The sequence below is a fragment of the Streptomyces thermodiastaticus genome (assembly GCF_014656135.1).
Taxonomy (GTDB): Bacteria; Actinomycetota; Actinomycetes; order Streptomycetales; family Streptomycetaceae; genus Streptomyces; species Streptomyces thermodiastaticus.
Genome location: NZ_BNBV01000041.1, coordinates 1 through 42129 on the forward strand (window position 1 = coordinate 1; position 42129 = coordinate 42129).

37 protein-coding genes, 1 tRNA gene and 2 pseudogenes are annotated in these 42129 nt (G+C 71.7%); 22 read left to right on the top strand and 18 right to left on the bottom strand.

From position 1 onward, the window contains the following. The 5 genes from IE286_RS25170 to IE286_RS25190 form a co-directional block, all read right to left on the bottom strand. The coding region (locus tag IE286_RS25170) for a tetratricopeptide repeat protein (RefSeq protein ID WP_189799064.1) at nt 1-1684 on the bottom strand (1684 nt) is incomplete at its 3' end. After that, nucleotides 1681-2112, bottom strand: a complete 432-nt coding sequence (locus IE286_RS25175; protein WP_229863707.1) for a hypothetical protein — start codon at nt 2110-2112, stop codon at nt 1681-1683. The genes IE286_RS25170 and IE286_RS25175, both read right to left, overlap by 4 nt. Before the next feature lie 576 nt (nt 2113-2688). Beyond that, entirely contained in the window at nt 2689-3069 is a 381-nt protein-coding gene (locus IE286_RS25180) for a hypothetical protein (protein WP_189799065.1), read from the bottom strand. Next, a complete protein-coding gene (locus tag IE286_RS25185; RefSeq protein WP_189799066.1) occupies nt 3063-3503 on the bottom strand; it encodes an ATP-binding protein in 441 nt (146 codons plus the stop codon). The genes IE286_RS25180 and IE286_RS25185 overlap by 7 nt, the downstream gene beginning before the upstream one ends. Before the next feature lie 46 nt (nt 3504-3549). Continuing rightward, complete coding sequence (locus IE286_RS25190) at nt 3550-3957, bottom strand: NUDIX hydrolase (RefSeq protein ID WP_189799096.1); 408 nt, start codon at nt 3955-3957, stop codon at nt 3550-3552. Between the two features lie 109 nt (nt 3958-4066). Between IE286_RS25190 and IE286_RS25195 the strand changes: the two genes are divergently transcribed. From IE286_RS25195 to IE286_RS25240, 10 genes and pseudogenes are all read left to right on the top strand, one after another. Further along, nucleotides 4067-4855: a GntR family transcriptional regulator gene (locus IE286_RS25195; protein ID WP_189799067.1), complete on the top strand. Its 789-nt coding sequence runs from the start codon at nt 4067-4069 to the stop codon at nt 4853-4855. Between the two features lie 164 nt (nt 4856-5019). Then, on the top strand, nt 5020-5376 hold the full coding sequence (locus IE286_RS25200; protein ID WP_189799068.1) for an SCO3933 family regulatory protein: 357 nt from the start codon (nt 5020-5022) through the stop codon (nt 5374-5376). After that, entirely contained in the window at nt 5376-6749 is a 1374-nt protein-coding gene (locus IE286_RS25205) for an FtsK/SpoIIIE domain-containing protein (protein WP_189799069.1), read from the top strand. Before IE286_RS25200 ends, IE286_RS25205 begins: the two co-directional genes overlap by 1 nt. A 34-nt stretch (nt 6750-6783) precedes the next feature. Further along, nucleotides 6784-7452 carry a DUF2637 domain-containing protein gene (locus IE286_RS25210; RefSeq protein ID WP_189799070.1) on the top strand — a complete coding sequence of 223 codons (669 nt, stop codon included), beginning with the start codon at nt 6784-6786 and terminating at the stop codon, nt 7450-7452. 11 nt (nt 7453-7463) lie between these two features. After that, entirely contained in the window at nt 7464-7655 is a 192-nt protein-coding gene (locus tag IE286_RS25215; protein WP_189799071.1) for a mobile element transfer protein, read from the top strand. Nucleotides 7656-7669: 14 nt separating this feature from the next. Beyond that, a complete protein-coding gene (locus IE286_RS25220) occupies nt 7670-7864 on the top strand; it encodes a hypothetical protein (RefSeq protein WP_189799072.1) in 195 nt (64 codons plus the stop codon). A gap of 21 nt (nt 7865-7885) precedes the next feature. Next, nucleotides 7886-8131, top strand: coding sequence for a SpdD protein (locus IE286_RS25225; RefSeq protein ID WP_189799073.1), 246 nt, complete (start codon nt 7886-7888; stop codon nt 8129-8131). Between the two features lie 153 nt (nt 8132-8284). Beyond that, on the top strand, nt 8285-9580 hold the full coding sequence (locus tag IE286_RS25230) for a replication initiator (protein WP_189799074.1): 1296 nt from the start codon (nt 8285-8287) through the stop codon (nt 9578-9580). A 7-nt stretch (nt 9581-9587) separates the two neighbouring features. Next, nucleotides 9588-9755, top strand: coding sequence for a helix-turn-helix domain-containing protein (locus tag IE286_RS25235; protein WP_267970097.1), 168 nt, complete (start codon nt 9588-9590; stop codon nt 9753-9755). Continuing rightward, a pseudogene (locus IE286_RS25240) lies at nt 9755-10574 on the top strand (tyrosine-type recombinase/integrase). The gene IE286_RS25235 and the pseudogene IE286_RS25240 overlap by 1 nt, the downstream one beginning before the upstream one ends. A gap of 55 nt (nt 10575-10629) precedes the next feature. On the opposite strand, the gene IE286_RS25245 reads toward IE286_RS25240, so the two are convergent. The 3 genes from IE286_RS25245 to IE286_RS25255 form a co-directional block, all read right to left on the bottom strand. After that, nucleotides 10630-10705 (bottom strand) — tRNA-Arg (locus IE286_RS25245). A gap of 59 nt (nt 10706-10764) precedes the next feature. After that, the gene (locus IE286_RS25250) at nt 10765-12402 is read right to left on the bottom strand and encodes an IclR family transcriptional regulator domain-containing protein (protein ID WP_189799075.1); all 1638 of its coding nucleotides are present in this window, start codon (nt 12400-12402) and stop codon (nt 10765-10767) included. Nucleotides 12403-12572: 170 nt separating this feature from the next. After that, nucleotides 12573-13850 (bottom strand): M6 family metalloprotease domain-containing protein, encoded by a 1278-nt coding sequence (locus IE286_RS25255; RefSeq protein ID WP_189799076.1) that lies wholly within the window; start codon nt 13848-13850, stop codon nt 12573-12575. 465 nt (nt 13851-14315) lie between these two features. On the opposite strand from IE286_RS25255, the gene IE286_RS25260 reads away from it, so the two are divergent. Then, nucleotides 14316-14969, top strand: a complete 654-nt coding sequence (locus tag IE286_RS25260) for a TetR/AcrR family transcriptional regulator (protein ID WP_229863709.1) — start codon at nt 14316-14318, stop codon at nt 14967-14969. Between the two features lie 429 nt (nt 14970-15398). Continuing rightward, on the top strand, nt 15399-16946 hold the full coding sequence (locus IE286_RS25265; RefSeq protein ID WP_189799078.1) for an MFS transporter: 1548 nt from the start codon (nt 15399-15401) through the stop codon (nt 16944-16946). A 208-nt stretch (nt 16947-17154) separates the two neighbouring features. On the opposite strand, the gene IE286_RS25270 is transcribed toward IE286_RS25265, so the two are convergent. Continuing rightward, nucleotides 17155-17694 carry a MarR family winged helix-turn-helix transcriptional regulator gene (locus tag IE286_RS25270; RefSeq protein WP_189799079.1) on the bottom strand — a complete coding sequence of 180 codons (540 nt, stop codon included), beginning with the start codon at nt 17692-17694 and terminating at the stop codon, nt 17155-17157. Between the two features lie 227 nt (nt 17695-17921). Here IE286_RS25270 and IE286_RS25275 point away from each other — a divergent pair, with 227 nt between their 5' ends. The 6 genes from IE286_RS25275 (at nt 17922) to IE286_RS25300 (ending at nt 25539) form a co-directional block, all read left to right on the top strand. Next, the gene (locus tag IE286_RS25275) at nt 17922-18689 is read left to right on the top strand and encodes a dioxygenase family protein (RefSeq protein ID WP_189799098.1); all 768 of its coding nucleotides are present in this window, start codon (nt 17922-17924) and stop codon (nt 18687-18689) included. Between the two features lie 597 nt (nt 18690-19286). Further along, the gene (locus IE286_RS25280; RefSeq protein ID WP_189799080.1) at nt 19287-20285 is read left to right on the top strand and encodes a sigma-70 family RNA polymerase sigma factor; all 999 of its coding nucleotides are present in this window, start codon (nt 19287-19289) and stop codon (nt 20283-20285) included. 738 nt (nt 20286-21023) lie between these two features. Beyond that, the gene (locus IE286_RS25285) at nt 21024-21785 is read left to right on the top strand and encodes a DeoR/GlpR family DNA-binding transcription regulator (RefSeq protein WP_189799081.1); all 762 of its coding nucleotides are present in this window, start codon (nt 21024-21026) and stop codon (nt 21783-21785) included. Further along, nucleotides 21782-22729, top strand: a complete 948-nt coding sequence (gene pfkB, locus IE286_RS25290) for a 1-phosphofructokinase (protein WP_189799082.1) — start codon at nt 21782-21784, stop codon at nt 22727-22729. Before IE286_RS25285 ends, pfkB begins: the two co-directional genes overlap by 4 nt. Before the next feature lie 89 nt (nt 22730-22818). Further along, the gene (locus IE286_RS25295; RefSeq protein WP_189799083.1) at nt 22819-25074 is read left to right on the top strand and encodes a PTS fructose transporter subunit IIABC; all 2256 of its coding nucleotides are present in this window, start codon (nt 22819-22821) and stop codon (nt 25072-25074) included. Between the two features lie 207 nt (nt 25075-25281). Continuing rightward, nucleotides 25282-25539 carry a hypothetical protein gene (locus tag IE286_RS25300; protein ID WP_189799084.1) on the top strand — a complete coding sequence of 86 codons (258 nt, stop codon included), beginning with the start codon at nt 25282-25284 and terminating at the stop codon, nt 25537-25539. Between the two features lie 77 nt (nt 25540-25616). Here the strand turns inward: IE286_RS25300 and IE286_RS25305 are convergent, their stop codons facing one another. The 3 genes from IE286_RS25305 to IE286_RS25315 form a co-directional block, all read right to left on the bottom strand. Beyond that, a complete protein-coding gene (locus IE286_RS25305; RefSeq protein WP_189799085.1) occupies nt 25617-26360 on the bottom strand; it encodes a DUF6227 family protein in 744 nt (247 codons plus the stop codon). A gap of 206 nt (nt 26361-26566) precedes the next feature. Then, nucleotides 26567-27775 carry a L,D-transpeptidase gene (locus tag IE286_RS25310; protein ID WP_189799086.1) on the bottom strand — a complete coding sequence of 403 codons (1209 nt, stop codon included), beginning with the start codon at nt 27773-27775 and terminating at the stop codon, nt 26567-26569. Between the two features lie 252 nt (nt 27776-28027). Further along, a complete protein-coding gene (locus IE286_RS25315) occupies nt 28028-29056 on the bottom strand; it encodes a P1 family peptidase (RefSeq protein WP_189799087.1) in 1029 nt (342 codons plus the stop codon). 274 nt (nt 29057-29330) lie between these two features. On the opposite strand from IE286_RS25315, the gene IE286_RS25320 reads away from it, so the two are divergent. The 3 genes from IE286_RS25320 (at nt 29331) to IE286_RS25330 (ending at nt 32462) form a co-directional block, all read left to right on the top strand. Further along, nucleotides 29331-30257 carry a scabin-related ADP-ribosyltransferase gene (locus IE286_RS25320; RefSeq protein ID WP_189799088.1) on the top strand — a complete coding sequence of 309 codons (927 nt, stop codon included), beginning with the start codon at nt 29331-29333 and terminating at the stop codon, nt 30255-30257. 173 nt (nt 30258-30430) lie between these two features. Then, nucleotides 30431-31645: a helix-turn-helix transcriptional regulator gene (locus IE286_RS25325; protein ID WP_189799089.1), complete on the top strand. Its 1215-nt coding sequence runs from the start codon at nt 30431-30433 to the stop codon at nt 31643-31645. Nucleotides 31646-32291: 646 nt separating this feature from the next. Further along, entirely contained in the window at nt 32292-32462 is a 171-nt protein-coding gene (locus IE286_RS25330; RefSeq protein ID WP_125497883.1) for a hypothetical protein, read from the top strand. Between the two features lie 31 nt (nt 32463-32493). Here IE286_RS25330 and mscL read toward each other — a convergent pair whose 3' ends face one another. From mscL to IE286_RS25360, 6 genes and pseudogenes are all read right to left on the bottom strand, one after another. Next, nucleotides 32494-32967, bottom strand: a complete 474-nt coding sequence (gene mscL, locus IE286_RS25335; RefSeq protein WP_189799090.1) for a large conductance mechanosensitive channel protein MscL — start codon at nt 32965-32967, stop codon at nt 32494-32496. 57 nt (nt 32968-33024) lie between these two features. Beyond that, a complete protein-coding gene (locus tag IE286_RS25340; protein WP_229863716.1) occupies nt 33025-33657 on the bottom strand; it encodes an RcpC/CpaB family pilus assembly protein in 633 nt (210 codons plus the stop codon). Between the two features lie 554 nt (nt 33658-34211). Further along, the gene (locus IE286_RS25345; RefSeq protein ID WP_189799092.1) at nt 34212-35045 is read right to left on the bottom strand and encodes an S-methyl-5'-thioadenosine phosphorylase; all 834 of its coding nucleotides are present in this window, start codon (nt 35043-35045) and stop codon (nt 34212-34214) included. Between the two features lie 293 nt (nt 35046-35338). After that, nucleotides 35339-35593, bottom strand: coding sequence for an FmdB family zinc ribbon protein (locus IE286_RS25350; RefSeq protein WP_189799093.1), 255 nt, complete (start codon nt 35591-35593; stop codon nt 35339-35341). Between the two features lie 67 nt (nt 35594-35660). Further along, nucleotides 35661-36960: pseudogene (locus IE286_RS25355) on the bottom strand (MFS transporter). 321 nt (nt 36961-37281) lie between these two features. Then, entirely contained in the window at nt 37282-38790 is a 1509-nt protein-coding gene (locus IE286_RS25360) for a potassium/proton antiporter (RefSeq protein ID WP_189799099.1), read from the bottom strand. 327 nt (nt 38791-39117) lie between these two features. Between IE286_RS25360 and IE286_RS25365 the strand changes: the two genes are divergently transcribed. Next, nucleotides 39118-41994 (top strand): penicillin acylase family protein, encoded by a 2877-nt coding sequence (locus tag IE286_RS25365; RefSeq protein WP_189799094.1) that lies wholly within the window; start codon nt 39118-39120, stop codon nt 41992-41994. Nucleotides 41995-42129: the final 135 nt, after the last annotated feature.

The following is a 42129-nucleotide window of genomic DNA, read 5'->3' on the forward strand; positions in this document are numbered from 1 at the left end:
TGTCGCCCAGGACCTGCTCGTACTGGGCGAGGGTGGTCTCGTACAGGGGGATGGCGCGTTTCAGGTCCCCTGCCGCCTGGTAGGCGTAGGCGAGGTTGTTGCGGCTGGCCAGGGTGTCGGGGTGGGTGTCGCCCAGGACCTGTTTGCGCTGGGCGAGGGTGGTCTCGTACAGGGGGATGGCGCGTTTCAGGTCCCCTGCCGCCTCGTAGGCGCCGGCGAGGTTGTTGCGGCTGGCCAGGGTCTGGGGGTGGGTGTCGCCCAGGAGCTGCTCGCACTGGGCGAGGGCGGCTGTGCGCAGGGGAACGGTGTGGGCTTCGCGTCCCTGGCGGTACAGGTACTGTGCGGCGGCGTGGTAGGCGTCGGCGGTGTCGGTCGATGCCGGGCAGTGGGGCGGCGTGGAGTCGGCGACGGCGACGACGTGGGGTAGGAGCTGCTCCCACTGCGGGGTGTCGGTGTCCTCGTCGGGGGTGGCGTGCTGGATGAGGTGTTCGGCGTCCTGCCGGCCTGCCGGGTAGCCGTCGGCGCCGGTGGGCTGGTGGCGCAGGACGGTCTGCACCAGGCGGTGGACGCTGACGCTCGGCCGGTCGGAGCTGAACGAGATCATGTTGTAGGCGTGCAGCGCACCCAGGGCCTCGCCGAGGGCGAGCGGGTCCGGGCAGAGCGGGGCGAGCAGGCTGCGGGGGATGTCGTCGGGCGCGAGCCAGGCCATGGCGTTCAGCAGGATGACGGCCCGTGGGTTGCGGCGTTCGACGGCGGCCAGGGTGTGGCGCCAGATCCGGGCGATGGTGCGCTCGGGATCGATCCCGCCCGCGGCGGTGTCCATGACCTGCCCGAGCATCTGTCGGTAGTCGGCCAGCGAGGTGCCGGTCTCGAACAGATAGGCACCCGCCTGCTCCAGCGCCAGCGGCAGATGGCCGAGATCGGCGGCCAGGGCCGCGGCGTCGCGGCGCTGCTGTGGGGTGGGGGTGTGTTCTGGTCCGAAGGCGAGGGTGCACAGCAGGTCCACGGCCGCCTCGGCATCGAGCAGGCCCAAGGTCATGGTGGGGGCAATTTTGTGCCAGCCGGTGGCGATGCGGCTGGTGGCCAGGTGATGCCCGTCCGGCAGCGTGCCCAGGTAGTGGTGCAGGTCGGCGGGGTCTTCGACGTTGTCGAAGACGAGCAGCCAGCCGGGATGCCACTGCAGCCACAGGAGCGCCCACGCTGCCCGTTCCTGCACGCCCACCGTGGCTGCCCACTGTGGGCACAGCCGGGTGGCGAGGCCGGCCAGACCGGTGACGATCTGCTCGGTGCTGGTGGCGTTGAGCCACCACACCAGTGTGTACTCACGCCGGTAGGTGTGGGCGTAGTGCAGGGCGAGAGTGCTCTTGCCGATCCCGCCCAGCCCGTGAACCGCCCGCACCCCCAAGACCTGGGTGACCGCGGCTTCCCCCTGATCAGCCAGCATCCGGCGCAACTCAGTGAGTTCGTCCTGACGTCCGACGAACACCCCGGTCGCGGACCCGGGCAGATTCCCAGCACCCGGCGGCGCCTCCACCTCCCGGGCCCAGCGCACCGCCTCGGCCGGCAGCATCACCACCCGGGCGCCATCCCCGGTGATCGCCACACTGACATTGCCGCCCACCGCCATGGATCGGGCGCCCGTCGCCTGCACAGCGCCGCCCCCGGACACAACGCTGTCGGTCATGGCTGGATCGTCGTGTGGTCTCCGGTGATGGCCGTGGTGATGGTCTTGGCAGCAATCGACCGCTCACCCGAGGCCGTCACATGCACCGTCTCCCCGGATGTGGGCAGCAGCCGGGCCAGCTCCGCCCGCAACTCGGCATCCTCCCGCAAAGCGCGCTTGATCTGCTGGCGCACCGCGGCCGCCGCGTCCTCATCCTCCGGAGCTTCGGTTGCGTCCTGGACCGCGGCCTCCAGCTCCGCACGCCCCCGCTCGTCCCGGCGGCGCCACACCGCCTGCAGGATTCGCCGCCCCAGATTCGCCGTGGCATCCACCGCCGCACTCTCCGCCCGGGAGAACACCGCCACCCCGTACGCACTCACCGCAGCCGACAGATACGGTCCCGCCTGCTCCACCAACTGCACGATCTCAGCACTCACCTGATCCCCCATCGCCATCAGCTTTGGATGACCCAGCGTAGGGACACGACCCCTACTCATACAGCCCAAACACCCAAACCACCCCGAGCGGTTCCACCGCCGCCCAGCTTGAGAGAACTTGGACCGGGGCGGCCGATGCCGCAGGCAGGACGCGCGCCGTTGTTCGCCGCCGTTGTCACGCAGTTAGTCCCTCACGGGAGTGGTTCAGCGGAGTGGTCGGCCGGCGGTCGGCAACGGCGGGAGGTCGGCGGAGCGGCTTTGGGCTGGAGCTGCTTTGGCGCGAGTGATCATGGTCCCTTACGCTGGCCCGCGGATCGGGCAGGGTTCCGGGCCTGCCCGCAAGAGCCCGATCTGGGGCCATGATCTTCGAGGCTCGCGCCAAAGTGGCTGCCTAAAGCCGTGGAGCCGACCGGCCCCAGCCACAGCGGTCCTCACCTCATGCACTGTGTGCCTGCCCTGTGGGCGGGAGCGGGCGGCCGACGGTGCCGAGCGGGGCGAAGACAGGAGCGCGGGCGCCGCCGGCCGCCCGCGCCCGCCCGGAGGAGCGGAGCGACGACGGGTGCTTGAACCAGTAGAGAAAGTTGTAACTCACCGCCCCGGCCGGCGTCTGAAGCTGTAGGCGCACGTGGGAAGTTCGGCGGCCTGACGATCCGCCAGCGGTAGGAAGAGCACCGGTCGGATCGTCCAGGTGACGCGGGTGTTGGCGTGGGTCACGCTCACGGTGCACGGTTCGGCGCGCAGGAGTGCTCGGCGGGTTTCGATGCGGCCTTCGGACAGCCACACCCAAGCCGCGTCGGAGGCGTCGACGTCCAGAGCCGGTGAGATGGTGCGGAGTGCGACGGCCACCCATCGGTCCGCCTGGTGTGCCGAGTACGCGTCGAACGATGCCAGCAACGCCGGCCCGCGTTGTTCGGTGAGGTCTTCGGTCCAGCACTCGCACCAGTAGCCCCACTGCGGCAGGTTCAGCATGGGCTGCCTCCCGTAGAGGTGTCTGTAAGGGCGTCTGTGTACAGCTCCGCGGTGACTGTGTGGCCGTGATCGGTCTCGTGCACGATGACGCGGTGGGCGAGGGCGCTGACCATGCTCAGGCCTCGGCCGTGCTCGGCGTCCTGGACCTGGTGGCCGGCCTTCGGTGCCGTGGCCGTGCCGCCGTCGTCGGTGACCGACAGGGCGACCACCTGGCCGGAGACGGCGACCGCCAGATGGAAGCTGCCGTGTGCCCGGCCGCTGGCCGTGTGGAGGATCGCGTTGGCGCTCAGCTCGCTCACGATCAGTTCGGCGTCGTCGGCCAGGGGCGAGCCGCGCAGGATGTCGCGGGTCCAGCGGCGGGCCCGGCTCACTTCTTCGGGAAATCCTGGACAACTCAGCCCCCAGACCCGGGCGCCACTCGTATACTCGTGCATACAAGTTCCTTCGTGCTGGTAGGCCGCCATGTGCAGCGGGTTCGGGCTAGACGAGTTTCACGCCGTCGTGGGCGCGGACGGCCGGCGGGGTTGTCGCGTCGAGGGCGTCCAGGACGCGGATCGCGTACGCCTCGTCGGCAAGCTCGGTGACCTCTTCGCGGGTGGCCCAGCGCAGCGCGCGGGTCTCCTCACCGGTGGTGGGCACGCCGTCGGCTGCTTCGCAGCGGAAGACCAGCGAGACGATCAGGCCCTTCATGTTCTTGTAGACGCCGGTCAGGGTCGCCGGAAGGGCGATCTTGATTCCGGTCTCTTCGAGGACTTCACGCTGGAGGGCTTCCGGAATGGTCTCGTCACGTTCGAGAACGCCGCCCGGCGGCTCCCAGTGGCCGTTGTCGCGGCGCTGTATCAGCAGAGCACGGCCCTGGTCGTCCACGACGACCCCGGCGACGCTCACGGAGTGCGGGCGTTCTGTGCTCACGTTCCTCGGCCCTCTCGGCTGGCTAGGCTCTCCACCGTAGCAACAAAGCTCGCCCACTCGTCTAGATACCTAAAGGAGTATTGACGTGAGCCCTCTCCCTTCGGGCCTCCTCGGTGATCTCGACCCCACGAGCGATCGTGCGGTGTTCCGGCAGATCGCCGACCAGCTGCGTGAGGCCATCGACCGTGGGCGATTCCGGGAGGGCGAGAAACTGCCCTCCGAAGCGGAACTCGTCGAGCACTTCGGGGTGTCCCGGATGACGGTCCGCAACGCCTTCTCCATCCTGCAGGGCGAGGGGCTGGTGCACGCCGAGCACGGCAGGGGTGTTTTCGTACGGCCACGCCCCCCGGTGAGGCGGCTTGCCTCGGACCGCTTCGCCCGGCGGCACAGGGAGCAGGGGAAGTCCGCGTTCATCGTGGAGGCCGACGCGGCCGGCAGTCATCCCCAGGTCGACAGCCTGGAGGTCAAGGAAGAGCGGGCCAGTCAGGATGTCTCCGCTCGGCTGGGTTCGGTGCGGCGGGTTCTGGCTCGCCGTCGGCGCTATCTGCTCGACGGGCGGCCGGTGGAGTTCGCCACCTCGTATCTGCCGCTCGACATCGCCCGCGGCACCCCCATCGCGGAGCCCAACCCCGGACCGGGCGGCATCTACGCCCGCCTCGAAGAGCTGGGCCACCGCCTGGATCACTTCGAGGAAGAGATCCGTGCCCGGATGCCCTCGCCTGCGGAGGTGAAGACGCTCCGGCTGGCGGCCGGCGTGCCGGTCATCCATCTCGTCCGCACCGCCTTCGACACCGAGGGGCGGGCCGTCGAGGTCTGCGACACGGTGATGGCGGCGGACGCGTACGTCCTCTCGTACCAGCTTCCTGCGACCTGATCGTCATGGTTTGTGGTGGTGCGCGGGGAGGTTGCTCCGAACTCGTACACCCCAACACGTTTACTCGTATAGACGAGTGGGCGAGTTGTGTGGCAAGGTGAGTGCGCGATCCCGATCAAGGGGCTCGACGCATCTTGTCTAGACGAGTAGATAGGAGTGTGCCCATGCGCACCATTCACGTGGAGACCTCCGGGGCGACGATCCTGTTGACCGAGGCGCCCGAGCCGAAGATCCGCGACCGGCGGACCGGTGAGATCGCCAAGGACGCCGACACCGGCGAGGCGCTGATGACCATCGGCGTCGTCTACCTGGAGGACGGCGAGTCGTCGCTGATCAAGGTCACCGTTCCGGAGAGCGGCATCTCCGAGGGACTGACTCTCGGGGCGCCGGTCTCGCTGCCGGGGCTCGTCGCCCGCCCGTGGGAGTCCGTCTTCAACGGTCAGCAGCGTCACGGCATCGCCTACCGGGCTGCTGCCGTCACTCCGGCCGCCTTCCCGGCCGCGACCGGGGCCGCTGCCTGATGTCCGACCTGGCGACGCTTCTTGAGGTAGGTGGTCCTGTCGCCGCACTCGGCGGCGGGGCCGCCTACGCCCGGGCCAAGCACCCGGCGGTGTACTGGTCCACGGTCGGTCTGCCGGTGTCCACGGTTCGGCTGCTCAGCTCTTACGGCTCGGTCATGGAGGCGTGCGGTCTGACCGTGGCACCCTCCCGGCTGCGGACCCTCGCCATGCGGGCCGTGACACGGCGCGAGATCCGGCCCGTGCCTCCGCGCCGAGGCATCATCCGGCCCAGCACGACGGGGCTGCGGATACGCCTCCGCCTCGCTCCGGGCCAGGAACCCGCAGATGTGGCGGCCTCTGCCGAACGGCTGCGGCACGCCTGGGGCGTTCACGCGGTGTACGTCACGACCGTCAAGCCGGGAGTCGTCGAGCTGCGGCTTGTGGGTTACGACGTCTTACGGCGGGTGCGCATGCCGCGCAAGGTCGCGGGTGGCCTGCTGAAGGTGCCGGTCGCGCTGCGAGAGGACGCCACGCCTTTCGTGCGCGACTACCGCACCGTCCCTCATCAACTCACCCTGGGCGCCACGCTGTCCGGCAAGTCCATGTACCTGCGCCACCTCATCGCCGGACTCGCGCTGCAGCCGGTCGCCCTCGTCGGCATCGACTGCAAACGGGGCGTCGAACTGGCGCCCTTCGCTCCCCGGCTGTCCGCGCTCGCGACCGACCCGGAGCAGGCAGCCGAACTGCTGCCCGTGCTCATCAAGGAAATGGAGGACCGATACGACCTGATCAAGAACCGGCAAGGACTCGCCGGCGCTCCGGACGAGGAGGTCACCTCCGACATCTGGGGCCTGCCCGAGCACGAACGCCCGGTGCCTGTGGTGCTGTTCGTGGACGAGGTGGCCGAACTCTTCATGGTCGCCACCAGGAAGGAAGAGGAGCGGCGGGACGAGATGGTCACCCAGCTCATCCGCCTCGCCCAGCTCGGCCGTGCCGCAGGCATCTACCTGGAGGTGTGCGGGCAGCGCTTCGGCGCCGAACTCGGCAAGGGCGCGACGATGTTGCGCGCTCAGCTCACCGGTCGTGTCTGCCACCGTGTGAACGACGAGGCCTCGGCCAAGATGGCCCTCGGGGACATCGCGCCAGAAGCGGTCGCGGCCGCTTGCTCCATCGCTCCCGAGCGGCCCGGCCTCGCCGTCGCCGGTGACACCTCCGGTGGATGGTCCCGCATCCGCACGCCGTACCTCTCCCTGGGCGACGCCGCCGAGATCTGCCACACGTCAGCCCACCTGGTGCCCGACCTCCCCGCTCTGCGGCCCTTCCGGCCCGACGTACCCGAGCACCCGGCGGAGAGCACACCACCGGTGGTCCGGCCCCGCCCGGTCACCGACTGACCTTCCCCTGCCCCACTCCGGAAGGAGGCGCATCATGCGCGCCCGCTTGAGCCGCGCCGACGCGGTGCTGGTCCAGGCGCTCATCGCCGCCGCGCTGTCCTTCGCCCACCTCCACGATGTGGCGGTGGCGGCCGGACAGGCCGGATGGAAGGCGTGGGCCTATCCCGTCTCGGTCGATCTGCTGCTGGTCGCCGCCTGGCGTCGGCTGCGCTCCGGGCATGGCAGAGCCGCGGCCTGGTGCTGGTTCGTCGTCGCGCTCGCCGCCTCCCTCGGTGCCAACGTCGCCACCGCCGGCCTTCTCGACCTGGACGACGTCCCGGCCTGGCTGCGCATCCTCGTCGCAGGCTGGCCCGCCGTCGCCTTCCTCGGCGGAACGCTCCTCGCGCACACCGCGACCGAGAAGCGCCCCGAGGCCGCCGTCCAGGAGAGCCAGGAAGACGAGCCCGAGCGCGCGTCTGAACCCGAGACCGCGCCCGAGCCCCCGCCCGAACCCGAGACTGCGCCCGCACCGCTCGCACCGCGTGCCGTCGAACCGCTGCCGCAGCGACCGCCTGTGCCTGTGCCGTCCGCCCTGGTCGACCACGCGCGCAAGGTCGCCGCCGAGCACCACGCCCGTACCGGTGCCCCGATCGACACCTCCACCCTCCGCGCCCGCCTCGGCGTCCCGGCCCCGTTGGCGGAGGCTGTCGCCGCCCACCTCTGAAAGGAGACCGCGTGTCCGCGAACCGCCGCTTCCGCAACGTCGTCCGCATCGGCCCCGTCCAGGTCGGCACCGCTTACGACGGCCGGGGCCGTGAGAAGCACACCGCCGCCTGCACCGCGCCGCGCTGCGGCTTCTCCGCCGACTACGACAGCCGTGCCGCAGCCGAACTGGCCGCACGCACCCACCGCTGCCCCGTCCGCTGAGAGGATCGCCCACCGTGACCGTCAGCCTGCCGCTCGTCGTCGTCCTCGGCTGCTTCGCCTGGGGAGCGGTGAAGTTCCTCGGCGTCCGCCCCTGGATCGTCGTCCTGATCGCCCTGTTCGGCTTCTGGCTCTCCCACACCTTCCTCGCTCCCGCCATCGAGTCCGGCACGCGCTCCGGAGTGAGCGTCACCAACGGCACACATGACTAGACGAGCAGATAAGGAGTCGCCGTGTTCCTGCCCAAGTACCCCGACAACCCGGCGCCGCCGGCCGCCTACCCCCACACCGTGGCCGACCCGACACCCGTCCGGCGGCCCGCTCCCCAGATCTCCGTCGGCACCGGAGCGGTCGCGGCCGTCCTCGTCGGCGGTGTCGTGCTGACCGCGCTCCTCGCCGCCGTCGCCGTCACGGCCGTGTCCGTGGCCGTCGCCGCCGTGGTGCTGCGCTCGCTGCTGCGCGACCAGCACCGCCGCTGAGACACCGGGCCCCCGGGCCGGCCTCGATACCGCCAAGCATCCGCCGTCCCGGGGGCCGTCTCCCTCCAGCCCAACCAGAAGGAGACGACCATCATCACCCGCACCACGCCGCCTCCGCTGCACGAACTCGGCAACCTGGCCGCACTCGGCACCATGCCCGCGCTCCTGCGCCAGCTCTCCACCCTGGGCGGCTGCACCAACCCGATCCGTCTCGACGGCCACCGCACCGAGTACGCCGTGGACACTCGCACCGGGGAGATCGGCGCCGTCCTCCACCACCTCGACTCCGCCCGCCTCCCGGCCGGCCATCTCCTGGTCCGCTGCAACAACCGCCGCACCACCCGATGCGCGGCCTGCGCCGAGACCTACCGCCGTGACACCTTCCACCTGATCACCGCCGGACTGCGCGGCGGCAAGGGCGTCCCGGAACGCGTGGCCACGCACCCCCGCGTCTTCGCCACCTTCACCGCGCCCGGCTTCGGCCCGGTCCACAACCGCCCGACCGGCTCCGCCGGATCGGTCCGCCGTTGCCGCTGCGGCGTGCTCCACGACCAGGACGACCCCGCCCTGGGCACGCCCCTCGCCCCGGAGTCCTACGACTACGAAGCGGCCGTGCTGTGGAACGCCCACGCCGGTCTGCTGTGGCGGCGCTTCTCCATCTACCTGCGCCGGGAGATCGCCAAGCGCGCCGGCTTGTCCCAGCGGCGCTTCCGCGAGCACGCCCGGGTGTCCTTCGCCAAGGTTGCCGAGTACCAGAAGCGCGGAGCGGTCCACTTCCATGCCGTCATCCGCCTCGACGGCCCCGCCGGTGGCGACTCGCCTCCTCCCGCCTGGGCCACCGCCGAGCTGCTGACCGATGCCATCCGGGCCGCCGCTGCGACCGCCTGCGTGGACGGGCCCGTCGTCGACGGCCGGGCCCACACCTTCACCTTCGGCCGTCAGCTCGACGTCCGCACGATCCGCTCCGCCGACTTCACCGGCGGTCAGGAACTGACCGAGCGGGCCGTGGCGGCGTACATCGCGAAGTACGCCACCAAGGGCACCGAGACAGCCACTGGGGCTCTGGACCGGCCGCTGAAGTTCCTCGCGGAACTCGCCCAGCTCGACATCAGCGATCACGCCCGCCGTCTCATCCGCACCGCTTGGACCCTCGGCGCCCGCAAGGACCTCGAACACCTCCGGCTGCGGTCCTGGGCCCACATGCTCGGCTTCCGCGGCCACTTCTCCACCAAGTCCCGCCGCTACTCCACCACCCTCGGCGCCCTCCGCGACGCCCGCGCCGCATGGCGGCGTGCACAGGCCATGGCAGCGGCCGAGACCGACCCGGACACGACGCTCGTCCTCGCGCACTGGATCTACGCCGGGACCGGTCTTACCGACGCCGAAGCCTGGCTCGCCGCATCCCTCGAACCCGCTCCCGGAACGGAAGGAGAACCCACCCAAGCGTGATGACGAACTGCTGACGGTGCCGGACGTGATGGAGCGGCTGAAGGTCGGGCGGTCCACGGTCTATGACCTCATCCGTTCCCGCCGACTGGCCTCGATCACGATCGGCCGGTGCCGCCGCATCCCGGCGCGCGCCGTCCGCGAGTACATCGACAACGAAATGGAGTCGGCGGCCTGATGGCTCAACAGCGCAAGCGCAATCCCAACGGCGCCGGCACCATCACCAAGCGCAAGGACGGCCGGTATCAGTGCGCGGTCTACGTCCTCCAGCCGGACGGCACCCGCGCCCGCAAGTTCGCCTACGGCAAGACCTGGGCCGAGTGCGACGCCAAGCGCCGCGAACTGCTGGACAAGGTCGACCAGGGCGTGCCCGTGCCGACCCGGTCGGCCAAGCTCTCCGAGTGGCTGCCGTACTGGCTGGACAACGTCATCAAGCCCCGGCGGAAGCTCAGCACGTACGACAAGTGAGATCGTCGGGCTTCGCTGGTCGGACGTCGACCTCGACAACCGCGTCCTCTACGTCCGCCAGCAGATGCAGCGGCGCCGGGGCGTGCTGTACGACGACGATCCCAAGAGCCGCCGGCGCCGTGCCGTTCCGCTGCCCGCGTTGTGCGTTGCGCCTCTGCGCTGGCACCGGATGCGGCAGGCCGCCGCCCGGGCCAGGGCGGGGGAGACGTGGCAGGAGTCGGACTACGTCTTCACCACCCGCACCGGTCGCCCGGTCGAGCCGCGGAACGTGTACCGCTCCTTCACTCGCGTCGCCCGGTCCGCCGGCCTCCGGGTGATCCGGCTGCACGATGCCCGGCACGGCACGGCCACGCTGCTCACGGCGGCCGGGGTGGCACCCCGCGTGGTGATGGAGATCCTGGGGCACTCCCAGATCAGCATCACCATGGACGTCTACACCCACGTCGCGCAGGACACGCAGCGCGAGGCCATGAGCCACATGGACCGCCTGCTCAGGAGGCGTTCGGTCGTCAGTGACCGCCCTCGGTGATGTCAACAATGGATGTCAAAGGCCCCGGACCATGATCGGTCCGGGGCCTTTGCGCTGGTGCCCCCGGCAGGATTCGAACCTGCGACACCCGCTTTAGGAGAGCGGTGCTCTATCCCCTGAGCTACGAAGGCAGACCGTGGCGATGTACGCCACAGCCGTCAGGGTACCGGATCCCGGCGGGGGCGTGGGGTCAGGTCAGGGGGACCTGGGTGAAGCGGGAGGCGACGTGGAGGTCGGCCTCGATGCAGGACGCGGTGTGGCGCAGGGCCGGCAGGAGGTGGTCGAGGCAGGCTTCGCGGGTGTGGCGGGCGGCGTGCATGGCCAGGTTGACGGCGGCCACGGTGCGGCCGGTGCGGTCGTGGACGGGGACCGCGAGGGCGCGCAGGCCCTGTTCGAGTTCCTCGTCGGCCAGGGCGTAGCCGGCTCGGGCCGTCGGGGACGACGGGTGGGCCAGGAGTACGCGGCCCAGGGCGGTGGCGCGGGCCGGGAGGCGGGTGCCGACGGTGATGTCGACGCTCATGATGCCGTGGGTGACGGCGCGGGCCGTGTACTGGATCTCGTCGGCGGACGGCGTGAGGATCGCCAGGGACGCCGACTCCTGGACACGGGCCGCCAGGTCCTCCAGGTGGGGCTGGGCGATGCGGGGGAGCGAGGTGCGGGACAGCGGGGGGAAGCCGAGGGAGAGCACCCGCGGGGTGAGGGAGAAGGTGCGGGTGTCGGGGTGCTGGCGTACCAGGCCCAGGTGTTCGTAGGTGATCAGGGCTCTGCGGGCGGTGGCCCGCGCCAGGCCGGTCGCCTGGGCGACCTCCGTGAGGGTGAGGGCGGGCCGGGACGCGTCGAAGGCGGTCAGGACGGTCAGGCCGCGGGCCAGGGATTCGACGAAGTCCCTGCCGAGTTCCTGTTTCGACGCGGCCGTCCAGGTGGCCAGGCCGGCGGGGGGCGGTCCCTGGGGTGCGGGCGGGGCGGTGGCGAGGTCCCGTTCCATGGCCGCGACCGTTTCGCGCAGGCGCGGCAGCAGGGCGGTGCGCAGGTCCTCGGCGGTGTGCCGGCTGGTGTGGCTCACCACGTTGGCCACGCAGGCGATCCTGCCGGTCGCCGGGTTCCGTACCGGTGCCGAGACGGCCACCAGGCCCGGCTCGAGCAGCTGGTCGTCCAGCGCCCACCCCTGCCGTGCGGCCTCGGCGGTGCGCTGCTCGAAGTCGTCCCGCAGGTGCCGGCGCGGCGGTACCGCCGGGAAGGTGCCATCCTCCGGGTCGGCCGCTCTGCGTGCGCGCCAGCGGCGCCAGTCCGTTTCCGTCCACTCGGTCGCGAACAGCGGGCCTGGGGCGGTGCGTTCGGCGGGCAGCAGGTCGCCGATGCGGAAGCTCAGCGACATCGCGCGGCGCCGGGTGGCCTGGTGGATGAAGCGGATGCCGTCGCGGTCGCCGACCGCCAGGGACACCGATTCGTCCAGTGCGTCGGCGAGTGCGTCCGCGTGTGCGTCGAGCAGGGCGGGCAGGCGCAGGGCGGCCAGGTAGGCGTTGCCCAGTTCCATCAGGCGCGGGGTGAGGACGACGTCCCGGCCGTCGAGGCGGACGTATCCCATGCGGGCCAGGGTCGCGGTGATGCGGTCCACCGTGGAGCGGGCCAGGCCGGTGGCCTTCTCCAGCATGCTGGGGGTGAGGGTGCCGCCGGCTTCCGTCAGGCGGTGCAGGACGGTGATGCCGCGGATCAGGGGGGTGACCGCCTCGGCGGGGGTCTCGGGGGCCTCGGGGTCCTCGGGGGAGGTGGGTGCGGCGCCGGCGGCCCCGGTGGGCCGTGTCGTCGGGTGCGCGGGCGTCGCGGGCATCTCGGTTTCTCTCCCGTGCGGGACTCAGGGGCGGGCGGGCAGCACGCCTACGGTAGTCCGGGGCGGGGCGGGAGGAGATCCGGAGAGGGAAGGGCAGGTCAGGGGGAGGACGCGGGGTGCGTGGGCGTGGGCTCAGGAAGCAGGTCGGGGCAGGCCACGTCACTGATCGGTCACTGCCGGGTCACCCGGACCCGGTAGTTGCCTTCCAGGTCGGCCGCCGTGACGTCGATGCGTACGCCTGCCTTGGGGTCCTTGAAGGTCTCGCCGGGGGCGAAGGGGGCGTCGGAGAGTTCGGCGTGGACGTTGGGGCTGTTGGTGCAGCCGCCGGTGTCGCGGTGGGCGTCGAAGACCGTGATGGGGCCCTGGCCGGTGTCCAGCCCGGCGTCGACCTTGTAGATGAGGATGCCGGGGCAGCACACCTCCTCGTCGTTGCCGTCGCGGGTGCGCAGTTCGAGGGCGTAGCCGGTGCGGCCGTCGAGGGGGACGAACACCAGCTTGGGTCCGCCCGGCTGCCCCAGCGGGGTCAGCGTGTACTCCTTGGTGCCGTGTCCGCTGGCGCAGTTCACCTGGTCGGGGTCCAGCCAGCCCAGCTTCCATTTGTGCCAGCCGAGCAGGTCGTTGTTGGCGCCCCAGTCCTCGCTCATGATGTCCCAGTGGCCGACCGCGCCCCCGCCTTCCTGGGTGTACAGGTCGGGCAGGCCGAAGACGTGGCCGTTCTCGTGGGGCAGGACCCGGTAGCCGGTGTGGGGGTAGGAGCCGGAGCCGTCGTCCTGGCGTGAGTAGACGAACGAGGCGTTGGCGATCGGGGTGCCGTCGGCAACGGGGGCGGCGGTGTTGCCCGCGAAGGTCACCGACAGGACCGTCTCCAGGGCGGAGGGGCCCGCGTTGGGGGTCATCAGGACGTTGAGCAGGTCGTACTGGCTGAAGTCGACCTTGGGATCGGCCGCGGTCACGATGTCCTGGACCAGGCGGCGGTAGCCCGGGTCGAAGGGGGCGCCGCGTTCTATGCCGTAGTCCTTGAACGGTTTCGGCATCCGCAGCCAGTCGCGTATCGGGGTTTCCGGGCGGTAGGTCAGACGGCCGTAGGAAGCGGTGCGGAACCACTCCTGGGTCTGCGGGAAGAACTCGTGGAAGCGGTCCATGGCGGTGCCCTCACCGGGGGCGTCGGAGAAGTCGATCATCAGGGTGAGGGCGTGCACGGTGCCGGTGGAGCGGGCGTAGTGGCCGCGGGTGGGTATGCCCTCCGCCATCTGCAGCGCCGAGCTGCCGCTGATCAGACAGGGCACCAGGGCGGGGGTGAGGGCGACCGCTCCCGCCCGGGCTGCCGTGTCGCCCGCCGTGAAGTGCGCCGTTCCCGCCGAACTGACCGCGAGGGTCAGCAGGGTGACGGCCGCGAAGGCGGCGGCTCGGCGGTGGGGTATCCGGCGTCGGGGCGGCTGCGGCTGCATGCGTGGACCTTTCGCTCCAGGCAGCCACCGGTTCGCTCCGAGAAGCCACCGGTATCCGGCTGCACCCTTTCGCTCACCCTGTGTCGCGGCGCCGCCGGCCGCGCGCTGAAGCGGTCCGGTCGTGGGACAGGGGGATCCGGGCGGGGGAACGGAGGAGGGGAACGCGGTCCGGCCGGGCGGCAGGGCAGGAACCGTGGCGGGACGGCGGGGTGCGGGGCGGTGTCGTGCCGGACGGGCGGGGTGCGTCCCGGTCCGGGGTTCGTTCCGTGGAAAGGCCCGCGCTCTGCTGGGTGTCCGCAGGGTGTGCCTCAGCTCACACGGAGATTCAGTGCGGGAGGGAAATAACCGGGGACCCGTTCCCCGTTTGGTCCAGTGGCCGCCGGAAACGGGGAGATGTTCCCCGGATCGTGCGGCTCACCTACCCGCACCGAACAAGCAACCGAGTCACCGACCCAGGAGTACGCCGTGAACGCCCCGACGACCGCGCGGCCCGTGCAGCGCAAGGCGACCCGGCCGCGTGCCGACGCCCTGCGCAACCGGGAGAGGATCGTCACCGCCGCCCGGGAGATGTTCGTGGAGGACGGCCCCGAGGTGCCGCTCGACGAGATCGCCCGCCGGGCCGGCGTCGGCAACGCCACGCTGTACCGCAACTTCCCGGACCGTGACGCCCTCGTCCGCGAGGTCGTCTGCTCCGTCATGGACCGCACGGCGCACGCCGCCGAAGAGGCGCTCGCTCAGACCGGCGACGCGTTCGAGGCGCTGTCGCGCTTCGTGCACGCCGCGGCCCGCGAGCGGATCAGCGCGCTGTGCCCGATGCTGTCCAGCACCTTCGACCAGCACCATCCCGACCTGGTGGCCGCCCGTGACCGGGTGGAGCGCCTCGTCGCGGAGGTCATGGACCGCGCCAAGGCGGCCGGGCAGCTGCGCGAGGACGTGGGTGTCGGCGATCTGATGGTCGCCCTCGCCCAGCTCAGCCGCCCGCCGGCCGGTACCGGTTGCACCGTCCACGACCGCTTCGTCCACCGTCATCTGCAGCTGCTCCTGGACGGACTGCGGGCCCCGGCTCGTTCGGTCCTGCCCGGGATTGCCACGACCCTGGAGGATCTCCGCCACGCCTGACCGGTCGCCGCGGCCGGGTCACGACGTGACCGGCCCGCGACCGCCCGCCGTACGCACCGTACGCAGTCGTACGCCCGTGCCGGGCCGGCCGTGCACCGGGCCTTGTCGGACAGCGTCCGACGGGTGCCGGATGTTCGTCCGCTGATCCACTGACCGAGGTTCACTCTCCGGGCCGCCGGCCGGCGGCCCCCGGGGCCGAGGGGTACAGCGCTGTACCCAGGAGTACAGCGACGTACCTCGGAGTACAGCGCCGTACCCCGGAGTACAGCGCCGTACCACGGTCTTCTCCGTCGGCCGTCCTCACGGCCGTTTCCTAGATCTTCTCCGCCCTTTCCGGGGGTGGGCGTCGTCCGTGACGCGCTCGCTTCCTCCCTTTTGTCACACAACGTCATCGTTCACGTTCATCGACGTCCCGAAGTGGATACATCCATGTCCGAAACAGCCGCACAGGCTTCCGGTGTCCGCGCGCAGTCCGCGGACGCCAACCGCTGGAAGGCGCTCGTCTTCATCGCGCTGGCCCAGCTGATGGTCGTGCTCGACGCGACCGTCGTGAACATCGCCCTGCCCTCCGCCCAGCGTGACCTGGGCATCTCCGACGGCAACCGGCAGTGGGTGGTCACCGCCTACGCCCTCGCCTTCGGCGGGCTGCTGCTCTTCGGCGGCCGTATCGCCGACACGTGGGGCCGCAAGCGCGCCTTCGTGGCCGGGCTGGCCGGCTTCGCGCTGGCCTCCGTGCTCGGCGGCGCGGCCACGAGCGGCCCGATGATGTTCGGTGCGCGGGCGCTGCAGGGTGTCTTCGGCGCGCTGCTGGCGCCTGCCGCGCTGTCCCTGCTGGCGGTGACCTTCACCGACGCCAAGGAGCGGGCGAAGGCGTTCGGCATCTACGGCGCGATCGCCGGCGGTGGCGGCGCCGTCGGGCTGCTGCTCGGCGGATTCCTCACCGAGTACCTGGACTGGCGCTGGACGTTCTTCGTGAACATCCCGTTCGCCGTGGTGGCCGCCGCGGGCGCGTTCGCCGTCGTCCGGGAGCCGGAGGGCGGCCGCAACCGCGCGCCGCTGGACTTCCCGGGCGTGGTCCTGTCCACCCTCGGCCTGGTCGCGCTGGTCTACGGGTTCACCCGCGCCGAGTCCGACGGCTGGGGCGACGCCGTGACCGTGGCGATGTTCGTCGCGTCCGTCGTCCTGCTGGCCGCCTTCGCGGTGGTGGAGGCGAAGGTGAAGGCGCCGCTGCTGCCGCTGCGCGTGCTGACCGACCGCAACCGCGCCGGTGTCTACCTCTCCCTCGGCCTGGCGATCATCGGCATGTTCGGGCTGTTCCTGTTCCTGACCTACTACCTGCAGGTCGTCCAGGGCTACTCGCCGGTCACGACCGGTTTCGCGTTCCTGCCGATGGTGGCCGGCATGATCACCGGTTCCACGCAGATCGGTGCCCGCCTGATGACGCGGGTGGCGCCGCGGCTGCTGATGGGTCCGGGTTTCCTGGTGGCCGCGTGCGGCATGCTGCTGCTGACCCGGATCGAAATCGGCTCGTCCTACCCGGCGCTGCTGCTGCCGGCGATGGTGCTGCTGGGGCTCGGCATGGGTACGGCGTTCATGCCGGCGATGTCCCTGGCCACCCAGGGTGTGCGGCCGCGTGACGCGGGCGTGGCCTCCGCGATGGTCAACACCTCGCAGCAGGTGGGCGGCGCCATCGGCACCGCCCTGCTGAACACCATCGCCTCCTCCGCGACGGCCTCCTACATCACGGGCCACCTCGCGGCCGCCGGCACCGAACCGGGACGGCGGCTGGTGCAGCTGCAGGGCTTGGTGCACGGCTACACCCAGGCCATCTGGCTGGCCGTCGGCATCCTCGTCGTGGCCGGCGTGATCGCGCTGACCTTCGTCACCGCGAGGCGGCCGGGCAGCACCCGGGTCACCGGCTCCGACCGGACCCCGGGTGCGGACGACGAGGTCGCGGTGCCGGTCGTCCTGCACTGACGGGGTCATCGTGCACTGACGGGGTCATCGTGCACTGACGGCGGGCGGCACCACCGGACCGTCCGGGGACGGGGATACGGATCCGTCCGGGGACGGGGGACGGAGCTGTCCGGGGACGGGGCACCGAGCGGGCGCGGGGTGGCTTGCGGTCCAGATTCCGTGTCCCGTCCGGGGCGGCCCCGGCTCAGCGGAACCGCGGCAGGTCCGTTCAGCGGAGCCAGGGGAGGTCCGCGCCCGCCTCCTTCGGCTGGAGTCCCTCGGCGACGATCCGCATGATCTCGCCGAGGGACTGCTGCTGTTCGGGGGTGAGCCGGTCGAACAGCGCCTGTCGCACGGCGGCGACATGGCCGGGAGCGGTGCGCCGCAGCACCTCGTGGCCCTCGTCGGTCAGGACCGCGAACTGGCCCCGCTTGTCCGAGGGGCAGTCCTCGCGGCGCACCCAGCCGTTCTTCTCCAGGCGGGCGACGGCGTGCGAGAGCCGGGAGCGCGTGATCTTCATGTTCTTGGCCAGTTCGGTCATCCGCAGGCGGCGGCGCGGTGCCTCGCCGAGCTGGACGAGAAGGCCGTAGTAGATGTGCGGCATGCCCGCGTCGCGCTGCAGCTGACGGTCGAGATGGTCCTCGAGCAGCGTCGTGGCGTGCAGGTAGGCGCGCCAGACGCGCTGCTCCTCGGCGGAGAGCCAGCGGGGTGCCTCGGCGGTCTGCGGTGGACGTTCGAGTGCGGCTGCGGATGTGGGGAGAGTGCTCATATGTCCACTCTACGAGGCTGCTATTTGAATGTTGAACAAATTGCGCGGCGTGCTCCCGAGGCGTAACTTGAAACTTCAAGTGATGCGCTCGCCGGCAGGTCGCTCGACCGGCAACCGGCAAGTCGCACGACCGGTAAGGAGCCGCCGCCATGCCTGCTGCCGCCTCGAACGGGACGCCCGCCCCCCGGGACGCGAAGGCCGCCTCCGCGTCCGCCGCCTCCGGGCGCATGCCCGCGCTGTACCTCGGCCACGGCGCCCCGCCGCTCGCCGACGACCCCGTCTGGCCCGGTCAGCTCGCCGCGTGGGCCGCTTCGCTGCCCCGCCCGAAATCCGTCCTCATGGTCTCCGCCCACTGGGAGGAGGCGCCGCTCGCCATCGGGGCCACCCGGACCGTCCCCCTGGTCTACGACTTCTGGGGCTTCCCCGAGCGCTACTACCAGGTGACGTATCCCGCCCTCGGCGCCCCCGGGCTGGCCGACAGCGTGCGCAAGCTGCTGCGCGCACCCGGCATGCCGGTGCAGGACGTGCCGGATCGCGGCCTGGACCACGGCGCCTACGTCCCGCTCGCCGAGATGTTCCCCGCCGCCGACGTCCCTGTCCTGCAGGTCTCCATGCCCACCCTCGACCCGGCCCGGCTGATGGAGATCGGCCGCAGGCTGGCACCGCTGCGCGACGAGGGCGTGCTGATCGTCGGCTCGGGGTTCTTCACCCACAACCTCGCCGCACTGCGCCATGCCGGGGAAGGCGTGCCCAGCTGGTCGTCCGAGTTCGACGACTGGGGGCGGCAGGCCCTCCAGGCCCGCGACTGGGACGCCCTGCTGAACTTCCTGGACCGCGCTCCCGCCGGCCGGTACGCCCACCCGCGCACCGAGCACTTCGCCCCGCTGTTCGTGGCCATGGGCGCCGCCGAGGCCGGCGGGGGGCTGGATGCGCCGGAATCGGTGATCGAGGGCTTCTGGATGGGGATGGCCAAGCGGTCGGTGCAGTTCGGCTGAGGGTTCGCCGTCCAGTGGGTGCTGGTGCGGGGAACGGGGTGCCCGGGGTTGCCGGGTCCGGGGGCGGAACGGCAGGTTTCGGTAAAATTCCGGGCAGAGTGCGCCGAACATTCGATTGTGCGGCAAGATGTCCGGGTGGGCTCGTCCCGGCGGTGAGGGGATGCGGGCGGTGTCAGGGGCCAAAGGCGCACACCGGCGGCACGGCTCACGCCGGGATCCGGTTCCTCGCCGTCCTCCGGCCTCGGGTCGCGCTGCTGCCGGCACTCTCCGCCGGTTGGGTGACGTAGGGTCGCGGGGCTGCGGCATCCGTGTGACGCCCGTCTCATGTCCGGGGCGTCGGACGAGATCGTCCGGAGATCGCCGGGAAGCCCGGCCCGGGTTCTGACCTGGGGATCCGTCGCCGTCCTCGCGGTGTGCGGCGCAGTGTGGCGGGACAGGGTACTGCATGATCAGAAAAGTTGCGGGTCATGTTGGGAATTCTGTCCTGATTCCAGTCGTTGTTTCCCTCGGATGCCGGGCACCCAAGGAGAGTTTCCAGCAACGTGCCGAGCGCGTCCCAAGGACCACCCGCTGACCCACCATCGCAAGGGAGCACGCATGGCAACCCGTGCCGTCGCCCGTCGTCAGTCCGCCGCCGGCGAGACGGTCGACGCGGCAAGCAGTGTTCGCGCCCAGAGCGGCGAGATCGCCGATCGCGACCTGGTCGGCATGTACCTCGACGAGATCGCGCGCACACCGCTGCTGGACGCCGCCAAGGAGGTCGAGCTTTCCCAGGTCATAGAGGCGGGTGTGTACGCGCGGCAGATCCTCGACGGGTACGAGGAGTCCTCGGTGGACGCCACCCGGGAGGAACTCGAGGCACTGGTCGCCGAGGGCGAGCGCGCCAAGGACGTCTTCATCCGGTCCAACCTGCGTCTGGTGGTGGCCGTGGCTCGCCGGTACCCGCGCAGCGGGCTGCCCCTGCTGGACCTGATCCAGGAGGGCAACGCGGGCCTGGTGCGCGCGGTGGAGAAGTTCGACTACCGCAAGGGCTTCAAGTTCTCCACCTACGCCACCTGGTGGATCCGCCAGGCGATCACGCGCTCCATCGCGGACCAGTCCCGCACCATCCGGCTGCCCGTCCACCTGGTGGAGGAGCTGGGCCGCATCCGCCGGGTGCAGCGCGAGTTCAACCGTGAGCACGGCCGCGACCCGGAGCCCCAGGAGATCGCCGCCGAGCTGGGCTCCACCACGGAGCGCGTCTCCGACGTCCTGGACTGGGCCCGTGACCCGGTCTCGCTGAACATGTCGGTCGACGACGAGGGCGAGACCCAGTTCGGGGATCTGCTGGAGGACACCTCCGCGGTGTCGCCGGAGCAGTCGGTGATGACGCTGCTGCGCAGCGAGGAACTGGACGACCTGATCGGCCGCCTGGACCAGCGCACGGCCTCCATCATCAAGATGCGCTACGGCATCGAGGACGGCCGTGAGCGCACGCTGACCGAGGTCGGCAAGGAGCACGGCCTCACCCGTGAGCGGATCCGGCAGATCGAGAAGCATGCCCTGCTGGAGCTGAAGAAGCTGGCCCGCGACACCGGCTTCGACGCCGCCGCCTGACGCGGACGAGCCCCGAGTGGACGTGATCCGGCCCGGTCCCCGGCCGTGGCCGGCACGCCCCGGGCGGCGGCCGGACCTGGACTTTCGGCGCAGCACGTTTCGTGCGCCCGCGCGCGACGGGTGGTGAAAAACGGCGCAAACATGGCCGTCTCTCGCTGCTTCAAGGGCCCGGCACCCGGGAACAACCCAGCTGACACACCCCGCCGAGCCAGGCACACGTCGCACCACGTCGCACCGCTGAACAATCCGCGGGCCGGGTGGGTCCCCTGCGGGCACACCCAGGTCCGCGCGGCGGACGGGCGGGCGCGCGGGCCCCGTACCCCGGGGCCGGGCAGACGCGTCCGCACCGCCGCCGCACACCGCACCGACCGCGAGCCGGACCGACCCACCACCTGCACGGCCGGCCCACGCACCAGGTCCCGACGCATTCCCCCCCGGTGCCGGGACCCTCCCCGAGCCGGGTCTGGCGCCTCCCCCCGGGCGCCGGTCCCGGCTCCTTCGCTGCGGGCGTCCTGTGTGCACGGACGTCCGCTCCCGCTGCGCGGCCGCATCCCCATGGCCGAGCCCGTACGCACCCGGTGGCCGAGCCCGTACGCACCCGGTGGCCGGGGCCGTCCACACCCGGTGGCCGATTCCGTCCGCGCCCGGATCATGTCCGGACCGGTTTACTTCTCCGCTCTCCCGTCGTAGCCTCCCGGGAAACCACACGTTCGGGCATGTGGCCGGAGGTAAACGGACATGTATGCACCGGAGCGGCAGCAGGAGATCCTGCGGCTGGCCCGGGAGGGCGGCCGGGTCGACGTCGTCTCGCTGGCCGAGGTCTTCCAGGTGACGGCGGAGACGATCCGCCGCGACCTGAAGGCCCTGGACCGGGCCGGTCTGCTGCGCCGGGTGCACGGCGGCGCGATCCCGGTCGGCCGGCTGGACTTCGAGCCGGACCTCAGCGAGCGGGAGGCGACCGCGGCCGGCGAGAAGGACCGCATCGCCAAGGCGGCCCTGGCCGAGCTGCCCGCCGAGGGCACGGTGATCCTGGACGCCGGCAGCACGGTGGCCCGCCTGGCCGCCGCCCTGCCGCTGGATGCCGATCTCACCGTCGTCACGCACTCCTTGCCCATCGCGGCCCGCCTGGCCGACCACCCCGGCCTCCAGCTCCACCTCGTCGGCGGGCGGGTGCGGCACCGGACCCGGGCGGCCGTGGACGCCTGGGCGCTGCGCGCCTACGGCGAGATCCGCGCCGACGTGGCGTTCGTCGCGGCCAACGGTTTCTCCGCCGAGCACGGGCTCACCACCCCCGACCTCGCCGAGGCCGCCGTCAAACGCGCGGCCGTCGCCGCCGCCCGCCGGGTGGTGCTGCTCGCCGACTCCTCCAAGCACGGCCAGGAGCACTTCGCCCGCTTCGGCGGACTGAGCGACGTGCAGGTGCTGATCACCGACAGCGGCCTCAGCCCCGAGGAGGCCGCGGCCATCGAGCGCGGCGGCACACAGGTGGTGCGCGCATGATCGTCACCGTCACCCCGAACCCGTCGCTGGACCGGACCTACGAGGTGCCCGCCCTGGACCGCGGAGAGGTGATCCGGGCGGCCGGCGAGCGGGTGGACCCGGGCGGCAAGGGCGTGAACGTCTCCCGGGCCGTCGCGGCCGCCGGACGGCGCACGGTCGCCGTGCTGCCCCTGGGCGGCGCGCCCGGCGCGCTCGTCGCCGACCTGCTGCACGCCCAGGGCATCGAGGTCGCCCCGGTGCCCGTCGCCGGGGCCACCCGCTCCAACATCGCGCTCGCCGAGTCCGACGGCGTCCTGACGAAGATCAACGCTCCCGGCCCGGAGCTGTCCGAGCAGGAGCAGGAGGCGCTGCTGGAGACCGTGCGGCGGTGCTCGCGCGGCGCGGACTGGATCGCCTGCTGCGGCAGCCTGCCCCGCGGACTCGCCCCCACCTGGTACGCCGACCTGGTCGCACGGGCGCACTCGGCGGGCGTACGGATCGCCCTGGACACCTCCGGGCCCGCCCTGCGCGCCGCCCTGCGCGAGGGCCCGGACGTGGTCAAGCCGAACGCCGAGGAACTCGCCGAGGCCGTGGGCCGCCCCCTGGCGACGGTGGGCGACGCACTGAAGGCCGCCGAGGAGCTGCGGGGGCTCGGTGCCCGTGCCGTCCTGGCGAGCCTGGGCGCCGACGGGCAGCTGCTGGTGGACGATGCGGGCGCCTGGCACGGCAGCGCACCCGTGCGGGCCGTCCGCAGCGACGTCGGCGCCGGGGACGCCTCGCTGGCCGGTTTCCTGATCGCCGGCGGCACCGGGCCCGAGGCGCTCGCCTCGGCCGTGGCCCACGGCGCCGCCGCCGTCCAGCTGCCCGGCAGTGTGATGCCGTCCCCCGGCGACCTGGATCCGGCGGCGGTCGCGGTGACCGCCGAGGTGCCGGTGGACCGCGCCCTGACGCAGCCCGCGGTATGACTGCCCGCCGCCCCGTCCCGCCCCTTGTCTCCGCCCCGTCCTATCCCCGCCCGGCCTCACCGGGTGACACGCGTGCGAAGGAGCCCGCGATGAGCGAGATGATCACCGCGGACCTGGTCGACCTCGACCTGTCCGCCGACACCAGACAAGCAGCGGCCCGCTCGCTCGCCGAACGGATGGCGGCGCTGGGCCGGGTGACGGACCTGGACGGATTCCTCGCGGACGTGGCCGCCCGTGAGGCACAGGCGCCGACCGGTCTGGACGGCGGCATCGGCATCCCGCACTGCCGCAGCACACATGTCACCGAGCCGACGCTCGCCTTCGGACGCAGCGCGGCCGGAATCGACTTCGGCGCCCCGGACGGCCCCGCCGACCTGGTGTTCCTGATCGCCGCCCCGGCCGGCGCCGACGACGCCCACCTGACGATCCTGTCCGCGCTGGCCCGGCGGCTGATGGACGCCGACTTCACCGCCGCGCTGCGCTCGGTGCGGGACCCGGCGGCCGCGGCGGCGCTCATACGCGGCGACCAGGCGCCGGAGCCCGCCACGGACGGCACGGGGGGCGCGGACGGCACGGAGGGTACGGAGGGCGCGGACGGGACGGCGGAGGCTGCCGGTCCGCCTCCGAGCACGGCCGCCGACGGCCGGCCCTCGGACGGGCCCTCGGATGCGCCCGGCGCCCGGACGGCCGACGGCTCTCAGGACACCGCCGCGGCACCGGGAGCGGCCTCTCCCGGCGCCGCGGCGGACAGCACCGGCGGTCACCCGGGGCCCGGTACCGGCTCTCGCTCCGGTGGTGAGGCCGCCGGTCCGCCCGTGTTCCGGATCGTCGCCGTCACCTCATGCCCCACCGGCATCGCGCACACCTACATGGCGGCCGAGGCACTGGAGAACGCCGGACGGGCGGCGGGTGTCGAGGTGGTGGTCGAGACCCAGGGATCGGCCGGCTTCACCCGGCTCGACCCGGCCGTGATCGCGGCCGCGGACGGGGTGATCTTCGCGCACGACGTCCCCGTGCGGGACAGGGACCGCTTCGCCGGGAAACCCACCGTCGACGTCCGTGTCGCCGCGGGCATCAACCGGCCCGGCGAACTCATCGACGAGGTACGGCGCAAGGCGGCACGCGGCGAGACCACCGCGGCCGCCGGAGACGGTGCGGGAGACGGCGGGGCTGTCGCCGGCACACCGGTGGAGCGGAGCGGGGAACGCGGCGACGGCTACGGCACCAAACTGCGCACCTGGCTCATGTCCGGCGTCAGCTACATGGTTCCCTTCGTCGCGGCGGGCGGCCTGCTGATCGCGCTCGGTTTCGCGATCGGCGGCTACCGGATCAACAAGGCGCCCTCGGTCATGGACCACTTCGTGTGGACGCAGGCCGACAGCTGGGCGGCGCTGCTGTACCAGATCGGCCAGGTCGCCTTCGCCTTCCTCGTCCCGGTCCTGGCCGGCTACATCGCCTACGGCATGGCCGACCGCCCCGGCCTCGTGCCCGGCTTCGTCGGCGGTTCGGTCGCGCTCACCGTCAACGCCGGCTTCCTCGGCGGGCTCGCCGCCGGCCTCATCTCCGGCGGCGTGGTGACGGCCGTTCAGAGGGTCCGCATACCGGCGGTGGTGCGCGGCATCATGCCGGTCGTGGTGATCCCGCTGATCTCCTCCGCGGTGACCGGCTTCCTGATGTTCGTCGTCATCGGCAAGCCCATCGCCACCGCGCAGCGGGCGATGACCGACTGGCTGAGCGGTCTCACCGGCACCAACGCCGTCCTGCTGGGCGCCCTGCTCGGCCTGATGATGTGCTTCGACCTCGGCGGGCCGGTCAACAAGGTCGCCTACACCTTCGCCACCGCGGGCATCGCCGTGTCCGACCCCTCCGGCTCCGCGATGAAGATCATGGGCGCGGTGATGGCGGCGGGCATGGTGCCGCCGCTGGCGATGGCCCTGGCCACGACCGTGCGCGGGCGGCTGTTCAACCGTGCCGAACGCGAGAACGGCAAGGCCGCCTGGGTGCTGGGCCTGTCCTTCATCACCGAGGGCGCCATTCCGTTCGCCGCGGCCGATCCGCTGCGCGTCATCCCCTCGGCGATGGCCGGCGGCGCGGTCACCGGCGCCCTGTCGATGGCCTTCGGCACCACGCTGCGCGCCCCGCACGGCGGCATCTTCGTGGTCCCGCTGATCGGCAACCCGCTGCTGTACCTGGTCGCCATCGCCGCGGGGGCCGTCACGACCACGACCCTGGTGATCGTGCTGAAGACACTGCGCAGGCCCGCACCGGACGCCACGGCCGGCGCCCCTGAGGCGACGTCCGGGCAGGAGGCCTCCGCGGACGCCGCGCAGCCGGTGACGGTGTGACACGGTGGCGGCGCACCGCGGTGACGCGGTGACGTGTACGGCGGTGACGCGGTGACGGTGTACGGCGGTGACGCGGTGACGGTGTACGGCGGCGACGGTGTGACGGACGGCACGCCGGGCTGTGCGGCGCTGTGAGTAGTTCACGTCACCTGCGACTTACGTCACGGTCCGGGGCTGTCGTCCCGGACCGTGGTGTTCACTGGAGACATGCCTGCGCATGTCTCGCTCCTGCTGTGGTTCGGTGTGGTGCTGCCCGCCGCGCTGGTCTTCTGCTGTGCCGTCGGACTGGCCGGTTACCGGTTCGGTCTCCGTTTCGAGATACGCCACAGGCATCCCGGAAGCATCGTCCGGCCCGTCCTGCCGGCTCAGCGCCGGGCCGGACCGCACCGCGAGTACGTGGACCTCACCCCGGCCGAGCGGGCCGCCTTCGCGGGCCTGGTGCGGCAGCTCAGCGAGGGGTACTGAAACGCGGGGACGGCGGCACCGGCCCGTCCCGCCGTCCCGTCACACGGCGCCGTCCTGCCGAACGGCCGCGGCACCGGTCACGGCACCTGCGCCGCCCTGCGCTCCATGGCGTTCCGGGCGGCGTCCTCCGTCTCGTACACCTCGCACATGTGCCGCCCGTCCGGGGTCGCGGTGTGCTCCACCTCCCACAGGGTCAGCTCCCGGCCGTCGTCCAGCAGGAACGCGTGCGCGTACAGCGAGAAGCGCAGCCCGGCCCGGGACGTGCGGCACGGGCGGCCGAACGCCTGCGTGATCCGGTGCCCGGCCGCCGCTGCCAGCAGGGCCGAGACCTCGGCGCCGGGCCGGTCGGCGTTCTCCGCTCGCCGCAGCAGCCGGCGTGCGTGGTCGGCCGAGTTCTCTCTGATGTAGGCGTGCCGCATCCTGGGCACCACGGACAGCTGCGTCAGCGCCGCGAGGTCCAGGGGAGGGGTGTCGGGCGGGAGCGGCAGGCGCTCGGTGGCGGTGCGCAGCTCCTCCTCGTCGACGTACACCTCGTGCTGCGGCTCCGCGCCGGGCGCGGTGGTGTGCACCAGTTCCCAGAGCGTGAGCGCGGAGCCGTCGGCCAGCAGCCAGGTGTGGCGGTAGGTCTCGCGGCGCAGCCCCGCGCTGTGCAGCGCGGAGTGCAGCGAGCCGTCGTAGGCCAGGGCGCACTCCAGACGCCGTATCGTCTCGTCGGGCAGCTCGAAGGAGTTCAGCGCGCGGCCCAGAAGCCGCGTGAGATGGTCCTCGGCGGACTCGGGCGACCGTTCCGGCTCCTGCGCCGTCTCGTACGGAACGCTCAAGGCATCTCCTGGCGTTGCTGCATGTCACCTGATGGGTGCATACCGTAGTCCTCGGCCCCGCCTCATGTCCGGGAACCGGGAAGCATGATGCGGGAAAACGGACGGGCCGCGCGGGGAATTCCCGCGCGGCCCGGAACGGCCGAAAATCCGCTGCTCAGAGGCTTGTTCGCAGTGTTCGAGGGGTGTTTCGGGACCTGCGCGGTGCCTCAGACGGCGCTGCCCGCGGTCCACTCGCTCCACGGCATGTTCCAGCCGTTGAGCCCGTTGTCCGGGGCGACCGTCTTGTCGGGGGAGTTCTTGACGATCACCACGTCGCCGATGAGGGAATTGTCGTAGAACCACTTGGCGGGGGTGTCGCCCTGGGCGCCCTGCACATCGCGCATGCCGACGCAGCCGTGGCTGGTGCCCTCGCGGCCGAAGGGCGGATTGCCCTTGCTGTACCAGTAGTTGCCGTGGATGAAGGTGCCGGAGGTGGTCAGGCGCATCGCGTGCGGCACGTCCGGGATGTCGTACTCGCCGCCGAGACCGACCGTCTGGCTGTTCATGCGGGTCTGGGTGAACTTCTCCGAGATCACCATCTGGCCGTTGTAGGTGGTGTGCTGGGGGCTGCCCGTGGAGACCGGGATGGTCCTGACGGTCTTCCCGTCCCGCACCACCGTCATGGTCTGGGTGTTCGCGTCGACCGTGGAGACCTGCGAGCGGCCCACGGTGAAGGTCACCGTCTTCTTCTGCACGCCGAAGATGCCGGGGGCGCCCTGCACGCCGTCCAGGTCGATCTTCACCGTGACCTTGGAGCCGGCCTTCCAGTACTCCTGCGGGCGGAAGTCGAGGCGCTGCGCGTTGAACCAGTGCCCCACCACCTGCTGGCCGCTGCTGGAGGTGACCGAGATGTGCGACTGCACGGCCTTCTTGTCGGTGATCGCCTTGTCGAACGTGAACGACACGGGCATGCCGACGCCGACCGTCGTGCCGTTGTCCGGCGTGTAGGTGCCGATGTAGCTGTGATTTGTGGTGACGGTGGTGAAGATGGAGTTGGCGGCGGCGGGGCGGCCCTCGTCGTCCTTCGCCTGCGCCGAGATCCGGTACTTGGTGCCGCGCTCCAGCTGCTCCTTCGGCTTCCACGTCGTGCCGTCCGCCGACAGGGTGCCGGGCACGGCCTCGCCGGAGTCCGCCTCGGTCATCGTCACCTCGGTCAGCTTGCCGCCGCTGACCTTCACGCCGGTGGTGTTGATGGACGCGCCGGTCGAACCGTCCTCGGCCGAGATGGTGATGCGGGCGTCGGAGGTCTTGGCGGTGTCCTTGCCCTCTTCGTCGGCCGTGGCGTCGCCGCCGCAACCGGTCAGGGTGAGGGTGCCGACCATCAGGGCGGCACAGGCCCCCAGGAGGCGCCGCGCTGCTATGTCGGACCGTGTCACGGGCTGCTCCAGATTCGGTGTGAGGTCGTGATCGGCTGCACTGCGTAGGTGAAGAGGCGGCCGGCCCGCGCACGGTTCCGCCGGCACTGCCAGGAAGGTCACACGTGACAGAACTGCGACAATCCTGATGTGACGGGCCGTCGGCGCCCGGGGCTCACGTCGGCGTTTCTCCTCGCGGCGGCGTTCCGGCCCGCCCGCTGCCGGAAGCAAGCCCGCAGGGCGGCAAACGCCGCCGCGCGCGGCCAGGTCGCGTCACCGGGGCCCGTACAGCTCCTCGTACGCCGGCCAGACGCCGCCCGGCCCGTCCACCGACTCGGCGGCGCGGACCGCGTTGACGATGGCTCGGGTGACCGTGTCCGCGCCCGCCGCGAGGACGTCGTTCAGCACCAGGGGCCGCTCCGCGTCCAGCGGGCGTGCGCCGGTGGCCAGGGCGAAGACGGTGTCGCCGTCGTTGAGCAGATGCACCGGACGCACGGCTCGCGCGATGCCGTCGTGCGCGGTGCCCGCCAGCTTCTGGGCCTGCGCCTTCGACAGGGCCGCGTCGGTGGCGACCACGGCGAGCGTGGTGTTCAGCGGCGGCGTCGTCCGATGTGCGGCCACCTCGGCGAGACGGCGGCGCGCGGCCTGGTGCACCCGCGGGGCGGGATACTCCACCCGGCCCTGGAGCACCTCCCCGTACAGCACACCCGTCGCCGGGTCCACCGCCGAGCCGGCCGCGTTGGCCACCACCAGCGCCGCCACGGTGACGCCGGAGGCGAGCACGGTGCTCGCGGTGCCCACCCCGCCCTTGACCGAGCCGACGACGGCTCCTGTCCCCGCACCCACGCAGCCCTGCGCGATGCGCCCGCCCGGCTCGCTCGCGGCGGCCGCCTCCACCGCCTGCCGCCCCGTCGCCGCGTCCGGCCGGGCCCGGAAGTCACCGCCGCGGCCCAGGTCGAAGACGCAGGCGGCGGGCACGACCGGGACCACCTCGCCGGGACGGGGACCGACGCGTATCCCGCGCCCCTGTTCCTCCAGCCACGCCATCACCCCCGACGCGGCGTCCAGCCCGTACGCGCTGCCCCCGGTGAGGACGACCGCCTCCACCGTGCGCACCAGATTGCGCGGATCGAGGGCGTCGGTCTCCTTGGTGCCGGGCCCGCCGCCGCGCACGTCCACCGCGGCGACCGCGCCGCCCGGCGGCGCCAGCACGACCGTCGTCCCGGTGAGCCAGCCTTCGCCCCGGCGCGTGGCGTGCCCCACCCGCAGACCGGCGACATCCGTCAGAGCGTCCACTGTCATGCGGCCGAGTCTGCCCGGGGGCGCGGCCGCGGGGAACGAAGGGGCGTGTTCTTGCCCTGGCGTGGCGCGGGGGTGCCGGGTTCGGACGCGGGGGCCCGGGGCGCGTTCGAAGCTGGGGGACGGGATGAGCAGGTTGCGGATGCGGTCGGAGGTGCGGCCGCCCGCCGCGAACTGTGCACCTTCGGCCAGGCCGGTACTGCCCTCGGGTACCTGGTCTTCCCGCGGGAGGCCGTGTACGCAGGAAGTCCGCCACCCGACAAGAAGAAGACCCCCCATGTACTCCCAAGAGAACATTCAACGGCCTGCCGTCGGCACAGGCCGGGTTCCTGCCCGCGTACCGTCCAAGGCCCAGTCCGGTGGCGGTGACCCCTCGGGCCTGCATGTCCTGCAGCGCACAGCGGGCAACGCCGCGGTCGTCCAGATGCTCCGCCGGGCCGGCCATCCGGGGGCGGAACAGCACCAGCACGGTGCGAACCGCGGCCATCAGGACACCGAGCCGCGGGCGGTGCAGCGCGCTCCCGCGGACCCCGACGCCATGGACGCGCAGGACGAGTACTCCGACGCCGAGTACGTGGACCTCGACTATGCGTCCGATGCCTACGAGGAAACCGACCTGGATCGCTTCCGGGAGAAGTACGGACGGTACCGGCGCGAGGTGTCCGAATCCCCGCAGCCCACGGCCGGCTTCGGCAAGAGCCGCTTGGGAGCACTGCCCGGTCTGGTGAAACCCATGCGCCAGGACGCGAAGGGCCGTGCACTGCCGTCGGTGAAGTACCGCACGGACAACGAACCGCTCTACCGCTACGACACTCGAGGCCCGGACGAGATCTTCGCGCAGGGGTTCGCCCCCCGGAGCGACAAGCTCCCCCGGAGCCTCCGGCTCTATCAGAAGGTGCTGCACACCGGGGAGAACGGCACGGCGTTCGTGAGTACCAGCCGTTCGCCCGGTGACTACATACCGGAGTGGGCGAAGCAGTCCAACGGCGACGCCTTCCGGTACGTGATCAACGCACCGGGCGGGATCGACCTCGTGGCGACGCTGGGGACCACCGCGTTCCTCGACCAGCATGAGGTGATCTTCTGGAAGGGAATACGCCCGGAGTACATCGACCGCGTGGAAATCGTCGACTCCAGCAAGAACGTCAAGCAAGTCCTCAAGCGGACGGACTGGCTGAATCCGGACCGCATGGATCTGGACTGATCCGTCACCGCCGGGCACGGCGCGGATACTCGGCATCTTCCCGGCCCAACGCACCCGCGGCGGTCCCGGCCCTCGCGGTGCGGTCCGTCACCGAGCAGCTTCGCGGAGGGCGGCGCGCCGACGTGTGGTCGAAGCGGGAAGGCGTGAGCGGAGCCGCTGGGTAGCGTGTCGTCATGGGGAGTGAGCACCTCGGCGAACGGCTGGCCCGGCTGCGCCGACTGGCGAGCCTGAGTCAGGAGGCTCTGGCCGCGCGATCCGGCGTGTCCGCGGACGTGATCAGGAAACTGGAGCAGAAGCGGAAGCACAGCGCCCGACTGCCGACCCTGCACGCGCTTTCCCGAGGACTGGGGGTCGAACTGACGGCCCTTCTCGGGGACCCGCCCGGCGTGCCGTCGACCGGCGAGGCGGCCCCGCCCCGATTGGTCGCCCTCCGGCGAGCGATCATGCCCCCGCTGTTCGCCCTGCCTCCGGAGCCGGCCGGCGTGGAACGGCTGTCCCTTCCGCTGCTGCGGCGCGAGATCGCGGACGCCTGGACCCTGTACCACGGAGCCGAGTTCGGCCGGGTCATGGATGTGCTGCCGGGGATCATCGCCGACGCCCGGTTCGCTGCGGCTGTCGGGAGGGCCGAGGACAAGGCAGCGGGGCAGGCGGCCCTGGGCAAGGCTTTGCAGTTGGCCGGTCATGTGGCCATCCGGCTCGGGAAGACCGACCTGGCGCTGAGCGCGCTGGAGCGCGCGATGAACGCGGCCTCGGAATCCTCCGATCCGCTGTTGCCTGCGATGATCAGCAACAGTGTGGCGTGGAACTACCAGCGGCAGAACCGGCTGGACGATGCCGAGCACCTCGCCCTGTACGCCGCCGACCGCGTGGAGCACGAGAAGGGCAGAACGGCGGAGGGGTTGAAGGTGTGGGGCGGACTCATCATGTCCGCTGCCACGTCCGCCGCTCGATCCGGCCACTACGACACCGCCGACGACATGATGAGGACAGCGGAGGACGCGACCAAGCGGCTGGCCACGCTGCCCCCTCCCGCTGACGGCAGGATGGTCTCGGTGTTCAGCCCCTCTTCCGTACGGATCGAACGGGTGCGTCTCGCTGTCCAGCATGCGCGCCCGGAAGTAGCCCTGGCCCTGGCGAAGGGCTTGCGCCTGAGCGCTGATACGCCTCCTTCGTGGCGTACGTGGCTGCTCCTGGACGTGGCACGGGCGCATACCGACCTGGGCGACGCGGAGGGGGCTGTCAGGGCACTTGAGAGGCTGCGCCGGATCGCGCCCCTATGGATCCGTCATCACACTCTCGCCGTGTCCATCGTGAGCGATCTCTGGGCGCTGTCCTGCCGTCCGCCCGGGCTGCGCGGACTCGCCGACTTTCTGGGCGTCGCGGTCTGATCGAGTCCAACTGGGACGTTCCGTCCCTGGCTTCTTCGCCGGACCGGGAGGAAGATCGATGGCCCATTCGGTCCAGCGGAGGGACAGCATGACCGCGAACCAGGCCAGGGGAACGGCGTGGGAGCCGGTGGCCGTCGAAGGCCGTACGACGAGCGAGGCTTCGGCCGGATCTCGAAAGATCGTCCGGAAGGAGCAGGCCCCGGACGCCGTGGCCTTGTGCGACCGGCAGGTCGGCGAGCGCCCCCACAGGGCCGTCGGCGCTGTTCCGTGCCGGGGGGTCGTCCAGTGACCGAGCCTGCGCGTCATCCCGGGCCCGTCGTCGTGCTCCCGCTGGACAGCTGGCTGTACGAGGCACGGCCGGCAGCCGGATGCCAGACGTGCGAGGCAGCGGCACAAGCGCTGGAAGCCGCCAAGCGTGCCGGCAAGGCGTGGGACCGGTTCGAGGCGGCGCGAACGATCCGCCGTCACCCGCACGGGGAGAGCACGTGACCGAGGCGCGGGAGCGCGCAGGCGGAAGCCTCGGAAGGGCCGCCGTCCGTCCGAGCCGGTCCCGCCGTCGCCACTGGAGTGCCTGGCAGCGATGTACGGGCTCAGGACGCATATCGCCCGGGACGGCCACGTTTGCCGGTGGCCGTACCCTGGAGGCATGAGCACCGCCTCTCCGTCGCCGGACCCGAAGAACGCGTTGATCTTCGACGACCCGCTGGACCAGCAGTCCAGCGACGACACCGACCGGGGCTGGGGCGAGCGCCCGGACGGCGACGCGGCGGCCGATCTCAAGCGCTTCCTGGACGAGAAGCCTCCCCACCACCTGTGAGGCCCGCCGGCCACGTCCGCGAGAACCTTGTCTAGCGCCGCTCGTACTCCGAGTCGCGGCGCTGGGCGACCAGCTCGTCGCGGATCTCCTTGAGCAGCTGCAGTTCGGTCACCTCGACGACCTCCTGCGCCTCGCCCTGCGCGGCCTTATTGGCCTTCTTGCGGGCCTCCTGCCGGGCCAGGACCTTGGCCATGGGCAGCACCATGAGGAAGTAGACCACCGCCGACGTGATCAGGAACTGCAGGGTGGCGCCGAGGACCGAGCCCCACATGATCTGGATGCCCTTGCCGCTCTTGCAGGAGACGCTCAGGCACGAGCTGTAGTGGTCGAGGTTCTGGGTGCCGATCGCGCCGACCACCGGATTGATCACACCCTTCACCACCGCGTTGACGATGTTGGTGAAGGCCGCACCGACCACGACCGCGACGGCCAGGTCGACGACGTTCCCCCGCATCAGGAAGGCTTTGAAGCCCTGCCAGATCGACGGGTCCTTCTTCGCGCTCATGGGGCGCCACTCCTCGGACAAGCAGGTTGTGGGACAAACAGCTCGGCAACCTACGGCTCACCACAGGACCACCGCCAATCGGGCCGTCGCGCCCGCCCGGGCCAGATCGGCCGCGCCTGCCCGCGGGACGTCCAGCAGGACCAGCGCGCCGTCCCGGCTCTCCCCGCCGTCGTCCCCCTCCTCCAGGCCGGAGGGGGACGGGGCACGGGGCGAACCGGCGTCCGTGTCCCGGCCCCGACCGGGCCCGCTTCCCGGAAAGCGGCTCACCTGCGCCCCGCGTGCGACCACGTGCGCCGTGCCGCCCCGTGCCGGGTCGTCCAGGTCGTCCACGGCGATGACGTCCACCCGGTCGCCCGGCCGCAGCAGCCTGGCAATGGCCGCGTCAGCGATGCGCACGGGCACGGTCGCCGTCGAACCGGCGGCGTCCCCGGTGCCGATGCGGTGGCCGTCCCCGCCGGGGAGGCGGACGCGGCCGCCGTAGCCGTCCTGGTCACCCTGCGCGGCGGTGCCGTCGGGCGGTGCGCCGGCCGTCTGCTCCGGCTGTCCGCGGGCCGGGGTGCCGTGCGGTGGATCCGGGGTGCTCACCGGTGCGGCCGCGATCAGCGTGGCGGCGGTGACCGCCAGCCCGGCGGCCAGGAGGCGTCCGCGGTGCCGCACGAGCCGGTACAGCCCGTACCGTGCGCCGCGCACGCGCACCGGCGGGAAGTGGGGCACCTCGCGGGTGGGCGGACAGTCGGCACCGGGAGGCGAGACGGAACCGGGAGGGACGGACGTGGAAGGGGAGGCAGAGGCAGAGGCAGAGGGGGAGACAGGGGCAGGGGCGGAGAGGGCCGGGGAGTGCGGGGGCAGGTACTCGGGCGGCGTGGACAGCGGCACGGACAGCGGCGTGGACATGGGAGGCACCACCTGCGGCTGGGATCGGTGTGGACGGGGTTCGTGACGCCACGATGAGGCATCGCGCCCACGGCCGCCGGAGCCTGTGTCCTACGCACAGGTTGTGGACAACTCCGTCACCGGAACGTGGAGTTCCGCAGGTCCGGCCGCCTGTTCCCCAGGGCCTGTCGCCCCCTGTTCCCCGGGGACTGTTCCCGAGTGCCGGCCCCCGGGTCTCCGTTCTCCGAGCCCCGTTCCCCCTGGGCTCCGTTCCCTCGGCTCCGCATTCCCCGGCGCTCCTGCCGGCCGGCGCCCTCACGCCCTCCTGCGCCTGACCCCGCCCGGCGTCGCAAGCACCGGAGACGGTGCCGTCACGGCAGCACGAGGCCCGGGTCCATGCCGCCCAGGGCCTTGGTGCACAGGCAGTCGCGGTCCTCGGTGGCGGGCAGTGCGGCCGCCACGTCGAACAGCACGCCGCGCAGCCGCTCCACATTGGCGGCGAACACCCGGAGCACCTCTTCGTGCGACACACCGTCGCCGGTCTCCGCGCCCGCGTCGAGATCGGTGACCAGGGTCAGCGAGGTGTAGCAGAGCTCCAGCTCCCGGGCGAGTGCCGCCTCCGGGTGGCCGGTCATGCCCACGACCGACCAGCCCTGCGCCCGGTGCCACAGCGACTCGGCGCGGGTCGAGAAGCGCGGCCCTTCCACCACCACGAGGGTGCCGCCGTCGACCGCGTCCCAGCCCTGCCCGCGCGCCGCCTTCAGTGCCGCCGCCCGGCCGGTCGGGCAGTAGGGGTCGGCGAGCGAGACGTGCACCACGTTCGGCACGGTGCCGTCGGACAGCGGTATGCCGTCGAAGTAGGTCTGCTCCCGCGACTTGGTGCGGTCCACGTACTGGTCGGGGATCAGCAGCGTGCCCGGCCCGTACTCCGGCTGCAGCCCGCCCACGGCGCACGGCCCGAGGACCTGGCGCACCCCGACCGAGCGCAGCGCCCACAGGTTGGCGCGGTAGTTGATGCGGTGCGGCGGAAGATGGTGGTCGCGGCCGTGCCGGGGCAGGAAGGCCACGCGCCGGCCGCCGGCCTCGCCGATGAAGAGGGAGTCGCTGGGCGCCCCGTACGGCGTGTCCACCCGGACCTCGGTCACGTCGTCCAGGAAGGAGTAGAAGCCGGATCCGCCGATGACCCCGATGTCTGCGTTCGCCATGGGAGCACAGTAGGCCCTTGTACGGGCATCGGGCCGGGCTCGTGGGCCGCCGGCGCCTTACCTGTCCATGACGAGAAGGACGGACGAGACGGATGTACGACGAGACCGGTGCCGAGACCGGTGCCGAGACCGGCGTCCGGACCGGTGCGCGACGAACCGGCAGACCCCGGCGCGGGGGCATCGCCCGCCGCCCTCGGTCGCGCACGACCCGCCCGCGCACGCCCCCATGCCGGAGGACCCCACCGTCGCACGACAGCGGGGTCCCGGGAAGGCTGACAGCTTGAGGCCGGGGATCAGGCGGCGGAGCTGGCGGCGGACGACTCCGAGCCGGAGGAGCTCTTGGACTTCGCCGGGTCGCTGCTCGACGAGGTGCTGCGGCTGTCGTTGCGGTAGAAGCCGGATCCCTTGAAGACGATGCCCACGGCGGAGAAGACCTTCTTCAGGCGGCCACTGCAGCTGGGGCACTCGGTGAGCGCGTCGTCGGTGAACTTCTGCACCGCCTCGAGGCCCTCGCCGCACTCGGTGCACTGGTACTGATAGGTGGGCACTGTCTTCCTCCTGGCACTCTCACTCGATGAGTGCTAACGATCCACCATAGTGACGTATTCCGTGGCCTCAGTCCACTGAGACAGAGGAGCGGTGACCGACGCCACGCGCAACGGTGCGGCCGGAAGGCGGCGGCACGAGCCGGGAACGCTGCGCCAGCAGAGTGATCAGGGCGAGCACCGTGCCGGCCATCGGAACGAAGAATCCGGCGCCGTCCCCGAGGTGGTCCTCCAGCTGTCCGGCCACCGTGACCGCGGCGGCTTGGCCGAACGCGACCGCGCCGGTCATCCAGGTGAACGCCTCGGTGCGGGCCTCGGCCGCGACCAGGTGCTCGACCAGCGTGTAGCCGGTGACCAGGGCCGGGGCGATGCACATGCCGAGCAGCAGGCCCAGCGCGGCCAGCAGGGGCACCGTGTGCGCCGTCCACAGCGAGGAGGCGGCCAGCGCGAGGGCGGTGTAGCCGACGAGCAGCCGGCGCTGCGGGGCCACCTTCCAGGCGAGGGCGCCGCAGACCAGCCCGGAGAGCATGTTGCCCGCGGCGAACGTGCCGTACAGCGCGCCGTTCAGGCCGGGACGGCCGATGGACTCGGTGAACGCGGACAGTGACACCTGCATGCCGCCGAAGACCGAGCCGATGCCGAGGAAGCCCACGACCAGCACCCGCACGCCGGGCACCCGCAGGGCGGAGCCGTGCGCGGCGCGGGCGGGCCCGCGTCCGGCGGTGACCGGCGGCTGGGTGCGCTTCTGCGCGGCGAACAGCAGCCCGCCGAGCAGGGTCAGCGCGGCCTCCGTGACCAGGCCCGCGGCCGGGGCGACGGAGGTGCACAGGGCGGTGGCCAGCAGCGGCCCGAGGACGAAGGTCAGCTCGTCGGTGACGGACTCGAAGGCCGCCGCCGTCGCCATCAGCGGCGAGCCGTTCAGCACGACGCCCCAGCGGGCGCGGACCATGGGACCGATCTGCGGCACCGAGGCGCCGGTCGGCACGGCCGCGGCGAACAGCGCCCACAGGGGGGGCGTGGGCCAGGGCGAGCGCGGTCAGCCCCGAGGCGGCCAGTGCGTGGACCAGGACGCCGGGGAGCAGGACGGCGCGCTGCCCGTAACGGTCGGCCAGGCGCCCGCTGAAGGGCGCGAACAGGGCCATGGAGATGCCGGTGACGGCCGCGGTGGCGCCGGCCGCGCCATAGGAACCGGTGGTGTGCTGCACGAGCAGCACGATGGAGAGCGTGAGCATCGCGAACGGCTGACGTGCCGCGAAGCCCGGCAGCAGGAACGTCCAGGCGCCGCGGGTGCGCAGCAGCTGCCCGTATCCCGGGCGGGCGGAAGCCGTCGTCTTCTTCGCAGGTCCGGAGCTGGTGACCGTGGATCCCACGGCCCGTCCCTTTCTGCCGCCTGGTAGCGCGGCCCCGCGTGCGGGCGCGCCGAGAGCTGTCCTCTTTGCGCTAACTGCGGTAGATACCGGTGCCCACTGCGGGGGGCGGCCCGGCCGCCATACGGTCGCGCCAGCTCTGCGTCAGGCAGAGTTGGTTCGATCAAGGTGCGCCTTCATCTTACCGAGGACGCGTGAGCGTACACCTGTGAACACGTTCACGGTGCCCGCTCTCCGCCTGCGTTCCCAGACCCTTGGCCTAAGGTGCCGGCCGCTCGGGGCGGGGCCCGCGATCCCGGGCCGCGCATCCCGGTGCTGTCCCTCTCAGGTCCCCTCGGCGCCGTCGGCGTCGGTGTGCAGCCAGCCCGCCAGCTTGCCGCCGCGGCCGACGGCCCGCAGCCGGCGTTCCGCCGCCTCGCGGACCGGGTCGGTGGCCACGACCAGCAGCTCGTCGCCGCGCCGCAGGACGGTGCTGGGCAGCGGGACGAACGATTTTCCGTCACGGACGACGAGGGTGACCGCGGACCCGGCGGGCAGCCGCAGCTCGTTGACCTCCACGCCGTGCATCCGCGACCCCTCCGGGATCGCCACGGACAGCAGGTGCCCGCGCAGCCGCTCCAGCGGCGCGGACTCGATGCCCAGGTCGGACGCCGGCTGCTGCTCGCCGATGCGGAGCCTGCGGGCCAGCCAGGGCAGGGTGGGGCCCTGGACGAGGGTGTAGACCACGACCAGCACGAAGACGATGTTGAAGATCCGGCCGCTGGCGTCGACGCCGTTCACCATGGGGATCGTCGCCAGGATGATGGGCACGGCGCCGCGCAGGCCGGCCCAGGACATCAGGGTCTGCTCCCGCCACGGCACCCGGAAGGGCAGCAGGCTGAACAGCACGCTCAGCGGGCGCGCGACCATGGTCAGCACCAGGCCGATGACAACGGCCGGCAGCACGTCGTCGGCCAGGTCGTGCGGGGTGACCAGCAGGCCCAGCAGGATGAACATGCCGATCTGCGCGATCCAGCCGAGTCCCTCCGCGAAGCTCCGGATGGCCGGCCAGTGCGGCAGCTTGGCGTTGCCGAGCATCATCGAGGCCAGATAGACGGCCAGGAAGCCGCTGCCGTGGGCGAGGGCGCCGGCGGCGTAGGCGGTCACCGCGATGGCCATCACGGCGATGGGGTACAGACCGGAGGCCGGCAGGGCGACCCGCTTGATGCCCCAGGAGCCGAGCAGGCCCACCGCGAGGCCGATGGCCGCGCCGATGGCCAGTTCCAGGGCTATCTCGCCGATCAGGAGATACCAGCGCTCCACCGGGCCGGCGGCGGAGAAGGCGACGACCAGGATCACCACCGGGGCGTCGTTGAACCCGGACTCCGCCTCCAGCGTGCCCGTCACCCGCGCGGGCAGGGGGACCCGGCGCAGCACCGAGAAGACGGCGGCCGCGTCCGTGGAGGACACCACCGCTCCGATGATGAGGGCCTGGCGCCAGCTCAGGCCGACGAGATAGTGGGCGCCGGCCGCGGTGACGCCGACGCTCACCGCCACCCCGAGCGTCGCCAGCACGGCGGCGGAGGGAAGGACCGGCCGGATCTGTTTCCACTTGGTGCCCAGGCCGCCCTCGGCGAGGATCACCACCAGGGCCGCGTAGCCGAAGACCTGGGTGAAGGCGGCGCTGTCGAAGCGGATGTGGCCGATGCCGTCCTGGCCCAGCAGGATGCCGATCCCCATGTACACGAGCAGGCTGGGCAGCCCGCTGCGCGAGGAGATCCGCACCGCTGCCACGGCGAGGAGCAGGGTGAGGGAGCAGGCGAACAGGAGCTGGTTGAGGTGCTGAACAGTCAGTGGCGGGTCCTTCCCCGAGGTCTCCGAGTGTGTCCGCTTATCTGGTTTCTCCGTGAATCTGATGGTTTGAGATATCTGATGGTTCGATTGTCCGGGATGTCCGTGCGCCCGGTCTCCGTTCGGGGCGGACGTCCGGGCTTCTGTGCTTCCAAATTACTTCATTACCTTACCTAACTCTTGACCCTTTCTTGACGCTCCGCACCCGCATCGCACCGTCCGTCCGCCCCTGGATCCGACTCCGCGTCAAGCGGGACGGCGTCCTGCGCCTATCGTTGCTCCAGCACTCCAGTACCGCCTGCCGCTCGCGTTAGGACAGCAAGGACAGCGATGCCCCCCAACACCACCGCCTCAACGGGTGACAAGCCCGGCAAGTCCGGCAGGAAGAAGGGGCGAAAAGCCCGACTCATCGTGCTCGTGCTGGTGCTGGCCATCATCGGAGGCATCGCCTACGGCTCCTACTGGTCGGTCAGCACCGTGCGAGCCTCCTTCCCGCAGACCGAGGGCACGATCACGATTCCGGGCCTGTCGGGGCCCGTCGACGTGAAGCGGGACGGCTACGGCGTCCCGCAGATCTACGCCGACACCCCCGAGGACCTGTTCATGGCCCAGGGCTTCGTCCAGGCCCAGGACCGGTTCTACGAGATGGACGTGCGCCGGCACATGACCGCCGGGCGTCTGTCGGAGATGTTCGGCAAGAGCCAGGTCGACAACGACGCCTTCCTGCGCACCCTGGGCTGGGACCGGGTCGCCCGGCAGGAGTACGACAAGAAGCTGTCGGACTCCACCAAGAAGTACCTCCAGGCCTACACCCGCGGAGTCAACGCCTACCTGAAGGGCAAGGACGCCGAGGACATCTCCCTGGAGTACGCGGCCCTGGGCTTCACCAGCCACTACACGCCCCAGCCGTGGACCCCGGTCGACTCGGTGGCCTGGCTGAAGGCGATGGCCTGGGACCTGCGCGGCAACATGCGCGACGAGGTCGACCGCGCCCTGATGACCAGCCGCCTGGGCCCCCAGCAGATCAAGGACCTGTACCCGGACTACCCGTACAGCCGCAACAAGCCGATCGTGACGGAGGGCCAGTACGACGCGCTGGCCCAGGCCTTCGAGGCGGGCGGAAGCGACTCGTCCTCCGGCTCCGGCACGGGCCTGTCCTCCGGGACCGGCCTCGGCGGCACTCAGGCTGGCACGACCGGCACCGGGACGGGCACGACCGGCACCGGGACGGGCACGGGCACCACGGGCTCCCCCGGCATCACCGGCGGTGTCCCGGCCGGCGGCACCGCGGGCTCCGCCGGCTCCGGCCTGCAGAGCCAGCTGCTCGGCCTGCGGGACGTCATGCAGGACCTGCCCACCGCCGTCGGGATCAACGGCAGCGGCATCGGCTCCAACTCGTGGGTCGTCGCCGGGAAGTACACCATCACCGGCAAGCCGCTGCTGGCGAACGACCCGCACCTGTCGGCCTCGCTGCCGGGCGTGTGGTACCAGATGGGCCTGCACTGCCGCACCGTCTCGGCCAAGTGCCCCTTCGACGTGACGGGCTACACCTTCGCCGGCATGCCCGGCGTGGTCATCGGCCACAACCAGGCCATCGCCTGGGGCCTGACCAACTCCGGTGTCGACGTCACCGACCTGTACCTGGAGAAGATCAGCGGCGACGGCTACCTGCGCGACGGCAAGACGCTGCCGTTCCGCACCCGCGAGGAGACCATCGAGGTCGCCGGCGGTGCGTCCAAGCGCATCGTCGTCCGGGAGACGCAGGACGGCATGCCGCTGCTGTCGGACCGGGACGACGAGCTGGTCCAGGTCGGCAAGAAGGCGACCGTGAACACCGCGGCCCCCGACCGCGGTGACGGCTACGCCGTGGCCCTGAAGTGGACCGCGCTGGAGCCGGGCACCACCATGGACGCCGTCTTCGCCATCGACCGGGCGACGGACTTCGGCGAGTTCCGTGACGCGGCCGCGCTGTTCGACGTGCCCTCGCAGAACCTGATCTACGCGGACACCAAGAACAACATCGGCTACACGTTGCCCGGCCGGATCCCCGTCCGCGCCAAGGACGACGACGGCTCCGTCCCGGCGCCGGGCTGGGACTCGCACTACGACTGGACCGGCTACATCGAGCAGGACGAGCTGCCGTACGAGTACAACCCGAAGCGCGGCTACATCGTCACCGCCAACCAGGCCGTCATCGACCAGGACACGTACCCGTACACGCTCACCACGGACTGGGGCTACGGCACCCGCAGCCAGCGGATCACCGACCTGATCCAGTCCAAGATCGACGGTGGCGGCAAGATCTCCACCGACGACATGCGCCAGATGCAGATGGACAACAGCAGCGAGATCGCCAAGCTGCTCGTGCCCATGCTGCTGAAGATCGACATCGACGACAAGGACGTCCGCCAGGCGCAGAAGCTGCTGGAGGGCTGGGACTACACCCAGGACGCCGACTCGGCGGCGGCCGCCTACTTCAACGCGGTCTGGCGCAACATCCTCAAGCTGGCCTTCGGCGACAAGCTCCCCAAGGAGCTGCGGGTCGAGGGCGAGTGCCTGTGGGTGGAGCCGGCCGACAAGACCGGCCCGGTGGACGACACCTCCAACGTCCGCGAGTGCGGTGAGCGCGACCCCGACCAGGCGCAGCCCGACGGCAGCGACCGCTGGTTCGAGGTCGTGCGCAACCTGGTCGGCAAGCCGGACAGCGACTGGTGGAAGGCCCCGGCCTCCGGCACCCGTCCCAAGGCCGACAACCGCGACCAGCTGTTCGAGCGCGCCATGATCGACGCCCGCTGGGAGCTGACCGCCAAGCTCGGCAAGGACATCGACACCTGGAGCTGGGGCCGGCTGCACCGCATGTTCCTGAAGAACCAGACCCTGGGCACCGAGGGCCCCGGCATCCTGAAGTACGTCCTCAACCGGGGTCCGTGGAAGCTCGGCGGCGGCGAGGCGGCGGTCGACGCCACCGGCTGGAACGCCGCCGGCGGCTACGACGTGGTGAACGTGCCGTCCATGCGGATGGTGGTCAACCTCGCCGACCTCGACAAGTCCAAGTGGATCAACCTCACCGGCGCCTCCGGGCACGCCTACAGCGCCCACTACACCGACCAGACCGACCTGTGGGCCAAGGGCGAGATGCTGCCGTGGTCGTACTCGTCGAAGGCGGTGGACCAGAGCACGCACGACACCCTGGTGCTCAAGCCGTGAGGCGCTGACCGGCCGCGGACGGCACCGCACGAGACGGCGAGGGCCCTCCACCTTCCGGCTTGGGTTCTAGCGGTCCTCGCAACACCCGCGATCTGTGGGAGTTGCGAGGACCGTGGTCGTTGGACGGGATGATCT

Bases quoted from the DNA above. Each gene is read 5' to 3' on its own strand.
- IE286_RS25300 (WP_189799084.1), top strand. From the start codon at position 25,282: ATGCCTGCGCATGTCTCGCTCCTGCTGTGGTTCGGTGTGGTGCTGCCC.
- IE286_RS25230 (WP_189799074.1), top strand. From the start codon at position 8,285: ATGCCCGCGCTCCTGCGCCAGCTCTCCACCCTGGGCGGCTGCACCAAC.
- IE286_RS25200 (WP_189799068.1), top strand. From the start codon at position 5,020: ATGCGCACCATTCACGTGGAGACCTCCGGGGCGACGATCCTGTTGACC.
- IE286_RS25285 (WP_189799081.1), top strand. From the start codon at position 21,024: ATGTATGCACCGGAGCGGCAGCAGGAGATCCTGCGGCTGGCCCGGGAG.
- IE286_RS25295 (WP_189799083.1), top strand. From the start codon at position 22,819: ATGAGCGAGATGATCACCGCGGACCTGGTCGACCTCGACCTGTCCGCC.
- IE286_RS25365 (WP_189799094.1), top strand. From the start codon at position 39,118: ATGCCCCCCAACACCACCGCCTCAACGGGTGACAAGCCCGGCAAGTCC.
- IE286_RS25280 (WP_189799080.1), top strand. From the start codon at position 19,287: ATGGCAACCCGTGCCGTCGCCCGTCGTCAGTCCGCCGCCGGCGAGACG.
- IE286_RS25205 (WP_189799069.1), top strand. From the start codon at position 5,376: ATGTCCGACCTGGCGACGCTTCTTGAGGTAGGTGGTCCTGTCGCCGCA.
- IE286_RS25265 (WP_189799078.1), top strand. From the start codon at position 15,399: ATGTCCGAAACAGCCGCACAGGCTTCCGGTGTCCGCGCGCAGTCCGCG.
- IE286_RS25315 (WP_189799087.1), bottom strand. From the start codon at position 29,056: ATGACAGTGGACGCTCTGACGGATGTCGCCGGTCTGCGGGTGGGGCAC.
- IE286_RS25180 (WP_189799065.1), bottom strand. From the start codon at position 3,069: ATGCTGAACCTGCCGCAGTGGGGCTACTGGTGCGAGTGCTGGACCGAA.
- IE286_RS25175 (WP_229863707.1), bottom strand. From the start codon at position 2,112: ATGGGGGATCAGGTGAGTGCTGAGATCGTGCAGTTGGTGGAGCAGGCG.
- IE286_RS25275 (WP_189799098.1), top strand. From the start codon at position 17,922: ATGCCCGCGCTGTACCTCGGCCACGGCGCCCCGCCGCTCGCCGACGAC.
- IE286_RS25320 (WP_189799088.1), top strand. From the start codon at position 29,331: ATGTACTCCCAAGAGAACATTCAACGGCCTGCCGTCGGCACAGGCCGG.
- IE286_RS25255 (WP_189799076.1), bottom strand. From the start codon at position 13,850: ATGCAGCCGCAGCCGCCCCGACGCCGGATACCCCACCGCCGAGCCGCC.
- mscL (WP_189799090.1), bottom strand. From the start codon at position 32,967: ATGAGCGCGAAGAAGGACCCGTCGATCTGGCAGGGCTTCAAAGCCTTC.
- IE286_RS25330 (WP_125497883.1), top strand. From the start codon at position 32,292: ATGAGCACCGCCTCTCCGTCGCCGGACCCGAAGAACGCGTTGATCTTC.
- pfkB (WP_189799082.1), top strand. From the start codon at position 21,782: ATGATCGTCACCGTCACCCCGAACCCGTCGCTGGACCGGACCTACGAG.
- IE286_RS25325 (WP_189799089.1), top strand. From the start codon at position 30,431: ATGGGGAGTGAGCACCTCGGCGAACGGCTGGCCCGGCTGCGCCGACTG.
- IE286_RS25345 (WP_189799092.1), bottom strand. From the start codon at position 35,045: ATGGCGAACGCAGACATCGGGGTCATCGGCGGATCCGGCTTCTACTCC.
- IE286_RS25210 (WP_189799070.1), top strand. From the start codon at position 6,784: ATGCGCGCCCGCTTGAGCCGCGCCGACGCGGTGCTGGTCCAGGCGCTC.
- IE286_RS25270 (WP_189799079.1), bottom strand. From the start codon at position 17,694: ATGAGCACTCTCCCCACATCCGCAGCCGCACTCGAACGTCCACCGCAG.
- IE286_RS25250 (WP_189799075.1), bottom strand. From the start codon at position 12,402: ATGCCCGCGACGCCCGCGCACCCGACGACACGGCCCACCGGGGCCGCC.
- IE286_RS25185 (WP_189799066.1), bottom strand. From the start codon at position 3,503: ATGCACGAGTATACGAGTGGCGCCCGGGTCTGGGGGCTGAGTTGTCCA.